We start from the raw sequence: 57,671 nt of genomic DNA, 5'->3' as shown, positions 1-57,671 counted from the left end.
CCTCGGGGAGCTCGGGCATCTACAGGGTGGAGCCCGTGTTCTGCTCGGCCGACAGGGCGCGCCAAGCGAGCTCGGCCGCCTTCTGCTCGGCCTCCTTCTTGGTGCGCCCCGCGCCGCTGCCGAGGTCACGGCCCCCGACGACGGCGGTCGCGGTGAACACCTTGAGGTGGTCCGGGCCCTCCTCGTCGATCCGGTACTCGGGCACGCCGTGCCCGCCGGCGGCGGTGAGCTCCTGCAGGCTGGTCTTCCAGTCCAGGCCGGCGCCGAGCAGCGGTGCGGACCGCAGCAGCTCCGCGAACAGCCGGTGGATCAGCTCACGGGAGGGTTCCAGGCCGTACTGCAGGTAGACCGCGCCCAGCAGCGCCTCGGTGGCGTCGGCCAGGATGCTGGCCTTGCCGCGGCCACCGGTCATCTCCTCGCCGCGCCCCAGGTACAGGTAGGACCCGAGCCCGTGGGACGCGCCCTCCGGTGTCGGGAGCGCCGCGGCGACGCCGGCCAGGGCGTGCATGTTCACGACGCTGGCCCGCAGCTTCGCCAGCTGGCCCTCCGGCAGGTCCGGGTGGTCCCGGTACAGCCGCTCGGTGACGACGATCGACAGCACCGAGTCCCCGAGGAACTCCAGGCGCTCGTTGGTCGGCAGCCCCCCGTGCTCGTACGCGTACGACCGGTGGGTGAGCGCGAGGGTCAGCAGCTCGTCGCCCAGCTCCACACCGAGCGCGGACAGCAGAGGAGACCGGTCCGTCACCGGACCGGTCACACTCTTGTCTCCCACTACCCGATCAGGCCGGGCGGGTGACCTGCCGGCCGTCGTACTGACCGCAGGTCGGGCAGGCGATGTGCTGCAGCTTCGGCTCGCGGCAGGCGCGGTTCGAGCAGGCGACCAGGGTCGGCGCAGTGGCCTTCCACTGCGACCGGCGCGAACGCGTGTTGGACCGCGACATCCGGCGCTTGGGAACGGCCATGATGACTCTCCTCGGTATTTCGTCGATCAGGTCTGGCGCACCACCGGCGGGAACCGCGGGGATCACCGGCGCGGGCGGTGCTGTTCCGTGCTCAGCGGTGATCGCTCGGTGCTGCTCAGCGCTGCTCACTGGAGGGGAGGCGCTCCTCGAGTGCCTCCCAACGAGGATCCAGTGTCTCATGCCCGTGATCCGACGGGAGATCGGCCCACCTCTCGCCGCAGTCACTGCACAGACCGGGGCAGTCCGGTGTGCACAGCGGTGCCATCGGGAGGTCGGTGACGACCGCGTCGCGCACCGTCTGGGTGAGGTCGATCCGCTCGTCGACCAGGCGCGGGATCTCGTCGGCGTCGGTGGTCTCCTCGGTCACCGAGTCCGGGTAGGCGAACAGTTCGCCGATCCGGATCTCGACGTCGTCGGTGACCGGGTCGAGGCACCGCGAGCACTCGCCCTCGAGCGAGGCGGTCGCGGTCCCGGACACGTAGACGCCCTCGGTCACCGACTCCAGGGAGATGTCGAGGTCGACGCCGGACCCGCCGGGGACGGCGATCACACCGACCAGACCGATCGCCTCCGCACCCGAGGGGGCGGGCACCGTCCGGCTCACGGTGCGCTGGGTGCCGGGCCGCCGGGCGAGCTCGCGGGTACTGAAGACCCACGGGTTGTCGTCGGGACGATCAGGGGTGCGCTGCGTGCTCATGACCCGGCCCAGGGTACGCGTGTGGTCTCAGCGGCGTCGCCGCACGTCGAACGCGTCCGCCACCAGGGCGGCGAGTTCGAGGAACGCCGCCGCGGTGGCCGGCCGCAGCCGGTCCGGGTCGATCCGGCCACCGGTGGCCAGGTGCGGGTCGTGCGGGACCTCCACCACGCCGCGCACGCGCGCGCGGAAGTGCTCGAGGACGCGACCGGCGTCGACCTCGGGGCTCTGCCGGTCACCGGACAGGACGACGACGGCGTCGCGCGCCAGGTCGTCGTGCCCGTGCGCGACCAGCCAGTCCAGGGTCTTGCTCGCCCGCCCGGCACCGTCGACGGTCGGGGCGCCGACCACGACGACCGAGTCGGCCCGCGCCAGGGTCCCCTCCATGGCCGAGTGCACCAGGCCGGTCCCGGAGTCCGTGACGATGATGTTGAAGTACCGGCCGAGCAGGTCGCAGACGCGCTCGTACTCGTCACGGCGGAACGCGTCCCCCGAGGCCGGGTCCTGCTCCGAGGCGAGCACCTGCAGCCGGCCGGCGAGGCTGGTGTAACGGGAGACGTCGGTCCAGGTGGCGACCCGGTCGATGTCGTCGAGCAGCTCCCGCACGGTGACCCGCGAGTCGCCGGTGAGCCGGTCGGCGAGCGTTCCCGCGTCCGGATTCGCGTCGAGGACGACGGCGCGGTCGCCACGGTGCTCGGCCAGCGTCAGACCCAGGCAGGCCGCCACCGTCGTCTTCCCGACCCCGCCCTTGACCGACATGACCGCGACCCGGTGCGCCCCGGGCAGCCGGCCGCGGACCCGCTCCAGCAGCTCGGCGCGGCGCTCCTCGACATCGCTGCGCCCGGGGTTGACCCGGCCCCCGGTGACGTCGTGCAGCAGCCGCCGCCACCCGGACCCGGGGCGCTCGGCCCGCGGGCGCAGCACCTCGTCCTCGCGCAGGTCCGGCGCAGCGGGCGCCGGTGGCCGGTCGGGCTGGTCGGCCGGTCGGGTCGTCACGGGTGGTCCCTCCAGACGGTGCCCGTAGCGCTCCCACCAGGTCGCGGGATCGGGCTCGGGCCGGCGCGCCATGGGACGAACAGTAGTACGACGGTCCCGTTCACCGGAGCGTTCGCGGGCCCGCTCGACGTGCCGTCACAGGCCGGGCGGGGCCAGCGCGCCGCGGATCATGCCGACCAGTGCCCGGACCAGCCCGGGCAGCTCCCGCTCGGGGTCCTCCGGCTCGTGGGCCAGCAACCAGGTGTCCATCGCCTGCCCCATCCCGAACACCACCGCGACCAGCAGCCCGGGCGGCAGGTCGGTCCGCACCGCGCCGGCCGCCCGCCCGGCCGCGAGCGCCCGCCCGGTCCAGGGCTCGATCAGCTGCGCCAGTTCCTCCTGCGCCTGCTGCAGGGCCGGGTTCCCGGAGGCCGCGATCCAGCCCCGCAGCAGCGCGGCGAGCTTCGGGGTTCCGGCGAGGACCGTCACGATCCGCAGGTAGTGGTCCTCGACAGCGGCCCAGAAGGCGTCCGGGCCCCCGGTCTCCGGCAGCGGGAACGACCCGAGCCCGTCGAACAGGCGCTCCAGCTCCACCCGCGCGACGTGGACGTAGAGGTCCTCCTTGCCGTCGAAGTGGTAGTACAGCGACCCCTTGGACATGCCCGACGCCTCGAGCACCCGGTTCAGCGAGGCGTCGTGGAAGCCGTGGGCGGCGAACTCGTCCAGCGCGGCGCGCTCGATCGTCCGCTGCTGGTCCTGCGGGAGCCGCGCGTAGCGGGACCGGACCATCCTCACGCCTCCCGCGCGGCCGGGAAGCCGGGCAGCTCGACGGCGTCGGACAGGCTCCGGCCCGCGATCAGGACCCCGACCCGCGGCAGCCCGGTCAGCGCGAGCGCCGCGTTCCGCACGAGCAGACCGAACCGGTTCGCCGGCGCGAAGACCGTGCCGAGTCCCGTGGCGGCGTCCTGCTTGGCCCGCAGGAACCCGGCGAGCCGCTGTTCGTAGCGGGCGAACGCCGCCGGGTGACCGTCCGAGCGGGCCAGCTCCGAGCCCAGCACGTACGCCTCGACCATCGCCAGCGCCGAACCCTGCCCGGCCAGCAGCGACACGCAGGCCGCGGCGTCACCGACCAGGGCCACCCGCCCCCGGGTCCAGGACGGCATCCGGATCTGGCTGACCCGGTCGCAGTAGAACGTGGCGGCGCCCGGCATCGCGTCCAGGATCCGGGGCACCTCCCACCCGGCGCCGGCCAGGCGCTCGCGCAGCAGGGCCTGCTGCGCGCCGGCGTCGTCCGGGAGTGCGCCCTCGTGCCGGACCGTCAGCAGGAACAGGGTGCGTCCGCCCGGCAGCCCGACCCGCACCACCTGATAGCCGACGCCGGCGTGCATCACGGCCATCCCCTCGTCGTACGGGGTGTGGTCGTCGACCTCGAACGCCGCGACCACGATCCCGAGGGAGCGCTCGAAGCGGTCCTCGGGCCCGAAGACCAGCCGGCGCACCCGCGAGTGCAGCCCGTCGGCACCCACCACCAGGTCGGCGTCGGTGCGCGCGCCGCTCTCGAACTCCACCCGGACCCGGTCGCCGGTGTCGTCCAGGGCCGCCACGGTGTCGCCGCGGATCAGCTCGACGCGGTCGGCGACCGCGTCGAGCAGCACGTTCGCCAGCTCGGAGCGGGCGATGCTGATGTAGCGTCCGCCGGTCGCGGCGACGAGCGCCGACGGGTCCAGGGCGGCGATGCGCCGGCCCGCCGCCGTGACCGAGCGTCCCTCGCTCATCCGGAAGCCGCGCCGCTCCAGGTCGTCGACGACGCCCATCCGCTCGGCGACGTCGTACCCCGCGCCCCAGAAGTCGACCACGTACCCGCCCGCGCGCGGTTCGGGAGCCCGTTCGACCAGGACGACCTCGTGCCCCGCCCGCACCAGCCAGTACGCCAGCGTCGGTCCCGCCACGCCTGCGCCGACGATCACCGTCTTCATGTCATCCCCCCGAACCGATGGTTGGACCACCAGTCTAGACCGGTGGTCCACAGATCGGTACCGAGTTGCCGCCCCGGCAGGGTGCGGTCAGTCGGTGGACGCGCGGGCGGCCCGCCGGGTCGCCCCCGGCGTCTCCCCCACGACCGCCCGGTAGCGACGGGTGAAGTGCGCCTGGTCGGCGTACCCGAGGTCGGCGGCGAGCACCGCGAGATCGGTGTCCGGTTCGAGCCGCAGCGTGGTGGCGGCGTGCTGCAGGCGTCGGCACTCGATCAGCCACAGCGGCGTGAGCCCGACGTGCGCGCGGACCAGCCGCTCCAGCGTCCGGGGCGCGACCCCGACCTCCGCCGCGAGCTGGTCGGCCCGGACGACGTCGGCGCGGTCCTCGGCCAGCGCGCACGCCCGGTTGACCAGGCGCCCGGCCGCACCCACCCGCGCGGCACAGGGAGCGAGCCACTCCCGCAGCACGCCCGCCACCGCCCGGTCCGGGTCGGCGGAGTCGCGCATCGCCGCCGTCACCGCCCCCACCGGGGCGTCCGGGACGGGCTCCGAGGCGCCCTGCAGCGCGGCGGGTGGTGTCGCACTGAGCAGCGGCAGCGCGGCGGGCCGCAACAGCACGGCCGCCACCCAGGATCGTCCGGCCAGCTCACGGGTGTCGACGACGGTCTTCGGCCCGTACAGGCGCGCGCCGATCGGGTCGACGACCAGGTTGAACGCCGGGTACTGCAGCACGCGCTGCACACTCGTCCGCCCGGGGGCGACGTCCCAGCGGACCACCCAGGCCCACCGCACGAGGTCGTCGAGCCCGATCGGGAACCGCGACAGCGCCACCTCCGGGGCACCCGGGGTGAGATGCCCGCGCGAGTCGACCATCTGTTCCCCTCCTGTCGGGAATCTTCTAGAGACCGCCCGGAGCCCGCGCGACGCTCGTACCCATGACGAACACCACCAGCACTGCCGCACTCACCGGCGAGCACACCACCGACGGCCGCCCGACGGTCAGCACCTCGCTGACGCCGCACGTGGTCGCCTCCCCTGCCCGCGAGGCGATCGAACTCTACTCCGCGGCGCTCGGCGCCCGGGCCGTGTCGATCACCGAGATGGGCGGGCTGATCGGGCACGCAGAGCTGGAGCTGGCGGCGGGCCGGTTCACCGTCAGCGACGCGATGCCGGACTACGGGCTGGTCTCCGCCGAGCCCGGTGACCACCCGGTCAGCATGTCGCTGGCCGTCTACGTCACCGACGTCGACGCCGCCGTCGCCACGCTGGCCGCCGCCGGGTCGACGATCCGGGAGCAGCCGGCGACGTTCGTCTCCGGGGACCGCTTCGCCTCGGTCGTCGACCCGTACGGCGTCCGCTGGGCGATCATGACGCGGGTCGAGGACCTGTCCCCGGAGGAGAGCGAGCGCCGGGTCACCGAGTGGGCGGCGCAGCAGGGCTAGTCGGAGCTAATCGATCAGGTCCATCCCGGTGCCGGTGCGCCCGTCCTGCGGATACTCACGCCCACCGGTGTCGTAGCCGGGGCCGTACTGCCCGCGCCAGAGCTGGCTGCGGCCCCGGCCGACGACGCCGAGGGCGTTGTTCAGGGTGGCCTCCAGCTCCCCGAGGGTGGTGTCGACGTAGTCGTCGCACTCCCGGCGGAGCCGGTCGGCCTCGGCGTGCGCGGCGTCGACGACCTGCCCGGCCTCGGCGTGCGAGGCCCGGACGACCTCGGTCTGGGAGACCAGCCGGGTCTGCTCGTTCTGGCCGTCGGCGACGAGGCGGTCGTGCGCCGCCCGGCCGGCGTGCGTCATCCGCTCCGCCTCGTCCCGGGCCCGGTCGGTCAGCTCGGCGTACTGCCGGCGGCCGTCGGCGACGGCGCGCTCGGCCTCGTGCCGGGCCTCGGCCAGCGTCCGGGAGGCCTCCTCCTGCGCCTCGGCGACGAGCCGTTCGGCCTCGGTGCGGGCGTTCTGCAGCGTCTCCTCGGCCTCGGAGTTCGCGGCCGTGCGGGTCTCCTCGGCCTCCCGCTCCGCCTCCGACACGACCTCGTCGCGGCGGTCCAGCACGTCCTGGGCGTCGTCCATCTCGCCCGGGATCGCCTCGCGGACGTCGTCGAGGAGTTCCAGCACGTCGCCGCGCGGGACGACGCAGTTGGACGTCATCGGGACGCTGCGCGCCTCCTCGACGATCGTCACCAGCGCGTCCAGTGACTCGAAGACCCGGTACACGCCGCGAATCATCGCACCGGCGCCCGGCCCGGGCCGTTATTCCGCGCCGCTCCCGCGTGTCAAGTTCCGGTCGGGTGACCCTCACAGGAGGGACGGGCACCCGCCCGGGCTCACTCCCCCAGCCGCTCGAGCAGCCGGCGGTGCACGCTCGGCGGCAGGAACGGGGCCACGTCGCCGCCGCCGCGGGCGACCTCCTTGACCAGGGAGCTCGACACGTACACCTGGCCCGGTGCACCGGGCAGGAACAGCGTCTCGACGCCGGTCAGGTGGCGGTTCATGTGCGCCATCGGGAGCTCGTAGTCGTAGTCGGTGGCCCCGCGCAGGCCCTTGACCAGCGCCTCCACCCCGCGGTCGCGGCAGTAGTCCACGACCAGCCCGGAGAACGACTCGACCCGGACGCCGGGCAGGCCGTCGGTGATCTCGCGCAGCATCTCGACCCGCTCGTCGACCTCGAACAGCCCTTGCTTGCGCGGGTTCACCAGGATCGCGACGTAGACCTCGTCGAACAGCGCGGCGGTGCGCTCGATGACGTCGAGGTGGCCGATCGTCGGCGGATCGTAGGACCCGGGGCACACCGCCCGGCGCACTTCGGACATGCGGCGCAACCTATCAGCCGCTGATCTTCGTGCCCCGCTCGTCACCCCGGACGGTCAGTCGCCCGCCGGGTACCGGGCCAGGTGCAGGACGGTGTCGCCGTAGCGCCGGGGCCGCCCCGGTTCGAAGCCGGCCGGCCAGGGGAACTCCCCGGCCGAGCGGCCGCGCTCCACCACGATCTCCGCGCCGGCGGCCAGCCAGCCGTTGCCGGCCGCAGCACTCAGCCACACCGCGATCTCGCTGTCCGGGACGGCGTAGGGCGGGTCGACCAGCACCACGTCGAACGCCCGCGGCGCCGGGCCGGCGAGCACGGTCCCGGCCTTCCCGGCCACCACCCGCCCGCCGAGCCCGACGGTCCCGACGTTGCGCCGCAACACGCCTGCCGCACGGCGGTCGGCCTCGACGAACACCGCGTCGGCCGCGCCCCGCGACAACGCCTCCAGGCCGAGCGCGCCGGACCCGGCGCACAGGTCCAGCACGGCGGCCCCGGCCAGCCCGGGATCGTGGTCGAGCGCGGAGAACAGCGCCTCCCGCACCCGGTCCGGGGTCGGCCGGGTGCCGGACGGCGGCACGTCCAGCCGCCGTCCGCCCGCATCACCCGCGATCAGCCTCATGGCACCTCCGGCGCCCGTGCGTGGTTACCGCGGCTCTGACCGCGATAACCACTCACGGGCTCAGTTCCACCAGGAGGTCGCCGCCCTCGACCTGCTGGACCTCACCGATCGCCAGCCGTGCGACCGTCCCGCCGCGGTGGGCGGTGATCGAGGCCTCCATCTTCATGGCCTCGATGGTGGCGACGGTCTGCCCGGACTCGACCTTCTCGCCCTCGGCCACCGCCACGGTGACGACCCCGGCGAACGGCGCGGCGACGTGGGCGTCGTTGTTCTTCTCGGCCTTCTCCGCGGCCTTGACCTCGGTCGCGATCGACTCGTCGCGCACCGCGACCGGGCGCAGCTGACCGTTGAGCGTGGTCAGCAGGGTGCGGTAGCCGCGCTCGTCGGGCTCGGAGACCGCCTCGAGCTCGATCAGCAGCGTCACGCCGGGCTCGAGCTCGACGGTGTGCTCGAGGTCCTCCTCCAGGCCGTAGAAGAAGTCCTTCGACGACAGCACCGCGGTGTTGCCGTACTGCTCGCGGTGGGCGTCGAAGTCCGTGGTCGGGCCGGGGAACAGCAGCCGGTTCAGCGTGCGCCGGGTGTCGTCCCGCAGCCCGCGACGGTCCTGGATGGACAGCTCGGCCTTCTCCGCCTCCGGGTTGCGGCCCTCGAGTGCCCGGGTGCGGAACGGCTCCGGCCAGCCGGCCGGCGGCGAGCCGAGCTCTCCGCGCAGGAACCCGACCACGGAGTCGGGGATGTCGAACGAGGCCGGGTCGGACTCGAAGTCGGCCGCGTCCACCCCGGCACCGACCAGGTGCAGCGCCAGGTCCCCGACGACCTTCGACGACGGGGTCACCTTCACCAGCCTGCCCAGCATCCGGTCCGCGGCGGCGTAGCAGTCCTCGATCAGCTCGAACCGGTCACCGAGCCCGAGCGCGATCGCCTGCTGGCGCAGGTTCGACAGCTGCCCGCCCGGGATCTCGTGGTGGTACACCCGCCCGGTCGGCGACGCCAGCCCGGACTCGAACGGCGCGTAGACCTTGCGCACCGCCTCCCAGTACGGCTCCATGTCCCCCACCGCCTGCAGCGACAGCCCGGTGGAGCGCTCGGTGTGGTCGGTGGCCGCGACCAGCGCCGACAACGACGGCTGGCTGGTGGTCCCCGCCATCGACGCGACCGCGCCGTCGACGGCGTCGACCCCGGCCTCGATCGCCGCGGTCAACGTCGCCAGCTGCCCGCCCGCGGTGTCATGGGTGTGCAGGTGCACCGGCAGATCGAACCGCTCCCGCAGCGCCGTGACCAGCGCCCGCGCCGCCGGCGGCCGCAGCAGACCGGCCATGTCCTTGATCGCCAGCACGTGCGCACCCGCGTCGACCATCTGCTCGGCCAGGCGCAGGTAGTAGTCCAGGGTGTAGACCTGCTCGCCGGGATCCGACAGGTCCGCGGTGTAGCACAGCGCCACCTCGGCCACGGCCGTGCCGGTGGCCCGGACCGCGTCGATCGCCGGACGCATCTGCGACACGTCGTTGAGCGCGTCGAAGATCCGGAAGATGTCCATCCCCGTCGCCGCGGCCTCGGCGACGAACGCGTCGGTCACCTCGGTCGGGTACGGCGTGTAGCCGACGGTGTTACGCCCGCGCAGCAGCATCTGGGTGCACAGGTTCGGCGCCGCGGCCTTGATCGCGGCCAGCCGCTCCCACGGGTCCTCGGCCAGGAACCGCAGCGCCACGTCGTAGGTCGCCCCGCCCCAGCACTCCAGCGACAGCAGCTCCGGCATCGTGCGCGCCACGTACGGCGCCACCGCGACCAGGTCCCGGGTCCGGATCCGGGTCGCCAGCAGCGACTGGTGCGCGTCCCGGAACGTGGTGTCGGTGACCGCCACCCGGGTCTGCTCCCGCAGCCGCCGGGCGAACCCCTCGGGCCCCAGCTCCCGCAGCAGCTGCGCCGACCCGTCCGGCACCGGCTGCTCCAGGTCGACCACCGGCAGCTTGTCCACCGGCTCGACCACGACCGGGCGCTCACCGTTGGGCCGGTTCACCGTGACCTCGCCCAGGTACTGCAGCACCCGCGAACCCCGGTCGGCCGACGGCCGCGCCCGCAACAGGTGCGGACGCTGTTCGATGAAGCTGGTCGTGACCCGCCCGGCCTGGAAGTCGGCGTCGTCGAGCACCGCGGCCAGGAACGGCAGGTTCGTCGCCACCCCGCGGATCCGGAACTCCGCGATCGCCCGCCGCGCCCGCCGTGCCGCGTTGGCGAAGTCGTGACCGTGACAGGTCAGCTTCACCAGCATCGAGTCGAAGTGCGCCGACACCTCGGCGCCGACGTGCACCGTCCCGCCGTCCAGGCGCACCCCCGGCCCGCCCGGCGAGCGGTACACCGAGATCGTGCCCACGTCCGGGCGGAACTCGTTCGCCGGGTCCTCGGTCGTGATCCGGGTCTGCATCGCCGCCCCGGACAGCGTGATGTGGTCCTGGGTCAGACGCAGCTCCGGCAGCGACTTCCCGGACGCGATCCGCAGCTGGGCGATCACCAGGTCCCGGTCGGTGACCTGCTCGGTCACCGTGTGCTCGACCTGGATCCGCGGGTTCATCTCGATGAAGTGGTGCTTGCCGCGCTCGTCGAGCAGGAACTCCACCGTGCCCGCGTTGACGTAGCCGATCTGGCGGGCGAAGTTCACCGCGTCGGCGCAGATCCGGTCCCGCACCTCCGGGTCCAGGTTCGGCGCCGGCGCGATCTCGACGACCTTCTGGTGCCGGCGCTGCACCGAGCAGTCCCGCTCGTAGAGGTGCACCACGTTGCCGGACCCGTCGGCCAGGATCTGCACCTCGATGTGACGCGGGTTGACCACGGCCTGCTCCAGGAACACCGTCGGGTCCCCGAACGCCGACTCGGCCTCACGCATCGCGGCCTCGATCGCCTCGCGCAACGCGTCCGGCTCGGCCACCCGGCGCATCCCGCGCCCACCACCACCGGCCACCGCCTTGACGAACACCGGGAAGTCGATGTTCTGCGCCGCCGCCAGCAGCTCCTCGACGTCCGACGACGGGTCCGACGACTCCAGCACCGGCACCCCCGCCTCGCGGGCGGCCGCCACGGCACGGAACTTGTTGCCCGTCAGGTGCAGCACCTCGGTCGGCGGCCCGACGAAGGTGATGCCCTCCTCGGCACACGCCCGCGCCAGGTCCGGGTTCTCCGACATGAACCCGTAGCCCGGGTAGATCGCGTCCGCGCCGGCCTTCTTCGCGGCCTTGATCACCTCGTCGACCGACAGGTAGGCCCGCACCGGGTGCCCCGGCTCACCGATCTGGTAGGACTCGTCCGCCTTCGCACGGTGCAGCGAGTTGCGATCCTCGTACGGGAACACGGCGACCGTCGAGATCCCCAGCTCGAAGGCCGCCCGGAACGCGCGTATCGCGATCTCACCCCGGTTGGCCACCAGCACCTTGCGGAACATCGCCTCTCCTCCAGTTCGGTGACGGCGTCGCCGGTCCACGGGGTTTCCGCAGACCGGACGCGTGATCCTGACACGTGGGAGGCCCGGGTTCCACCGATCGACCATCTGACGAGATCACGGGCCCGGCGGCGCGCGGGCGCCACCCGGTCGGACCGCACCGCCGACGCGCCGATTCCGGTAGCAAGGAGTCATGACACGGAGCGCCTACGGCCGCCACGGGCGCGGCCATCCCGGCCCGTGGCACGGGCACGGGCGGCTCGAACACCGCGCCGACCGGCTCCGGCGCCGGGCGGAGTGGCAGGTCGCGCGGCACGACCACCGGCGGGAACGACGGCTGCGGCGCCGGGGCGGACCCTCGCACCCGGTCGCGAAGGTCGCCGTGGTGTCCGGAGCGGTGCTCCTCGCGGGAACGGCGGTGGCGGTGGTGGTCACGGTGGTCGCGCAGATCCTGGCCGTGCTGCTGTTCGCCATGCTGGCGGTGGGCGCGTACTCGCTGGTGACGGGGTCGCTCGGGACGGGCTCGCGCGGGAAGGACACCGCGCACCGCCCCGAGGTCGACGCACCGACGTCCGCCCGTGCCGCCGCGGAGTCTACCGAGGAGGCCTGGCGGCGCGCCCGCGCCGACTTCCAGCGGGTCCGGGCGGAGTTCGTCGCCCACGAGACGGACCCGATGGCCGTGCTGCACCGGCCCGCGTTGTCCGACGTGTCCGTCGGGAGCACGGCCCGGTTCGTCGACGCCTTCTCCGCCGCCCAGGCCCTCGACACCGACGGCTACCCGGACGAGCCGTACGGGGCGTCCTACGTCCGTGCGGTCGACCAGGCCCGCCGGGCGTGGCGGGCCGCGGTCGAGGCCGCCGACCGGATCCGGCTCTCCGGGCTCGCCCCGGAGGAACGACGCACCGTCGAGCGGGTGGTCAAGCTGCTGACCACCGCGCGGGACTCCGACTCCGAACCGGAGCGGCTGGCCGCTTACGCCCGCGCCCGCAGCGAGCTGGACCGGCTGGACCGGGCCGGTGTCGTGCACCTGCCGAAGGCGGCCCGGGCGCGGTTGGACGCGCGGGCCCGCGGGGAGCTGCCGGGTTCCTGAGGGCCTCAGCCGGCGCCTCGGCCTCGCACCGACCGACACGTCGGACGGCTGGGCGTCCTGCTCCTGCCGCCCCTCCGCCAGGGACACCACTGTGAGCCCGTCGACGCGTCGTCGGCGCGGTCGGACCCCATCGAACCCGCGTCCGCCTTGCGATCCCGCAGTGGGCTGACGATGCGCCGAGGTCTCGACGTTCTGTACCGAGCACGGATCTCGCGTCAGTCGCTCCATGGGCTGCCGCCACCGTGCTCGAGCCGAAAGCCTGCGGCGCTGCGTGAGGCCAGGTCCGGACGGCCGAGGCCGAGTCCGTCGAACCCGACTGGCGAGGTCACGGTCCAGACCGTTCCGACAGTCCTTCATCGGCAGCGACGTGCGCCGCCGCCGGGCCGCCACGGTCGGCGCCCGAGCCGGCGACACGACCGCCATCACTGATCTCGACCGTCTTCACCGATCTCGACGGCGCGATCCTCGCCGAGCGCCACCGGACCCCGCACCCGGCGTCCGCTATGTCGGCACCGGTCGACCCCGCGGACGACAGCCGAAGCACCCGCGGGAGCGTCACCGCAGTCCTGACACACCAACTGTCACCGATGCCCTGATGCGCAACTGTCGCCGATGTCCTGAGACATCACGCGCGACTTCGACCGTTCGACCGTTCGACGCGCCTCGCCAACCGCTCGAACACATCTTCGACGAAACATCCTTGTACTGCGGAAACCGTCGGCCCCCGCCGCTAGAATCGAGGACATGCAGCAGCCGGTGGCACTCCCCGCAGGCCTGGCGGAACACCCGCCGGGCCCGCAACTGTGCGCCCTGCTGGCCGACCTCGACACCACCCAGGTCAGCAACCACGCCACCGTGGTCCTGCTGCGCGCGTGGCGGCGGCTGCGATCCCACGTCGAAGCCGAGGAACTGCGGGTGCTGGCCGAACTGGGGCGCCGCGACACCGCCGCCGACCCCCACACCCTCGCCCGGGCCGACCAGCCCGACCCGGGGTGTGTGCTCGAGATCGCGACCGCGTTGACGGTGACCGAGAACGCCGCCGCCCGCGACCACAACCTGGCCGAGACACTGGTGTGGCGGCTTCCGGCGGTGCACGCCGCGCTCGCGGCCGGACAGATCGACCGCGCGAAGGCGTGGGTGTTCGCCGACTACCTCGGCGACGAGGAACTCACCGACGCCTGTGTCGCCCGGGTGCTGGGGGCGTTGCTGCCGCGGGCGCCGGGGTTGACCACCGGGCAGCTACGGGCGCGGATCCAGCGGATGCTGATCGCGGCCGACCCGGACGCGGCGCGGCGCCGGTATCGGGCGGCGGTGCGCGAGCGGCGGGTGGTGTGTTACCTCGATCGGGACGGGGCGGCGACGATCTCGGTGATCGGGTTGGACCCGGCCGCGGCGCAGGCCTCGTGTGAACGGGTCGATGCGCTGGCCCGGGCGGTGCGTGAGGCCGGGCATCCGGACTCGTTGACCCGGATCCGGGTGGAACTGTTCACGGCGTTGACCGACGGCACCGTGCACACGATGAGCAACGACCAGATCATCGCCACCCTGCTGGCCCGCGCCGCCACCCGCGACACCGACACCGACACCGACTCCGATGAGGGGCCGGTCGGGCCGGTGCACAACGAGAAGGTGGCCCGGGCGCGGCGGTGGGCCGAGGCCGACCGCGCCCGCCGCTCCGCAGGCCCGGGCGGCGCCCACGGCCGGACCGGCACCGACGACGGGGGCGGCGCCGACGACGTGGGCGGCGCCCACGGCGGGACCGGTACAGACGGCCTGACCGGGACCGGTAGTGCCGGCACCGATGACCAGACCGGCCCCGAGGGCTCTGGATCCGCCGACGCCACGAACGCCACGAACAGCACGGGCGACGGGGCGGAAAGTATGGCTCGCTCGGCCGGCACCGAGAACCAGAACGGCGCCGACGACCAGAGCGGCAACGGGGGCGACGGTCGCGCCGACTGCCCAGCTCACGACAACGGCGACGATCAGGACGACACCGTCGACAGCGACGTCCGCGCGAGCGCGGACGTCGGGGACACCGGTCACGGACAGGCCGGCGTGGTCGTCCACGGCTCCGCCGACGACAGTGACCACCCCACCGGCGACCCCGGCCCCGACGATCACGGGCCGACACCACCCCCGGGGCCCGGGACAGGCCCCGACCAGCCCGACACTCCCAGTGGCGACAGTGGTGGCGGCGGGGTCGTGCCGGGTCCGCCGGTCGAGGCCCCACCCGAGCGGGCCCGGACCGGGATCGAGATCCGCATCCGGCTCTCCACCCTGCTCGGCCACGACCAACACCCCGCCGAGATCCCCGGCCTGGGTCCGCTGCTGGCCGGGCCCGCCCGCGACACCGTCGCCCGCCACCACTACGCCGAATGGCGCTTCGCCATCACCGACCCCGACGGCCACCTGCTCCTGGCCGGCCACACCCGCCACCGGCCCACCACCGAGACCGGGTCGGGGCCGGGGCCGAAGCGCAGGCCCAGGCGCAGGCCCAGGCCCAGGCCGAGGTCGAGGCCCGGGGCGGGGCAGAGCCACGGCGGCGTCGTCGAACTCCAGATCCCGGCCACCCTGCTGACCGCACTCGTCCTCGACCCACCACCCGGCTGGGAACGCCTGATCGCCGACCTCGCCGCCCAGTACGCCCGCCGCCACCGCCTGCGCGCCGCACTGAACCGGCACCCGCACGCCCGCTTCCCACACCGGGCCCTACGCCGCCACGTCGAGGTCCGCGACCGCACCTGCAGCTTCCCCGGCTGCCGACGCCCCGCCCGCAAAGCCCAGCAGGACCACACCCACGAACACCGCCACGGTGGTGTCACCGTCGAGGCCAACCTCGGGCCGCTGTGCGTGTTCCACCACGCGATCAAGACGGCCGGCCACTGGCACCTGGTCCAGCCCCGCCCCGGCACGTTCCGGTGGACCAGCCCGCTGCGCCACCACTACCTCACCCGCGGCGAACCCGTCTGTCCACCACTGCCCGACCCGGTCCCGCCCGACGACACCGCCCCGGCACCCGATACCGGGCGCGGGCCCCGCTCGGCGGCCCAGGACGCCCTCGACGAGAAACCGCTCTTCCCCGAACCCGAGGCCGAACGTGAGTCCGCGTCGGACGCGACCGGCGACGACACGGCGGAGACCGCGAACGACATGACCGAGACCGACGACGCACCCGACCGGAACCCGGCGGATGAGCCGGACGATGACGAACCACCGTTCTAGGTTCGCCGCGGTCGGCACGGGCGCGAGGCTGTTGGGCTCGTCCCGGAGGACGCACTCGCTCCCGGGGGAATCGCCCCCGGTGGGCGCATGGAGGGTTGTGCAACTCGGCGAGATCCACCTCGAGCACAGCTGTTGCCCTCAAGGAGCTGTCGTCCCGATGCACTCGGGTCGAGCGCACTGTCGTCGACCTGGGCGGCAGCCGTGGCGACACCGGCGACGCCGCGGGTAATCGAATCTTCACTCGGCGCACTCAGTCGGTCCTCCCGGGCGCCGGGTGTCCCTGAGCATCGGGTTTCCGAACCGCCTGTATCTCGGAAGGCGGATCGGCACCGCACGTGACGGCTCCTCTGGTCCTCGAAGACGTGAGCGAGCCCGCCACCCGCCTCCGCGCTCGAGGAGGAACCCGGACCGGCGGCAGCGGAACTCCTGTGGTCGAGCCGACGTCCGGGCGCGGGAGCGCAGTGGCGCGCGGGCAACAGACACGGCACCGCATGGTCATGCGGACAGGCGGTGCGACCTCGCCACACGACGGCCCGGGGGAGCGGCGGCCGTGTGGCCGAGCGGGCAGGAAAGCAGGTCACCGACCACCCACCGGAAGTGACCGGCGTCGCACGCTCAGCTGGCAGTCAACGCTGACTGTTTTCTGTTACCGTCCCTCCCATCGGCGGCGCGTCTCCCGAGCGCCGCGCAATCATCCGTCGCGAAGGAGCGTGGGACGTGCGAGACGCAGTCATCGTCGAGGCCGTGCGTACACCGGTCGGCAAGCGCAAGGGCGGCCTGGCCGGGGTCCACCCGACCGACCTGTCGGCTCACGTGCTCAAGCAGATCGTCGAGCGGACCGGGGTCGACCCCGCGCAGATCGAAGATGTCATCTGGGGCTGCGTGTCCCAGGCCGGTGAGCAGACCTTCGACATCGGTCGCAACGCGGCCCTGGCCGCCGGGTACCCGGAGACCGTCACCGGCGTGACCGTCGACCGCCAGTGCGGGTCGAGCCAGCAGTCGGTGCACTTCGCCGCGGCCGGGCTGATCGCCGGCCAGTACGACGTCGCCGTCGCCGGTGGGGTCGAGTCGATGACCCGGGTGCCGATGGGCTCCGCGCTAATGGAGCAGAACCCCTTCGGTGAGGCGTTCATGGAGCGCTACGGCGCGTTCCCGAACCAGGGCGTCGGCGCCGAGATGATCTCCGAGAAGTGGGGCTTCTCGCGGACCCAGCTCGACGAGTTCGCCCTGCTCTCCCACGAGCGCGCCGCGGCCGCTCAGGACGACGGCCGGTTCGATGCCCAGATCGCCCCGATCGCGGACGTGACCGCCGACGAGGGCGTCCGCCGTGGCGGCACGCTGGAGGGCCTGGCCCAGCTCAAGACGGTGTTCAAGGACGCCGACCAGGGCGGCACGATCCACGCCGGCAACTCCTCGCAGATCTCCGACGGCTCCGCCGCGCTGCTCATGATGACCAGCGAGAAGGCCAAGGAGCTGGGGCTCACCCCGATCGCGCGGGTGCACACCGCGGTCCTCGCCGGTGCCGACCCGGTGATCATGCTGACGGCGCCGATCCCGGCCACCGAGAAGGCACTCGCGAAGTCCGGCCTGTCGCTGTCCGAGATCGGTGCGTTCGAGGTCAACGAGGCGTTCGCCCCGGTTCCGCTGGCCTGGCTGGCCGACATCGCGAACAACGACGCCTCGGTCGCCGAGCGGGTCAACCCGAACGGCGGCGCGATCGCGCTCGGCCACCCGCTCGGCGGGTCCGGTGCCCGGATCATGACCACGCTGGTGCACCACATGCGCGACAACGGCATCCGCTACGGCCTGCAGACCATGTGCGAGGGCGGTGGGCAGGCCAACGCCACCATCCTCGAGCTGCTCTGACCGGCACGCTCCGAACCGCTCCCCCCGACCCGAAAGGAACAGCATCATGGACATCAACGGCTCCGTCGCCGTCGTCACCGGTGGCGCGTCCGGCCTCGGCCTCGCCACCACCGAGCGTCTCGTCGAGAACGGCGCGAAGGTCGTCATCATCGACCTGCCCTCCTCGCAGGGCGAGGCCGTCGCCGACAAGCTGGGTGACGCCGTCCGGTTCGTCGCGGCCGACGTGACGAACGAGGAGCAGGTGAGCGCCGCGCTGGACGCCGCCGAGGAGCTCGGCACCGTCCGCGTCGCGGTCAACTGCGCCGGCATCGGCAACGCCGCGAAGACCTACGGCAAGAAGGGTGCCTTCCCGCTCGACGGGTTCACCAAGGTCATCAACGTCAACCTGATCGGCACGTTCAACGTGCTCCGCCTGGCGGCCGAGCGGATCGCCAAGTCCGAGCCGGTCGACGGCGAGCGCGGCGTGATGATCAACACCGCGTCGGTGGCGGCGTTCGAGGGCCAGGTCGGGCAGGCGGCCTACTCGGCGTCGAAGGGCGGCATCGTCGGCATGACCCTGCCGATCGCCCGCGACCTGGCCGACCTGGGCATCCGGGTCGTCACGATCGCGCCGGGCCTGTTCGAGACCCCGCTGCTCGGCAGCCTGCCGGAGGACGTCAAGGCCTCGCTCGGCCAGCAGGTCCCGCACCCGTCGCGGCTGGGGCAGCCGTCGGAGTACGGCCAGCTCGCCGCGCACATCGTCGCCAACCCGATGCTCAACGGCGAGACCATCCGGCTCGACGGCGCCATCCGGATGCAGCCGCGCTAGTCACGAGCAGCACCTGAGGGGAGGCGTCGCAGATGAAGCGGACGCTCTACGAGTCCGACCACGAGGACTTCCGGGCCGCGTTCCGGGCGTTCGTCGAGAAGGAGATCGTCCCGCACGAGCCGGGGTGGGAGAGCGACGGCATCGTGCCGCGCGAGCTGTACACCACGGCGGGGGCGAACGGGTTCCTGGGCATCGACGTGCCCGAGCAGTACGGCGGGGGCGGGGTCCCGGACTTCCGGTTCAACGCGGTGATCGCCGAGGAGCTCATGCGCTCCGGAGCGGCGGCGGCCGGGCTGGGTCTGACCCTGCACAACGACATCGTGCTGCCCTACCTGCTGGCCTACTGCACCGAGGAGCAGAAGCAGCGGTGGCTGCCGGGCGTCGTGAGCGGAGAGAAGATCCTCGCCATCGCGATGACCGAGCCGGGCATCGGTTCGGACCTGGCGTCGATGTCGACCACGGCGATCCGCGACGGCGACCACTACGTGGTCAACGGCGCGAAGACGTTCATCACGAACGGGGTGAACGCCGATCTCGTCGTCACCGCGGTGAAGACCGACCCGTCGCAGAAGCACAAGGGCATGAGCCTGCTGATGCTCGAGCGCGGGATGGACGGCTTCGAGCGCGGACGCAACCTCGACAAGCTGGGTCAGCACGCGCAGGACACCGCCGAGCTGTCGTTCACCGACGTGCCGGTGCCGGTCGCGAACCTGCTCGGGGAGGAGGGCCAGGGGTTCGCCCAGCTGGTCACCAACCTGCCGCAGGAGCGGCTGTCGATCGCGGTCGCGGCCGTCGCGGCGGCCCGGACGGCGCTGACCCAGACGCTGGAGTACGTGAAGGAGCGCAAGGCGTTCGGCTCGCCGATCGGCTCGTTCCAGAACTCCAAGTTCGTGCTGGCCGAGCTGGACACCGAGATCGACATCGCCGAGCACTACGTCGACGACTGCGTGCGTGCCCTGAACGCGGGTGAGCTCACCGCCGTCGACGCCTCCAAGGCGAAGTACTGGTGCACCGAGCTGCAGGGCAAGGTCGTCGACCGCTGCCTGCAGCTGCACGGCGGGTACGGCTACATGTCCGAGTATCCGATCTCGAAGGCCTACGCCGACGCGCGGATCACCCGGATCTACGGTGGCACCACCGAGATCATGAAGGAGGTGATCGGCCGCAACCTCGGGTTGTAGGCCGATCATGACCACCGAACGCACCCCCGTGTCCAGGACCCGGGCGCAGCGGTCCCAGGACAGCCGCGCCCGGATCCTGGACGCCGCCGTCGCCTGCCTGATCGACGGCGGCTACTCCGGCGCGACGACGCTCACGATCCAGTCCGAGGCCGCGGTCTCCCGCGGCCGGCTGCTGCACCACTTCCCGTCCCGGGACCGGTTGCTGGTCGCAGCCGCCCAGCACCTGGCCGTCAAGCGGGTCGCGGACACCGAGGAACGTGTCCGGCGGGTGGTGGAGCAGAACCCGCCGGCCGACGTCTTCGAGCGGGCCGACCGGGTCATCGAGCTGCTGTGGGAGAGCTTCTCCGAGCCGCACTTCTGGGCCTCGATCGAGCTGTGGACGGCGGCCCGGGTGAACGGCGAGATCGCCGATGCGCTGCGGCCGGAGGAGAAGCGCCTCGGTGCGGCGATCCGGGCCTCGATGGCCCGGATGTTCGGCGAGGAGCTGGCGTCGCGCCCGCGGTTCAAGCAGCTGCGTGACCTGCTGCTGACCTCGATGCGCGGGACCTCGCTGACCTACACGTTCGAACCCCGCGACCCGCGGGCCGACGCGATGCTCGCCCAGTGGAAGGACCTGGCGCGGCTGCTGCTCGGGCGGTAGCCGCCGCGCGCTCAGGTACCGAAGCGCAGCCCGCACGGCGGGGTGGCCGGCTCGGCGCAGCGCGTGTCCGGCCCGGTGGCCGGGGGCCGGACCCGGACGCGGTTGCGGCCCCCGCGCTTGGCCTCGTAGAGCGCCGTGTCCGCGGCCGCGAGCAGCTCGTCCACCCCGACCCCGGCACCGATACCGCCGCCGGCACCGGTCTCGGCGCCGGCGCCACCGTGGTCGGGCGAGGCGGCGACGCCCACCGAGACCGAGAGCGCGCCGACCCGGCCGGCGGTTCCGGTGTCGACCGCGAGTGACTCGACCCGGCGCCGGACCCGCTCGGCGACCTCGCGGGCGCGGCCGGACACGACGTCGTCGGGCCGCAGGCCGCCCAGGGCCACGACGAACTCCTCGCCGCCGAAGCGGCCCACCAGGTCCCGGTCGCGGACCTCCTCGGTGAGCACCCGGGAGACCGCCTGCAGCACGTCGTCCCCGGCGAGGTGGCCGTGCCGGTCGTTGATCGCCTTGAAGTGGTCCAGGTCGAGGATGAGCACGGCTGCCGCACGGCCGGAGCGGTGGGAGCGTTCGAGCAGCTGACCGGTACGCCGGCGCCAGGCCGCCGGGTTGAGCAGGCCGGTCTTGGCATCGGTGTCGACCTGCGCCTCGAGCTGGCGGACCAGGGTGGTCTGCTCCAGGACGAGCAGCGGCAGGACGGCCAGCAGCACCAGCCACGGCGTCGTGTTGCCGATGATCACGGCGACGAGCCCGCCGAGTGACAGCGTGGCCAGCTCGAGCAGGATCTCGCCGCCGAGCAGGATGCGCAGGAAGCGCGACCCCGGCCGGGTCAGCCGCAGCACCGAGACGACCAGCAGCGTGTTGACCAGGGTGAAGGCGACCAGGGCGCCGAGCACGACGCCGGCGACGTGCGGGCTGATCGCGGTCGAGGCCGGGTCGGCGGTGAACAGCCGGACCGCGGCGGCCGCGTGCACCGCCAGCACCATCGTGGCGGTGCTGAACACGTGCCGGTGCGGGGGGACCCCGGCGTCGCGCGAGACCCGCAGGTAGAGGTGGAGGTACACCCCGACGACGACGGCCGTGGCCGCGAGCGGAGGTAACAGCAGAGCGCCCGCGAAAGTCCAGACCGAGGTCATGTTGACGAAGCGGGTCTCGGCGATCCGGCGGCGGAGCCGCTCGGCGCTGAGCGAGAGCTCGGTGTGCACGGCCGCGACCAGGATCAGCAGCCCGGTGAGGACGAGCTCCTCGCGGACGGGGACGAGCGCGTGCCGAACGGTGTGCGACACGTCGGTGGCGATCTGGGCCAGCGCGACGGCCTCCACGGCCAGCACGAGGACCAGGGCCGGGGTGGGGAGCGCGCGGAGCGACCACGACCGGGGCAGCCACCGGCGGTGCCGGGCGTGCCGGGGCAGCGCCTGATGAGAGGTCACGTCGCCGCCCTCCCGTCTCTCACCCTGATCGAAGGGCCAGGTTACCGCTGGGTACAGCAGATCCGGCCAGTGATCGTTCTGGTGGGCGGGACAGGCGGTGAACGGTCCCTCCGGAACGTCGAGCGCCTCAGCGGGATCCCAGGTGATGACGATCCGTCGCCGCGACGCCGCGGGGCGTGCGCGCTTCCACTCGACAGGGTGACTCCACCTGGTCACCCTGATCGCCCGGTATCCGTCGGCCAGGCGCGGCGGCCACCGACTCGGTGAAGGGGGTGTGCCTCGTGCGCGGTTGGGAGTGGTGAACCTCAGGCGCTGCGCGACGCCCGGTCGGTGGGGATCGCGCAGCGTTGCAGCAACGTCTCCAGCGGGAGGTCGAGCGCGGCCGCGAGCGCGGTGACCGTGAAGAACGCCGGGGTCGGCACCCGGCCGCTCTCGATCTTCCGCAGCGTCTCGACCGGGACGCCCGAGGCCGCTGCGACCTCGGTCATGGTCCGGTCGCCGCGGGCGTCGCGCAGCGTCGTGCCGAGCAGTCGTCCGCGTTCGCGGTCCTCGGGGGTCAGCGGCAGGCGCACCATGACCGTGATACTAATACCGGGATAACAATCCCGGAACACGGTGGTGGGCAACCATGATCGAACTGAAGACGGCCGCGGGGATCGCGGCGATGCGCGCGTCCGGGCGGGTCACCGCGCAGGCACTGGCCGCCGTGCGCGAGGCGGCGGTGCCCGGGGCGCGGCCCGTCGACCTCGACGAGATCGCCGCGAAGGTCGTCGCCGACGCGGGCGGCCGCGCGCTCTTCCTCGGCTACCGGCCGACCCCCGGTACCGGTCCCTTCCCGGGGGTGACCTGCATCAGCGTCAACGACGCCGTCGTACACGGGATCCCGGGCACCCGGCCGCTCGCCGACGGGGACCTGGTCAGCGTCGACTGCGGGACGGACCTGGACGGCTGGTGCAGCGACGCCGCGATCAGCTTCGTCGTGGGCACCGCCGACCCGGCGGACCGGGCACTGATCGGGACCACCACCGCGGCGCTCGAGGCCGGGATCGCCGCCGCCCGGCCCGGGGCGCGGATCGGGGACGTCGCGGCCGCGATCGGCCGGGTCGGACGGACGGCCGGTCACGGGATCCTCGCCGACCACGGCGGGCACGGCATCGGCCGCGCGATGCACGAGCCACCGTCGGTGCCGAACGAGGGCCGGCCGGGCCGGGGGATGGTGCTGCGCCCGGGCCTGGTGCTGGCGATCGAGCCGATGTTCCTGGCCGGCGGGTGCGACGGGTACCGGCCCGACCCCGACGGCTGGACGTTGCGGACCGCCGACGGGTCCCGCGCGGCGCACGTGGAGCACACCGTCGCCGTCACCGAGGACGGGCCGGTGGTGCTGACCCTCCCGTGAGCTGCGGCGAACCGCGAATGCGATTCAGCACACGCCCGTACGGCGGTGTCGCAAGCCACCCGAGCTGTAGGCCGTAAGGGTGACACCAACTACATGCGGTGGCCCTGACCAGGAGTGACGAGGTGTGTGCGGAGGCGCATGGAGATCACCCCCTAGGCGGGACGTGCGCTCCCGTGTTGCAGTTAGCCTCGCCTTAGCTGAGGCGTGCCGATGCAACGAAAGGACTGTGATGGCCATTCCCGCGAACGTGCACCCCCGCTCCGGTGAGGAGATCCTCGACGTGGTGGGAGTCGGGTTCGGGCCGTCCAACCTCGGCGTCGCGATCGCGCTCCTCGAGCACAACGCGTCCGTGCCCGCGTCGCACAGGATGACGGCGCGGTTCGTCGAACGCCAGGAGCGGTTCGGCTGGCACCGCGGGATGCTGCTCGAGGACGCCACGATGCAGGTCTCCTACCTCAAGGACCTGGTCACGCTGCGCAACCCGACCAGCGGGTTCTCCTTCCTGTCCTACCTGCACGACCGGGACCGGCTCGCCGACTTCATCAACTACGGCTCCAGTTTCCCGACCCGTCGCGAGTTCCACGACTACCTCGAGTGGGCCGCCGGGCGGGTCGTGGAGACCGGGGCCGCGGCCGGCGGCAACATCGGTGTGGACTACGGCCGCGAGGTCGTCGAGATCACCGCGGTGCCCGGGGACGACGGCACGGTCGAGGCGGTCGACGTCGTCGTCCGCGCCGGGGACCGGATCGAGCGGCTGCGTGCCCGCAACGTCGTCCTGGCCTGCGGGCTCACGCCGGCCCTGCCCGACGGCGTCGCGCTCGGCGGCCGCATCTGGCACAACCGTGACCTGCTGTTCCGCACCCGCGAGCTGGAGGGCACCGCACCCGCCCGGTTCGCCGTCGTGGGCGCCGGGCAGAGCGCCGCGGAGACCGTCGCGCACCTGCACCGCACGTTCCCCACGGCCGAGGTGCACGCGGTGTTCGCCCGGTACGGCTACAGCCCGGCCGACGACACCTCGTTCGCCAACCGGATCTTCGACCCGGCCGCGGTGGACGACTTCTTCACCGCCCCGGACGAGGTCAAGGAGCGGATCCTCGGCTACCACGCCAACACCAACTACTCGGTCGTCGACCCGGAGCTGATCGAGGAGCTGTACCGGACGCACTACCACGAGCGGGTCGCCGGCACCGAGCGCCTGCGGTTCCGCAACGTGTCCCGGGTGGCCGACGTCGTCGACGCCGGCAACCGGGTGGAGCTGGCCGTCGAGTCGCTGATCGACGGCTCCCGCGAGGTCATCACCGCCGACGCCGTCGTCTACGCCACGGGCTACCGCACGACCGACCCGCTGCCGCTGCTCGGCGACGGGCTCGACGTCGCCTGCGGACGCGACGGCCAGGGCCGACTCGACGTCCGACGCGACTACCGGGTCGGCACCGGCCCGCTCGCCGACGGCAGCCGGGTACGCGCCGGCATCTACCTGCAGGGGCCGACCGAGCACACGCACGGCATCACCTCGACCCTGCTGTCGAACATCGCCGTGCGCTCCGGGGAGATCGTCGCGTCGCTGACCGGGGCGCCGTCCCCGGCCACCGTCCCGGCCACGGCCACCGTCTGACCCCGCCCGTCCCGAACGCACCGAGCACGCCCCGAGGGAGAGCCATGTCCACCAATCCGTTCGACGACCCCGACGGCACCTTCTACGCACTGGTGAACGACGAGGGCCAGTACTCGCTGTGGCCGGCGTTCGCCGAGGTCCCGGCCGGCTGGACGGTCGAGCACGGCCCGGCCGACAAGGCGGCGTGCCTGGAGCACGTGGAGACGCACTGGACCGACCTGCGCCCGCGCAGCCTGCGGGAACGCACCGGCTCCTGAGCCCACGCCCGCGACCCGGCGGCCCCGTCGCCCGTACCGACCTCGTCCCCACAGGAGACCCCCGTCGTGACCCGCACGCTGTCGTCCCCGTCCGGCCCCCGCCCCGAGGAGGCGCCGGCGACCTGGCCGGAACTGTTCGCCGGGTGGGTCGCCGCGACCCCGGACGCGGTCGCGGTCGAGTGCCGTGCCCAGCGGCTCACCTACGCCGAGCTGGACGACCGGTCTGCCCGGCTGGCCACGGTGCTCGTCGAGCGGGGCGCGGGCCCGGAGACGCTGGTCGCGCTGGCCGTCCCGCGCGGAGTCGACCTGGTCGTCGCCCAGGTCGCGATCCTGCGGGCCGGGGCGGCGTACCTGCCGCTCGACCCGGACCAGCCGCCGTCCCGCACGGAGCTGGTGGTCGACGACGCCCGCCCGGCCGTGCTGCTCGGCACCCGGGAGACCGCCGCGCAGCTGCCGCTCCCGGCCGGGACGCCTGCGGTGCTGCTCGACGACGACGCCGGCGCGATCGCCGCGGCCGCGCCCGCGTCCGCGGTGGAGCTCGACGTCCGCTCCGCCGCCTACGTCATCCACACCTCGGGTTCCACCGGGCGGCCCAAGGGCGTCGTGGTGACGCACTCGGGCGTCGCGCAGCTGGTGGCGACGCAGTCCCACCGGCTCGGGGTCGGGCCCGACGACCGTGTCCTCGGGTTCGCCTCGACCGGCTTCGACGTCGCGTTCTGGGAACTGTGCATGGCGCTGCTGTCCGGCGGGCGGCTGGTCGTCGTGCCCGCGGAGCTGCGGCTGCCCGGCCCGGAGCTGGCCGGCTACGCCCGCGAGCACGCGGTGACGGTGATGGCGCTGCCGCCCGCCCTGCTCGCCGCGCTGCCCCCGGACGTCGACCTGCCGCGCGCGACCCTGCTCGCCGGCACCGAGCGCGTGTCGCCGGAGCTGGTCGCGCGCTGGGGCCGGGACCGGCGGATGGTCAACGCCTACGGCCCGACCGAGGCGACGGTCAACTCCACGCTGGGCGAGTGCGACCCGGCGCGGACCGGGCCGACCGTGCCGATCGGCGTCCCGGACCCGCAGACGACCGTGCACGTGCTGGGCCCGGACCTGGCGCCCGCGGACGAGGGCGAGCTCTACCTCGGCGGCCCCGGGCTCGCCCGCGGCTACCTGAACCGGCCCGGCCTGACCGCCGAGCGGTTCGTCGCCGACCCGTTCGGCGGGCCGGGGGAGCGGCTCTACCGCACCGGTGACCTGGTCCGCCGGGACCCGGACGGCGAGCTCGAGTTCCTCGGCCGGGCCGACGACCAGCTGAAGGTGCGCGGCTACCGGATCGAGCCGGGCGAGATCGAGTCGGTGCTGCGGGCGCACCCGCACGTCGCCGACGCCGTCGCCGGGCTGCACGAGCCGGCGCCGGGTGACCGGCGGCTGGCCGCCTGGGTCGTGCCGGCCACCGGTGGCACCGACGCCGCGGAGCGGGTGTCGAACTGGAAGGACGTCCACGAGCTGCTCTACGCGGCCACCTCCGCCGAGGACGGCGACCCGACCGGCTACGAGGGCGGCTTCGCGGGCTGGAACTCGACCTACGACGGCACCGCCATCCCGCGGGCGGACATGCGGGCCTGGCGCGACGCGACCGTCGAGCGGATCCGCGAGCTCGGCCCCGGCCGGGTGCTGGAGCTGGGCGTCGGCAACGGGCTGTTGCTGGCCGAGCTCGCCGCGGGCTGCCCGCGCTACGTCGGTACCGACGTCTCCGCCGAGGCCGTCGCCGCACTCGGCCGCTGGGTCGACGGGCGCCCCGAGCTGCAGGAGCGGGTCGAGCTGCACGCCCGCGCCGCCCACGAGCTCGACGACCTGGCCGGGCCGTTCGACACGATCGTGATCAACTCGGTGGCGCAGTACTTCCCCGGGCCGGAGTACCTGCTCGATGTGCTGCAGCGGTCCGCCGGGCTGCTCGCACCCGGCGGGGCGATCTTCGTCGGGGACGTCCGGCACGCCGGGCTGCTGCGGACCTTCCGGGCCGGGGTCGTCGCCACCCGCTCGCCGGCGGCGGACCCGGCCGAGCTGCGCCGGGCGCTCGACGGTGCGGTGGCCTGGGAGGGCGAGCTGCTCTGCCACCCGGACTTCTTCACCGGGCTCGACGGGTACGCGGGGCTCGACGGGTTCGACGGCGCCCTGATCCGGATCAAGCGCGCCACCGCCCACGACGAGCTGTCGCGCTACCGCTACGACGTCGTGCTGCGCCGTTCCGGTGCATCCGGGGCCGGCGGGGCTCCCGGGCCCGAACCGGTACGGCTCAGCTGGGCGGGGGCGGGCTCGAGCGCACACGGTCTGGCCGGCGCGATCCGTGGTGCGCTGGCCGACGGGCGTCCGGACGCACTGCGCGTGACCGGGGTGCCCGACCTGCGGTCCGCGGGCGACCGCGCGGCGCGCGCCCGGATCGACGGCGAACCCGAACCGGAGGCCGGCGCCGACCCCGAGGAGCTGCTGCGGCTCGGCGAGTCGCTCGGCTACACCGCGGCGGGGACCTGGGGCTCGGAGCCCACGGTCGAGCTGCTGTTCACCCGCCCCGGGGCGGGGTCCGAGCCGGCGGCGGCGCAGGAGGCCGTGTACCGGCCCACCGGGGCCGCGGAGCTAGTGCACCGCCCGGCCCCGTTCCGCGACGTCGACGTGCTCGTCGGCACGCTGCGCGAGCACCTGCGCGACCGGCTGCCCGACTGGATGGTGCCGGCCGCGGTCGTGCCGGTGCCGTCGATCCCGGTGCTGGCCAGCGGCAAGACCGACCGGGCGGCGCTGCCGGCGCCGGACCTGTCGGCGCAGGTCCGGGGTACGCGTCCGGGGACGCCGCGCGAGGAGTTGCTCTGCACGCTGGTCTCGGAGGTGCTCGGGGTGCCCGGCATCGGCACCGACGACGACTTCTTCGCCCTCGGCGGGGACTCGGTGCTGTCGATCCGGCTGGTCGTGCGGGCCCGGGAGGCCGGGCTGACGATCACGCCGCGGCAGGTCTTCACGCACCGGACCGTGCAGGAGCTGGCCGAGGTCGTCGGCACCCGGACCGTCCACACCGGAACGGACTGCTCGTCGTCCGTGACCGAACCGGACGATGAGGCCCACGCCGCGCTCGAGGTGCCCGGCGGTATCGCGTTCACCGGGCCGGTCTCGCCGCTGCAGGAGGGGTTCTTCTTCCACGCGGCGCTGGACCCCTCCGACACGTCCTACGTGGTGCAGGAGGTGCTCGATCTCCCATCCGATGTGGACTCCGATGCGCTGCGGGCGGCGGTCCAGGACCTGCTCGACCGGCACCCGCAGCTGCGTGCCGGGTTCGCCCAGCGTGCGGACGGCCGGGTGGTCCAGGCCGTCGCGGCGCGGGTGGAGCTGCCGTGGAGCGAGCACCACGTGGACGCCGCCGGAACCGCCGGGGGCAGCGCTGACGGCAGCATCGACGGGGGCAGCACCGATAGTGGCAGCGCCGACGGGAGCAGCGCCGACGGGAGCAGCACCGCCGGGGGGAGCGCCGCCGGAGGCAGTGCTGCCGCCGGCACCGACGGGGGCGCCGCCGTTCTCGACGCGGAGCGGGCACGGCCGTTCGACCTCGCCCGCCCGCCACTGCTGCGCGCGGCGCTGCTGCACGACCACGGCCGGGCCCGGCTCGCCCTGACCTTCCAGCACGCCGTGCTCGACGGCTGGTCGGTCGCGGTGCTGGTCGGTGAGCTGCAGCAGGCCTACGCCGAGCGCAGCCGGGGCCGGACCCCCGCCGACGACGGGCGCACGCAGCAGGCCGAGGCACGCCTGCGTGCCTGGTTCGACCACCTCGCCGCGCTCGACACCGGCCCGGCGCGGGCGGAGGCGCGCGAAGTGTGGGACGCGGAGCTGGCCGGTGCCGAGCCGGTGCGCCTGCTCGATTCACTGCCCGGCCCTGCCTTGCCCGGCACTGCCCAGTCCGACGCTGCCCTGTCCGACACCGCCCTGTCCGGCACCGAGCTGCCTGCTCCGGTTCCCCGCCCGCACGCGCGGCGCACGCTGACCCTCGACGCGGAGGCGACCGGCGCCCTCGACCGCGCGGCCCGGGCCCAGGGGGTCACCCCGTCCACGCTGCTGCACGCGGCGTGGGCGCTCACCGTCGGTGCGCTCACGGGCAACTGCGACGTGCTGGTCGGCAGCACGGTCTCCGGCCGCGACGCCGCCGTCGACGGGATCGCCGAGGCCGTCGGGCTGTTCGTCAACACCGTCCCGGTGCGGCTGCGCTGGGCTCCCGGGGAACCGCTGTCCGTGCCGCTGCGGCGCATGCAGGAGGGCCGCACGGCCGTCCTCGACCACCCGCAGGTGCGGCTCGCGGACCTGCAGCGCGACCGCGGGGAGCTGTTCGACTCGATCGTGGTCGTGGAGAACTTCCCGGCCGCCGCCGAGGGCGTGGTCGGGGACGTGGAGGTCCGCGACGCCGTCCACTACCCGCTGGCGCTGGTCGTCGGGACCGGCGCGGAGACGACCGTCGTCCTCAAGCACGACCTCGACCGGGTCGATGTGGAGACCGCTGCCCTGGTACTGGAGCTGTTCGGTGCCACCGTGCACGCGCTGGTCCACGAGCCGGCGCGCGCCACCGGGTCGCTCCCGTTGCGCGCCGGCGCCGAACCGGCGGCCGGACCGGTGCGCCCGCTCGACACCCGGACCCTGCCCGAGCGGATCACCGCGGGCCTCGCGCGCGATCCCGGGCGGACCGTCGTCGTCGCACCGGACGGTGAGCTCGCGGCCGCGGAGCTCGACCGGCGCTCGGCCGCCCTGGCCGGGGCGCTGCGCGAGCGGGGCGCCGGGCCGGGGACCGTGGTCGGGGTCGCGGTCCCGCGTTCGTGCGCGCTGATGGTCGCGCTGACCGGCGTGCTGCGCTCCGGGGCGGCCTACCTGCCGCTCGACCCCGAGCACCCGCCGGAGCGGCTGTCGTTCGTGGCGGCGGACGCGGGGGTGGACCTGGTGGTCGTTGCGGCACAGGGCGGTCCGGCAGAGGGCGCGTCGCCGCAGGATGTCCCGCTGCCCGGGCTCCCCGGTGTCACCCGGATCCCGGTGGAGGAGGCGGCGGCCGGGCCGGTGCCTGCGGAGCTGCCGCACCCGGACCCCGACGACGCCGCCTACCTGATCTACACCTCCGGCTCCACCGGGCGGCCCAAGGGCGTCGTCGTGAGCCACCGGGCCGTCGGCAACCGGCTCGACTGGATGCAGGACGCGTACCCGCTCGGCGCCGACGACCGGGTCCTGCAGAAGACCCCGGCCGGGTTCGACGTGTCGGTGTGGGAGTTCTTCTGGGCCCTCGCCGAGGGTGCCACCGTGGTGCTCGCGCGACCCGGCGGGCACCGCGACCCCGAGTACCTGGCCGCGACCGTGCGGGACGAGCGGATCACCACGCTCCACTTCGTCCCCTCCATGTTGGAGGGTTTCCTGGCCGCGGAGCAGGTCACCGCGGACGCGGGCTGGGCGCGGTCGTTGCGCCGTGTGTTCTGCTCCGGCGAGGCGCTGCCCGCCGCGGCCGCCCGGGACTGGCACGCGCTGACCGGGGTGCCGCTGCACAACCTGTACGGCCCGACCGAGGCCGCGGTCGACGTCACCGCGCACGCTGTCGCAGCGTCGCCTGTTGCCGACGGCGCGGACGGTCCCGGGAGCGGTGCGGGCGGCACCGTCCCGATCGGGACGCCGGTCTGGAACACCCGCACCCACGTGCTCGACGCGTGCCTGCGGCCGGTGCCCGACGGTGTCCCGGGCGAGCTCTACCTGGCCGGCGTGCAGCTGGCCCGCGGCTACCACGCCCGTCCGGACCTGACCGCCGACCGGTTCGTCGCCGACCCGTTCGGCGGGCCGGGGGAGCGGCTCTACCGCACCGGCGACGTGGTGCGCCGGACCGGCGCCGCGATCGAGTACCTGGGTCGCGACGACGGCCAGGTGAAGATCCGCGGGCAGCGGATCGAGCTCGGTGAGATCGAGGCCGCGCTGGGCGCCCTGGACGGGGTGGCCCGTGCCGCGGTCGTGATCCGCCGCGACGGCCCGGCCCCGACGCTGGTCGGGTACGTCGTGCCCCGGGCCGGCGGTGTCGAGGGCTGCGGTGTCGAGGGCTGCGGTGTTGAGGGCTGCGGTGTCGAGGGATCGGCACTGCGCGAGGCGCTGGCGGCGCGGCTGCCGGAGGCGATGGTGCCGGCGGCCGTCGTCGTCCTCGACGATCTCCCGCTGACCCCGAACGGCAAGCTCGACCGGGCGGCGCTGCCCGCGCCCGGGGCGACCGGCTCCGGCGCGTCCCGCGCACCGGCCACGCATGCCGAGCGGGTGCTGTGTGCGGCGTTCGCCGAGGTCCTGCAGCGCGACACGGTGTCCGCCGACGACGACTTCCTCGCCCTCGGCGGCGACTCGATCACCTCGATCGCGGTGTCGTCGCGGGCCCGCCGCGCCGGGCTCGACGTCGGCCCGGCCGACGTGCTCGCCGGGCGGACCCCGGCCGCGGTCGCCGGCCGGGCCGGGGAGGCCGCCGCGCCGATCCCGCCGTTGCCGGAACCGGACGCCGCGACGTGGGACCGGGTCCGGGCGGTCGCCGGCTCCGGCGTCGCCGAGATCTGGCCGCTCTCCCCGCTGCAGGAGGGCCTGTACTTCCACGCCACCCTCGACGGCGCCGAGCACGACGTCTACACCGTGCAGGAGACCGTCGACCTCGACCACGAGCTGGACCTCGACCGGTTCCGCGACGCCGTCGCGACCCTCATGGCCCACCATCCCGCGCTGTGCGCCGGGTTCACCGCCGACGGACTCGACGGCCCCGTCCAGTTCGTCCTGTCCGATCCCGCGCCGCCGGTCGAGGTGGTCGAGCTGGGCGTGGCCGGGGCGGACGTCGACACCGAGCGTGAGCGCGCCACCGCGGCCGACCGGGCCACCCCGCTCGACCCGGCGGCGCCGCCGCTGTTCCGGGTCACGGTGCTGCGCGGCGGCGGCCGGGACCGGGTGCTGATCCACCGCCACCTGCTGATCTGGGACGGCTGGTCGGCCTGGCTGGTCCTGCGCGGCCTGTTCGACACCTACGCCGGCGACACCCCGCCCGAGCCCGGCGGCAGCTACCGCGACCTGCTCGCCTGGCTCGCTGCCCGGGACCCTGAACCCGGCCGGGAGGCCTGGCGGACGGCGCTGGCCGGGCTCCAGGAGCCGACTCTCGCCGGGCCACCACCCGGCACCGCGCGGCACGAGGTGACCGAGACCCACAGCGAGCTCGACGCCGCCACTTCGGCCCGGCTGCGCGAGCTGGCCCGCGAGCGCGGGGTCACGCCGAGCACGGTCCTGACCACGGCGTGGGCGCTCGCGCTCGCCGCCGGGACCGGGCGGACCGACGTCGTGTTCGGCACCTCGGTCGCCGGGCGCCCGAGCGCCGTGCCCGACGTGGAGAACGTGGTCGGGCTGTTCCTCAACACCGTGCCCGCCCGGGTGGTGCTGCAGCCCGCCGAGAGCGGGGCCGACCTGCTGACCCGGGTCCAGGACGAGCGCCTGGCACTGCTGCCGCACGAGACCGTCGGGCTGGGGGAGATCCAGCGGCTGTCCGGGCACCGGACGCTGTTCGACACCCTGTTCGTCTACCGTCCGGAGGGCGGGGCGGAGCGGATCGCCGACCTCGGGGCCCGGCACGGCGTCACCGCCCTGCACAACGTCGACGCCACCCACTACCCGCTCACGTTCATCGTCACCCCGGGCGAGCGGTTCCGGATCACGTTGTCGCACACCGTCGGTGACGACGAGGCAGCGGCCTGGATCGGGCGTGTCGAACGTGCTGTGACCGCGCTGCTCGACGGGCCCGGTGACCCGGTCGCGGGCCAGGACCTGCGCTCGGAGGCCGAGCGGGCGGCGGTCGAGCGGTACCGCGACGGTGACCCGGTGGACCTCGCCGGCGACACGATCGCCGACCTGCTCGCCGAGCGAGCCGCCGTCGCCGCGGACGACCTCGCGCTGGTCTCGCACTCCACCCGGCTCAGCTACGCCGAGCTCGACGCGGCGGTCAACCGGACCGCGCGGCTGCTGCTCGCCCGCGGGGCCGGCCCGGAGACCGTCGTCGCCCTGGGGCTGCCGCGCTCGGCCGAGACCGTGATCGCGCTGTTCGCGGTGCTGCGCACCGGCGCGGCCTACCTCCCGCTCGAGCTGGACCACCCGGCGGCGCGTCTGGTCGAGACGATGCGCGACGCCGGCCCGGTCGCGCTGCTCACCACGTCCGACGTCGCGCCCACACTGGACGGTGCCGGGGTGGCGACGGTGGTGCTCGACGCCCCGGCCGTCACCGCGGAACGGTCCGCACTGGACCCCGGCCCGCTCACCGACGACGAGCTGGGCGGGTTCGCCCGCAGCAACCCGCGCCGGCTCGACCTGCCCGCCTACGTCATCTACACCTCCGGCTCGACCGGCAGGCCCAAGGGCGTCGTCACCCCCTACCGGGGCCTGACGAACATGCAGATCAACCACCGCCGGGAGATCTTCGATCCGGTCGTCGCCGACGTCCGTGCCCGGCGTGGCCCGCACGCGCGGCTGCGGGTGGCGCACACCGTGTCGTTCGCGTTCGACATGAGCTGGGAGGAGCTGCTCTGGCTCGTCGAGGGGCACGAGGTGCACGTCGCCGACGAGGAGCTGCGCCGCGACGCCGAACGCCTGGTCGCCTACTGCGACGAGCACGCCGTCGACGTCGTCAACGTGACCCCGACCTATGCCGCCGCGCTGCTCGACGCCGGGCTGCTCGCGCAGCGACCGATGCCGCTGGTGCTACTCGGCGGCGAGGCGGTGTCCGACGCGGTCTGGACGGCGCTGCGCGAGGCCGACGGCGTGCTGGGCTACAACCTGTACGGCCCGACCGAGTACACGATCAACACGCTCGGGGCGGGGACCGAGGACTCGGCCACCCCGACGGTGGGACGGCCGATCACCAACACCACGGCGCACGTGCTCGACGCCTGGCTGCGGCCGGTGCCCGACGGTGTCCCCGGTGAGCTCTACATCGCCGGTGACGGGCTCGCCCGCGGCTACCTCGGCCGGTACGGGCTGACCGCGGAGCGGTTCGTCGCCGATCCGCACCGGCCGGGTGGCCGCATGTACCGCACGGGGGACCTCGTGCGCCGCCGCATCGGGGAGGGCGGCCGGGGCGTGCTCGACTTCCTCGGCCGTACCGACGACCAGGTGAAGATCCGCGGGCACCGGGTCGAGCCCGGCGAGGTCGCCGCGGTGCTCGATGCGCACCCCGCGGTGGCGCGGGCCGCCGTGGTCGCCGACCGGTCCGGCCCGGGCGGGATCGCCCGGCTGGTCGGCTACGTCGTCGCGGCTGCGGCGGCATCGGCGGCCGTGCACCCGGAGCCGGGTGCCGACCTGCCGCGGGTGCTGCGGGACGACCTGCGCGAGCGGCTGCCCGACCATCTCGTCCCGGCGGCGATCGTGGTGGTCGAGGACCTGCCGCTCACCGTCAACGGCAAGCTCGACACCGGCGGCCTGCCGGCCCCGGACCTGGCTCCGGCCGGGCAGGGCCGCCCACCGGCGACCCCGGCGGAGGAGACCCTCTGCGGGCTCTTCGCCCAGGTCCTCGAGCTGCCGCGGGTCGGCCCGGAGGACGACTTCTTCGACCTCGGCGGGCACTCGCTGCTCGCCACCCGGCTGCTGACGCGGGCACGCACTGCGCTGGGCACCGACCTCGTGCTGCGCGACCTGTTCGCCGCCCCCACCCCGGAGCTCCTCGCGGCCCGGGCCGGTGTGGCCGCGCCGAGCACCGACCGGCCTGAGCTGGTCGCCCGCCCGGACCGCGGCGACCTGCTGCCGCTGTCCGGGGCGCAGGCCCGGCTGTGGCTGGTCTCCCGCGAGGGCGCGTCGGCGGCGTACAACTACCCGCTGATCCTGCGGCTGAGCGGGGAGCTCGACACCGGGGCGCTCGGTGCGGCGCTCGACGACGTCGTCACCCGGCACGAGGCGCTGCGCACGGTGATCGTCGAACCGGGCCCGCGGCAGCGGATCCTGCCCGCCGCGCGGGTGCCGTTCACGGTCGCCGAGCCCGCCACCCCGGAGGAGCTCGCCGCGCTGGTCGCGGCCGAGCTGGAGCGGCCGTTCGACCTCGCCCGCGAGATCCCGATCCGGGCGACCGTGGTGCCCGTGAGTGGTTTTCGTGGCCAGGACCGCGACAACCACTCACTCCTCCTCATGCTGCACCACATCGCCACCGACGAGTGGTCCGACCGGCCGCTGCTCGACGACCTCGCCACCGCCTACACCGCCCGCCTCGAGGGCCGGGCCCCCGGCTGGGCCCCGCTGCCGGTGCAGTACGGCGACCACACCCTCTGGCAGGCCGAGCTGCTCGGCGACCCGGCCGATCCGGGATCGCTCGCGGCACGCCGGCTCGACTGGTGGGAGGCGACCCTGGCCGGCGCGCCGGACGAGCTCGAGCTGCCCGCCGACCGGCCGCGTCCGCCGCGACCGACCCACGCCGGCGGGCTCGTCGAGCACCCGCTGCCCGACGACGTCCGTACCGGGCTGCACGCGCTGGGCCGCACGCACGGGGCCAGCCCGTTCCTGGTGCTGCACGCCGCGGTCGTGGCACTGCTGACCCGGCTCGGCGCGGGGACCGACCTGCCGCTCGGGGCGCCGGTCACCGGCCGCGCCGACGAGCGGCTGGAGGACCTGGTCGGGTTCTTCGTCGACACCGTCGTGCTGCGCACCGACACCTCCGGCGACCCGACCCCGGCCGAGCTCGTGGCCCGGGTGCGCGACGCCGACCTGGCCGCGTTCGCGCACGCCGACGTGCCGCACCAGGCCGTCGTCGAGCGGGTCAACCCGCCCCGCGAACCCGGGCGCAACCCGCTGTTCCAGGTGATGGTCGCCCACCACGCCCGGACCGCGGACACGCTGCCCGCGCTGCCCGGCGTGACGGTGACCGAGGAGCCGGTCGAGGCCCGCACCGCCAAGTTCGACCTGGTGTTCTCCTTCGCCGAGACCACCGGCGACGACGCCGGCCTCGCCCTGCACCTGGAGTACTCCGCGGAGCGGTTCGACCGGGCCACGGCGGCGTCGATCGCCGAGCGCTTCGCGGCGGTCGCGGCGGCGTTCGCGACGGAACCGGAGGTTCCCCTCGGCCGGATCGACGTGCTCGGGCCGGCCGGGCGCGCGGCACTGGCGGAGTCGGCGGGCGACCGGGACGGGGGCGGCGCCTTCGCCGGTCCACTGTCCGATGTGGTGTCCCGGCACGCGACGGCCGACCCGGACGCGATCGCCGTGACCGATGCGGACGGTGATCTGTCCTATGCAGAGCTCGACGGCCGGGCCGCGGCGGTCGCCGCGCACCTGGCCGCGTCCGGGATCGGGCGCCGGGACGTCGTCGCCGTCGCCGTCGGGCGCGACGCCGGCCTGGCCGCGACCGTGCTGGGTCTGTGGCGGCTCGGCGCGGTCTGGCTGCCGGTCGACCCCGCGCACCCGGCGGAGCGGCTGACCCACCTGCTCACCGACTCCGGCGCGGTGGCGCTGGTGGCCACCGATGCGGTGGCGGGCCGGATCCCGGCGGTCCCGGGCCTGCCCCGGCTGGCGCCGGACGGAGCGCCCGGGGAAAGCGTGCCGGAGCCGGTCGCTCTCGGACCGGACGACCCGGCGTACCTGATCTACACCTCCGGCTCGACCGGGCGGCCCAAGGGCGTGCTGGTGCCGCACGACGGCATCGGCGTGCTGACCGCGACGGCCGCCGGCCGGTTCGGCCTCGACGCCGGGTCGCGGGTGCTGCAGTTCGCCTCACCCGGCTTCGACGTCGTCGTGTTCGAGCTGGCCATGGCGCTGGGCTCGGGCGGGCGGCTGGTCGTGGCGCCGGAGGAGGTCCGCACCGCCGGACCGGAGCTGCCGGCGTTCCTGGCCCGGCACGGCGTCACGCATGCCGCGATCCCGCCCGCCCTGCTCGGGGCGTTGCCCGCCGGCACCGAGCTGCCGTCCGGGATGCACGTGCTGGTCGGCACCGAGGCGGTGCCGGCGGACCTGGTGCAGCGCTGGGCCGGCCGGGTGGCGCTGGTGGTCTGCTACGGGCTCACCGAGGCGAGCGTGAACTCCACGCTGTGGCGTGCCGAGCCCCTGCCCGACGGCCGGGTGCCGATCGGCAGCCCGGATCCCGGCACCGTCGTGCAGATCCTCGACGAGCGGCTGGCCCCGGTGCCCGACGGCGTCGCCGGCGAGATGTACGTCGGGGGCCGCGGCCTCGCACTCGGCTATCCGGGACGGGCCGCGACGACCGCGGAGCGCTTCGTCGCCGACCCCGCGGGCCCGCCCGGGGCACGGCTCTACCGCACCGGTGACCGGGTGCGCCGCCGGGACGGGCTCCTCGAGTTCCTCGGCCGCACCGACGACCAGCTGAAGATCCGCGGGCACCGGGTGGAACCGGGTGAGGTCGCCGCCGTCGTGTCCGCGCACCCCGCGGTGCGCCAGGCCGTCGTGGCCGCCCGGGGCGACCTGCTCGTCGCCTACGTCGTCCCCGAACCGGGCGGCGCGCCCGAGCCGGCCGGGCTGCGCGCGCACGCCGCGGAGCGGCTGCCCGCCGCCCTGGTGCCGGGTGCGGTCGTCGTGCTGGACGGCCCGTTGCCGCTCACCCCGAACGGCAAGATCGACCACCGGGCGCTGGACCGGCTCCCGCTGCCGGGCACCGGCTCGGGAGGGCCGGTCACCGCGGCCCAGCGCGAGCTCGCCGGGCTCGTCGGCGAGGTGCTCGGCGCTGCCGACGTGGGACCGGACGACGACTTCTTCGCCCTCGGCTGCCACTCGATGGCCGCGATGCGGCTGATCGGCCGGGTGCGGGCGCGGTTCGGCGCCGACCTGTCGGTCCGGGACGTCTTCGACGCCCCCACCGTCGCCGCGCTCGCCGACCTGCTCGCGCGCCGGCCCACCGACCGGCCGGAGCTGGTCGCCGGGCCACCGGCGGACCCGCGGGGCGAGCCGCTCGCGCCCGCACAGGTGTGGCGGTGGGCCCGGCACCGGGTCGATCCGCGCCCGGACCATGCGCTGGTGCTGCGGCCCGCCGAGCCCTACGACACCGCTGCGCTCGCCGCGGCCGTCGACGACGTCGTCGCCCGGCACGAGCCGCTGCGGTCGGTGTTCACCGGGCCCGGTCCGAGCGCGGACACCAGCTCCGCCGAGGGCCTGCGCCTCGTGCGCGACCACGGGCCCGGGCTGGTGGAGAGCACCCGCCCGGCCGCCGAGCTGGCCCGCGAGCCGTTCGACCTGACCGTCGAGCCGCCGTTCCGGGCGCTTCTCGCCGCGGGCGGCGAGCTGGTGCTGGTGCTGCACTACCTCGGGGTCGACGAGTGGTCGGTGGTGCCGCTGCTGCGCGACCTCGCCGCCGCCTACGCGGCCCGCCGGCAGGGCCGCACCCCGGAGTTCACCCCGCTGCCGGTGACCGCGACCGACCACGCCCGGTGGGCCCGGGCCCTCGCCGGCGTCGCGGACGACCCCGGCAGCGCGGGGCCCGACACCGCGGAGAGCCCCGGCACCGCGGGCAGCCCCGGCAGCGCGGGCGGGTCCGGTACTGCGGACGACCCCGCTACCGCGGACGGGTCGGGCAGCGCGGGCGGGTCCGCCACCGCAGGCGAGTCCGGTACTGCGGGCGGGTCCGGTACCGCGGACGGGTCCGGCAGCGCGGGCGGGTCCGGCACGGCCGGCGGGTCCGGCCCCGAACCGGACGGCCGCCACGCCCGCGCCGTGGCGTACTGGCAGGCCGCGCTCACCGGCGTCCCCGCACCCGTGGACCCGCCGGCACCGGGGACGGTGCCGGTGGCCGCGGAGACCGTCGTCACCGAGCTGGACCCCGCGCTGCGGGCCGAGGTGGAGGCACTGGCCCGCCGGGAGCGGGCGGGGCTGTTCACCGTCGTGCAGTCCGCGCTGGCGGTCGTGCTCGCCCGCCGCGGCGCGGCGGTGCCGGTGCCGACGGCGTCGTTCGTCGCGGGCCGGACCGAACCGGCGCTCACCGACCTGGTCGGCTCCGTCGCCGACGTCGCGATCCTGCCCGTCCGGCCGGGGCCCCGCGGCGTCGACGCGGAGCTGTTGCGCACCACCCGCGCCGACGACCTCGCCGGCTACGACCACGTGTCGATCGGTCTCGCCGCCGTCGCCCGCGCGGTGTGGGACGCCGACCCGGCCCGGGTCCGCCCGACGGTGCTGCTGGTCCCGCACGAGGACACCGGCCTGGCCGACGAGCAACGGGTGTTGGGCACACTGGACGCTCTGGACACCGGCGGTGCGACCGCCGACCTGACCGTGAGCGTCGCCGAACCGGAGGGGGACGGATCGATCGTGCTGGAGCTGACCCATCGGCTCGACGCCTGGACCGGAGACGAGGCCCGTGCACTGGCCGGCGAGCTGGTCGAGGAGCTGCGCGCGGCGGTGCGCCGGTGACCCGGGTGGTGCGCGCGAACGGTGCCGGACCGGCCGCGCTGGCCCCGCCCGGACCGGGTCCGGCCCTGCAGCAGGTCCTGCGCACGGCGCTCGACGACACCGGCTCCCGGCCCGTACCCGGTCCGCTGCTGGTGCCGCTGCCCGCGGCCGGGATGAGCGTGGTCGCCGACGTCGGACACGCCTCCGTGGTGGGTGAGCACCGCTTCGACCGGATCGCGCTGGGCACCACCGACGGGGCCCTCGACCGCGAGCCGGACGCGGAGGTCCTCGAGGCAGCGCTGCGCGGCGAGCTCGCCGCCCGGTCGGACGCGTCGTGGCCGGGTGGGGGAGCGCCCGCGCCCGCCGGCGCCTCCGGACCCGTGCTCGGCCCGGAGGCGCCGCGCGACCCGGTCGCTGCCGTCGACGCCGCGCTCGAGGTGCTGCGGACCGCCGACGACACGCATCACGCAGTGCCCGCCGACTCAGTGCTCAGCGACGCAGCAGTGCTCACCGACGCAGTGCTGGTCCGCGGTCTGCTCCCGCGGGTCGCGGCGGGCGAGCCGGGCGCCGCGACCGAGCAGGCCCGCCTCGCCGCGCTGACGGGGCGGCTCACGACCGCCCGCGACGCCGAACCACCGGGTCCGGTCCGCGACCTGCTGGACGGCTGGCTCACCGCGGGCCACCTGTGGTTCCGCCCCCGGCTGCACCCGGCGCCGTGGCTTCGGCGGCCGAACCCGCTGGTCCCCGAGCTGCCGCCGGTGCTCGCCGACCCGCCGCTGCCGCCGCGCGCCGGCCCGTTCGTCCTGCGGGCGGCCCGCCCGCACGGCCCCGACCTGCACACGGTCGCCGGCTGGATGCGCCGCCCCGAGGTGATCCGGTTCTTCGGCCAGCCCTGGCCGGACGAGCGCTGGGCCCGCGAGCTCGCCACCCACGGGCCCGGGTCGGGGACGGTCGCCGTCCTGGCCGAACGGGCCGACGACCCGGACGCCGGCCCGGTCGGCTACCTGGAGCTGTACCGGCCCGCGGCGCACGCCCTCGCCCGGTCGTTCCCGGTGACCCCGGACGACCTGGGCGTGCACGTGTGCGTCGGTGCCGAGCACCGCCGGGGGACCGGTGCGGCGCTGCTCGACGCGGTCGCCACCGCACTGGCCGGGGCGGATCCGGCCTGCCGGCGGGTGCTCGCCGAGCCCGACGCCCGCAACGCGGCCGCGCGGGGCGCGTTCCGCCGGGCCGGGTTCACCGAGGCCGGGCGGATCGCGCTCCCGCACAAGGACGCCGCGATCATGGTCCGCGACGTGCGCTGAGCAGCCGGGGCGGTGCGCCGGTCAGGGCGCCGCCTCGCGCTCGAGGCGCAGCAGCTCCAGGTGCTGCTCGTACTGGTCGAGCAGGTCGTCGACGAGCTGGCCGTAGCCGTAGCCCATGACGTTGTAGCCCTGCCCGCCGCCCTGCAGGTGCACCTCGACGCGGTGGTGGTCGGTCCAGGCGGCGGTGCAGTCGCCGTCGGTGCCGTCCGTGTCATCGGTGCTGCCGGTGCCGGGGTTGCCGTCCGTGCCCGGTGCACCGCCGGCGGCCGGACCGTCCGCGGCGGGCGGCTCCCCACCGGGCGAGCCGTCACCGTCGAGCGGGTAGCGCGGCAGGCCGGTGATCCGCGGGACGAGCCGGTACACGAACGGCAGCGTCGCGTGCACCTCGGCGACCAGCTCGAGCGGCTCCATGCCCTCCGGGCGCTCCTCGCCGGGCTCGATCTCCGGCGCGTCCTCGCCGGTGCAGCGCTGCACCCGGGTCGGGACGCCCTGGGTGCGCAGCTCCGCGGCCACGTCCTGCAGCACCGTGGTGGCGGTGCCGGTGAGGAACTGGTCGGCGCCCTGCTCATCGGCGTGGCGCATCGTGCGCCGCAACCGGTCCCGCCAGTCCTGCCCGGCGGCGGCCGGGTCCTGCCCGTTGCCGCCCGGCCGGCTGCGGCCGGACAGCAGCGCCGGCAGGCTGGACAGCTTGCTCTCCGAGCGGTACCGCTCCAGGCGCAGCGCCTTGTAGAGCCCGAACATCACCAGCACCATGACGAACGCGAACGGCAGACCCATGATCACGGTCGCGTTCTGCAGGGTGGTGATCCCGCCGACGAACAGCATGCCCAGGGTGAGCAGGCCGGTCGCGGCCGCCCAGAAGATCCGGTTGGCGGGCGTGGCGTCGTCGCGCGGGGTCTTGCGGTACGAGGTCAGGTTGGCCATGACCAGCGCGCCGGAGTCGGCCGAGGTCACGTAGAACAGCAGGCCGGTGAGCGTGGCCAGCCCGGCCAGGAACGGGAACCACGGGTACTGCGCGAGCAGCTGGTAGAAGCCGGTCTCGGGCGCGTTCACCGCGGTGTCGGCGAGCTCGGTGTTGCCGGAGCGGACGCTGTCCAGGGCGGCGTTGCCGAAGATCGAGATCCAGAACAGGATGTAGAAGAACGGGATGACCAGCGTCCCGACGACGAACTGGCGGATCGTGCGCCCGCGCGAGATGCGCGCGAGGAACAGCCCGACGAACGACGCCCACGCGATCCACCAGGCCCAGAAGAACAGGGTCCAGAGGTTCATCCACTCGCCGACGTCGGGGTTCGTCTGCTCGAACGCGAACGTCTCCATGGTCAGCGTCGGGAAGCTCGCCAGGTAGTCGCCGAGGTTGGTGACCAGCGCGTTGAGCAGGAACGAGGTGTTGCCGGTGACCAGGATGAACAGCGCGAGCAGCAGCGCCGCGATCACGTTGAGCTCGGAGAGGCGCTTGATGCCCTTGTCGACGCCGGAGACCGCGGAGATCGTCGCGATCACCACCGAGACCGCGATCAGCGCGATCTGCGCCGCGGTGCCCACCGGGATCCCGAACATCACGTCGAGGCCCACGTTGAGCAGCACGACGGCGATGCCCAGCGAGGTCGCGATACCGAAGATCGTGCCGAGGACGGCGGCGAGGTCGACCGCGTGGCCGACCCGGCCGAACACCCGCTTGCCGATGATCGGGTAGAGCGCCGAGCGGACCGAGAGCGGCAGGTCGCGGCGGTAGGCGAAGTAGGCCAGCGCGATGCCCATCAGCGCGTACATGCCCCAGCCGGTCAGGCCGTAGTGGAACAGCGTCCAGACCGTCGCGTCGCGGGCCGCCTCGACCGTGCCCGGCTCCCCGACCGGGGGAGCGGTGTACTGGGTGATCGGTTCGGCGACCGAGAAGAACATCAGGTCGGTGCCGATCCCGGCGGCGAACAGCATCGCCGCCCAGGACAAGTTCGAGTAGTCGGGCTTCGAGTGGTCCGGCCCGAGCTTGGTGGATCCGTACCGGGACAGCGCGAGGAACAGCACGAACGCGAGCACCGCGGCGGCGACGAGGACGTAGAACCAGCCGAACCCACCGGCGATGAACTCGACCAGCAGCCCGATCACCAGCTCGGCGTTCTCCGGCAGCAGGATCGCCCAGGCGGCGATCAGCAGGACCCCGATGGCGGAGCCGTAGAAGACCGGCTTGTTCAGCCGGACCGACGGCTCTCCGACACCGCTGCCGCCGCCGTCACCGGCTCGGGTCCCCGCGTCGGAGGACGGACTGTCGCTCATCGGGTCGGAACCTCCTCATCGCCCTGGCAAACGGGAAAACCCTAGGGCGGATCGGCCCCACCCGGGGCACCCGGGGGGTAACGAATCGGTGCGCACCGGATTGCGATGACGGGACGCTTCACGGACCGGAACCGGTCGGTGGCCCGACGTGGCCGGAACGGGCCCCGGGGCCGCCCCGGAGACCCTCCGGGGTGTCCCGGATCCCGGTCGGCGGGGCGTTGACCACGATCATAGAGACACCGCCCACCGGACGAGGAGCCCGATGACCACCCCGCACCGCCCTTCCCCGCCCCCGCCGACGGCGGCGCGGCACCGGGCCCGATCCGCCGCGGTCGCCGTCCTGATCGGGGCGGCCGTGCTCGCCACCGTCGTCGGGCTCGGGCACCCGGCAGGCGCCGCCGACGAGACCGACGTCCGGGGCACGGCCCCCGGGGCGGAGGCGGCGGTCCGCGGGTACGCGGCGGAGTCGGCCGTGCCGGGGATGATCGCGGTCGTCCTCGCCCCCGACGGGTCGGTGACGACCGTGCCGCACGGGCGGACCTCGGACGGGGCCCTGGTCACCGCCGACACCCCGTTCCGGATCGCGTCGATGAGCAAGGCGTTCACCGCGGTCGCGGTGCAGCAGCTCGCCGAGCAGGGCCGGCTGCGGCTGGACCAGCCGGTCGTCCGAGCTGCTGCCCGGTTTCGCCGTCGACGACCCGCGGGGTGCCTCGATCACGGTGCGGCACCTGCTGGCGCACACCTCGGGGCTGGCAGCGGCCGACGTCGACGAGTTCGCGCTGCCGCCCGCCCCGTCGTCGGCTGCGCTCGTGGCGGGGCTGCGCGACGTCCCGCTCGCGCGCGACCCCGGCACCGCCCACGAGTACCTGAACGCGAACTACGTCGTCGCCGCGCGGATCGTCGAGACGGTGACCGGGCGGCCGTTCGGGGAGCACCTGCGTGCGGGCGTACTGCTGCCGCTGGGGATGACGGCGACGGTGGCCACCGACCGGTGCGACGCCGCGGTGCCCGGGCTGGCGCTCGGGCACGTGGGCGCGCTCGGCGTGCAGGTACCGGTGCCCGAGATCCCGGCGTTCTGCGCGGGCGACGGCGGCGTGGTCACCACCGCGGCGGACCTGACGCGCTGGCTGCGCTTCCAGACCGGCGACGGCGCGCCGCTGCTCACCGCGGCGTCGCTGCGCGAGGCGCACACCGCGGCGCCGGGGACCGACGGTCGCTACGGGCTCGGCTGGTCGGTTCGGGACGGCGGGGACGGCGGTATCCGGGTGCTGCACGACGGCGCGCTGACCACCTGGACCAGCGCGATCGAGCTGTCCCCGACCGGGGCGGGCGCGTTCGTGCTGACCGATGCCGCCGGCGCACCGTCGCAGCTCGCCGCCCAGCTCGTCGGCGCGGCGGACGGGGCGGCCCCGCAGGCGGCGCCCGCCGACCCGCTGCGCGCGGTGAACCTCGTGTTGGCGGGGCTGACGGTCCTGGCCGGGGTGCTGCTCACGGTCGCGGTGCTGCGGGCCGGGCGGCGTGCGCGGGCGCTCGGTGGACGGCGGCGGGTGCTGTCGCTGCCCGCGGTCGCGGTCGCGGCCGGGGTGCTGCTCCTGCCGCTCGGGTGGGCGCTCGTCGCCGGGCCGAGCTGGACGTCCTGGCTCATGCTGCTCTGGATGCTGCCGCTGGGCGGGATCCTCGCGTTCGTCCTGGTCACGGGCGGGGTGGTGGCGCTGGTCGCCCGGGCACGGGCCGGTCGCAGCGCCCTCCCGGAGGTCGGGGACCGGTCCGCTGCCGGGTCGGCACCGGCGACACGGCCCGGTCCTCGCACACCGGCGTCCTGACGACGACCGGCCCCGCGACGCGTGCGCGTCGCGGGGCCGGGAGAGGGGAGCGGGGCCCGGGTCAGTTGCCCTGCGGCTGCCCCTTCAGCGCGGCGTCGAGCTGCGGGGCGACGGTGTCGATCGCGTACGGCAGCGACAGCGGGCTGGAGTAGCCCAGGGCGCCGGCGAACTCGGTGGAGAAGCCACCGAGGTAGACCACCCGGCCCTCGCGCACGGCCGGGATCGCCGAGAACACCGGGTCGGCCTCGGCCTCGGCGCGGGTGCGGCCCATGACGGCGATGACGTCGCCGTCGAGCTGGCCCTGCTGTTCCAGCGACAGCTCCTGCGAGTCGGGGCGGACCTGGAAGCCGAGGCCCTCGAACAGCTGGGCGCGCAGGTCATCGGTACCGAAGTCCCACGGCGTGCCCTCGATGTAGAACGCCATCTTCAGGTTCTTGCCGGCGAAGTCCGGGTGGGCCTGCTTGGCCTCGTCGAACTTCTTCTGCGTCTCGGTGATGACCTGATCGGCCTGCTCGGTGCGGCCCAGCGCCTGCCCGGTGATGCGGGTCTGCTCGTCCCAGGTCGCGGCGTTCGAGCCGTCCTCGGTCGGCTGGGCCACCGTCGGCGCGATCTTGGACAGTGCGTCGTAGGTGGAGCGGTCGAGGAAGGAGTAGACGCCCAGGATCAGGTCCGGCTGCAGGGCGGCGATCTGCTCGACCGACAGCTCGGCGCCGGAGAGCACCTCGGGGGTGGGACCGAGCGGCGGCTGCGGCAGCCAGGCCCGTTTCTGCCAGTCGAAGTCGCCCTGGAACTCGCGCTCGGCGATCGGCTGCACGCCCAGTGCCATCACGAAGTCGGCCTCGTTGTAGCCGATCGCGACGACCCGCTGGGGCTGCTGCTCGATCGTGGTCGAGCCGAACGCGTGGTTCAGGGTGACGGGGAACTGCCCGTCCGCGGCGGGCTCACCGGAGGCGGCAGGTGGCTCCTCGGCACCGGTCGAACAGCCGGCCAGCGCCAGGAGCAGGACCGCGAACGCGGCGAGCGTCCGCAGCAGGGAACGGGGCATCGGGGTGATCCTTTCCACCAGGACCCGCGGTGCGCGGATCACGATCGGGGGGACGGGGCGGGCTCGCCGCCACGGGCGCCGGTCCAGGCCTCCCACAGCCGCGCGTACCGGTCGCCCGCGGCGACCAGGTCGTCGTGCGGGCCCTCCTCGACGACCCGGCCGGCGTCGAGCACGACGACCCGGTCGGCCGCCGCGGCCTGGGTGAGCCGGTGCGCGACCACGAGCCCGCTGCGGCCGGCGAGCGCGGCCTCGGCGGACTCCTCGAGGGCGCGGGCACCGGCGCTGCCGGCCTCGGCGGTGGCCTCGTCGAGCACCAGCACGCGGGGGTCGGTCAGCACGACGCGGGCCAGCGCGAGCTGCTGGGCGGCGACCACCGGCAGCCGGTGCCCGCCGTCTCCGACCACGGTCTCCAGCCCGTCGGGCAGCGCGCGCGCCCACCCGCCGGCCCCGACCCGGTCGAGGGCGGCGAGCAGCTCGTCGTCGGAGGCGTCCGGGCGGGCCAGCCGCAGGTCGCCGGCGAGCGGGCCCGCGAACACGTGCGACTCCTGGGTGACGAGCGTGACGGCCCGCCTGCGACCGTCGGCGTCGAGGTCGTCGAGCCGGGCGTCGCCGATCTCGACCGTGCCCGATCCCGCCGCGTGCACGCCCGCGACGATCCCGGCGAGCGTCGACTTGCCCGCCCCGCTCGCCCCGACCAGTGCCACCCGCTCACCGGGCGCCACGTCGAGGTCCACGTCGGTCAGCACCGGGTGGCCCTCGACGTAGTGGTGGGTCAGGCCGCGCACCCGGACCCGGGCACCGCGCACCGTCGCGGGCTCGTCCGGTTCCGGCGGGCGCCGCAGGTCCGCGACGCCGACCAGGCGGCGCAGCCCGGCCAGCGCGGTCTGCGCGGCGTCGAGCTGGAACAGCACGACGTTGATCGGGGTGAACAGGTTGACGAAGTACAGCGCGGCCGCGCTCGCCGTCCCGATCGTCGTCGCCCCGGAGCCGACCAGCCAGAAGCCGGTGACCAGCACGGCGGCGAGCCCGATGAACTCGGCGAGGTTGAGCCGGGCGAACAGCTGGGTGTGCAGCCGGACGACGGCGACGGCCAGCCGGGCCACCTCCGCGGCCCGCTCGGCGATGCCGGTGGCGTGCCGGTCGTGCAGGCGCAGCGCCCGCACCGTGGACAGCCCGGCCGCGGTGTCGAGCAGGTGCTGCTGCTGGGCCCCGCCGGCGATCCGCTGTGCGGTGTAGAGCGGCTCGGAGCGCCCGAGGAACGCCCGCGCCGTCCAGACCTGGATCGGCGAGGCCAGCAGCGCGGCCAGCAGGAACCGCCAGTCCAGCACGGCCAGGGCGACCAGCGTCAGCGCCACCATCAGCGCCGCGCGGGCCAGCTCCGGCACGGCCTCGCGCACGGAGTCGCTCACCGCGGACACGTCGTCGGTGACCCGGGACGTGAGGTCCCCGGCCCCGGCCGACTCGATGCGTGCCTGCGGCAGGTGCAGCGCCCGGTCGACGAAGCGTTCGCGCAGCCCGGCGAGCAGGGTCTCGCAGAACCGCGCGGTGAGGGCCACGCCGAGCGCGGCCAGCAGGCCCTGGACGACGGCGATCCCGGCCAGCCCGAGTACCGGCAGCAGGACCGCGTCGGCCCCCTGACGCCGGGCGACCCGGTCGACGATCTCCCCGAGCAGCGGGGCCACCAGCAGGCTCACCGCCGCACCGGCGACCAGCACGACCACGGCGACGGCCGCGCTCCCGCGGTGCGGGCGGCTCAACTCGCCCAGCACCGCGCGGATCCGGGGTCCGGAGGCGACGGGCAGCAGGACTGTGTGGGTGCTCATGCCGTCACCACCGCGCGGTAGGTGTCGTCGGCCATCAGCTCGGCGTGCGTACCGCGGGCGTGCACGCGCCCGTCGACGACGAACGTGACGGTCCCGGCCTGCCCGAGCAGCGCCGGGCTGGTGGTGACCAGCAGCGTGCTGCGCCCCGCGCGGTGCGCGGCCAGGCCCTCGGCGATCCGGGTCTCGGTGACGGCGTCGACCGCGGTGGTCGGGTCGTGCAGCACCAGGACGGGGGCGTCGGCGGCCAGGGCGCGGGCGAGGGCGATCCGCTGCCGCTGTCCGCCGGACAGCGAGCGGCCGCGGGCGGAGACGTCGGTGTCGTGGCCGTCCGGCAGGGTCTGCGCGACCTGGTCGGCGGCCGCCGCGGCCATCGCGGGCTCCGGGTCGGCGGTCTCCGGTGCACCCGCCATGACGTTGTCGCGCAGGGACCCGGGGAACAGGTGCGCGTCGTGCGCCGCGACGAGCACCGCGCCGCGGGCGACCTCGGGTGGCCACGCGTCGAGCGGGACGCCGTCGAGCGTGACCCGGCCGTCACCCGGGCCGGACTCGCGGGCGAGCACGGCCAGGAGCGCGGCGGCGTCCTCCGGGTCGGCGGCCACGAGTGCCGTGGGCGCGCCGGGGCGGACGTCGAGGTCGACACCATCGCTGCCGAGCCGGCCAGTGCTGTGCCGGCCGTCGTTGCTGCTCCGGTCGTCGCCGTCGTGCCGGCCGTCGCCGGGGTCACCGGCCTCGAGGGTCGCCGGGTCGACGCGGCTGCGGCGCTCGCTGCGGTCACCGCTCCCGCCTGCCGGGCGCCGCAGTCGCAGTCCGCGCACGGACAGCTCGCCGGGGCCGGCGGCCGGGTCGCCGTCCGGCAGGGCCCCGTCACGACCGGCCCCGTCACGACCGGCCCCGCCGGGGGCGACACCGTCGGGACCCACACCGTCGGGACCCACACCGCCGGGGGCGACACCGTCCTCGGGCGCGCCGACGGCGGGCGGTGCGGACAGCACGGCCGCGATCCGGGCGGCGGACGCGCGGGCCTGGGCGAGGCGGGCACTGACGAAGCCGAACATCTGCAGCGGCCCGATCAGGAACTGCGCCAGCCCCACCGCCGACACCAGTTGTCCGACGGTGATGTCACCGTTGGCGGCCGCCCGGCCGCCGACCAGGGCGATCACCGCCAGGAACAGCCCGTTCGCCAGCTGCACCGTGCCGAGGAAGCCGCCCTCGGCACGGGTGGCGCGCAGGGTGGCGCCGAGTGCCTGGCGGCTCGAGTCGCGGTAGCGGCGCACCGCGGCGGGCCGGGCGCCGATGCCGTTGAGCACCCGCAGGCCCGAGACCAGGTCGGCGGCCGTGCCCGCGGCCTGGGCCGCCCGCTCCTGCTCGGCGCCGGAACGCTTCTCCAGCGGCTTCACGACCAGCTGCACCACCCACAGCAGCGGCGGGGTGCCGAGCAGGATCAGCAGGCCCAGCGACAGGTCGATGGCCAGCAGGGTGACCGCGGTGACGGCCACCGCGGCGACCCCGGCGATCAGGATCGGCAGCGCGACCTGGAGCTCGGCGACCCGCTTGGCGTCGGAGACCGCGATACCGGTCAGCTCCCCGGGCAGCCGGCCGGTCTCGCCGCCACCGCGCGGGTCGAGCAGCCGGCCCGCGACCTGGCGGCGCAACCGGGCGTCCGCCCAGGCCTCGGCGTACCAGGACTGCCGGGCACCGAACCGGTAGGCGTAGGACAGCACGAGGAAGTCCAGGGCCAGCACGGCGAGCCAGCCGGCGAGCGCGACCGGGTCCCCGGCGGCCACCGCCCGGTCGATCACCACGCCGACCAGCAGCGGGACGAGCGCCTCGCCCGCCTGGTGGGTCGAGAACAGCACGCCGCCCGCGGCGATCCGGCCGCGGTAGGCCAGCAACGACCCCCGCAGGACGTCTCGACCCGCGACGGCACCGAGGGGAGGCCGAACAGCCGAGCCTGTCACGCGGGCAGGGTAACCTTACCTGGACCCCGAGATCACGACCGGGCGATCAGGATCTCCCAGAGGGTCTCGAGATCGTCGCGGGTGGTCGCGACCGATCCGAACGCGACCCGGACCACCGGACTGCCGTCGATCTCCGTCCCGGACAGCAGCACCCGCCCGTCGGCGTTGACCCGTTCCAGCAGATTCCGGGTCGCGGCGTCACCGGCGGTGGCGCGCAGGCACACCAGCGACAGCACCGGCTCACCGGCCAGCTCCAGGCCGTCGTGGTCGCGGATCCGCCGGGCGAGCTCGGCGGCCAGAGCGATGTGGCCGCGCAGGTGCGCCCGCAGCCCGGACAGCCCCTGGCCGTGCAGGACGGCCCACAGCTTCAGTGCCCGGAACCGGCGGCCGAGCGGGATCTGCCAGTCCCGGAAGTCGACGACCGCACCGGAGTCCGAGGCCGCGTCCCGCAGGTACGGCGGGGTGATCGACAGTGCGGCCGGCAGCACCGCCGCGTCGCGGACCCACAGCAGCGAGGCGTCGAACGCGGTGAGCAGCCACTTGTGCGCGTCGGTGCAGAACGAGTCGGCCCCGGCCACGCCGTCGAGCACCCAGCGGTGCTCCGGGCACAGCGCCGCGACGCCGGCCCACGCCGCGTCGACGTGCACCCAGGCACCGTGCTCCGCGGCGACCTCGACGATCGCGCCGACCGGGTCGCTCGCCCCGGTGGAGGTCGTCCCGACGGTCGCGCAGACCAGCACCGGCACGCACCCGTCGGCGACGTCGGCGCGCATCGCCGCGCGCAGCGCCGCCGGGTCCATCGCGCGGGTGCCCGGGACGCAGGCGACCGTGCGCAGACCCGCCGCCCCGAGCCCGGCCACCCGCACCGCCTTCGCCAGCGACGAGTGGGTGTCGGGGGAGACGTACACGCGTTCGCGGCCGGTCACGCCCCGTGCCCGCCAGCCGGTGCCCGGGTCGGGGGCGGCCCGGTGCAGCGCCGCGGTCAGCGCGACCAGCGCCGCCGACGACGCCGAGTCCTGGATCGAGCCGCCGCCCCCACCGTCGTGGGTGAAGGCCTCGGGCAGCCCCAGCCCGCGGGCGAGCTGGTCGGTGACCGCCTGCTCGACCTCGGTACAGGCCGGAGAGGTGGACCAGAGCATCCCCTGCGCGCCCGCGGCGCCGGAGAGCAGATCCCCGAGCAGCGAGGTCAGCGAGGCGTTCGCCGGGAAGAACGCGTGGAAGCCGGGGTGCTGCCAGCGCGTGTCGGCGTCGCCGGTGACCGCCTCGACCAGGGCCGGGAACCCGGCCAGCGGTGACGGCTCCTCGGCCGCCTCCCGGTCGAAGCGGGCCCGCACGGTGCCGGGTTCCACGGTGTCGCGGACCGGGCGCCGCCCGATCCCGGCGCGGGCGTCGGCGACGGCGTCGACGAACAGGTGGCCGAGGGTGCGGAACTCGTCCGGCGTGAGGTCGGGCACGGAGTGTGACGCTACCCGCGCGCGTGGCCGGTGGCGGCGCTCAGGAGGCGCGGCGGAGGACCTTCTCCCGGATCTCGGGGAGCAGGTCGTCCCCGGCGGCCAGCAGCCCGGCCAGCCGGGCGGGCTCGGTGAGCAGCGCCCGGAACGCGTCGCCGACCGTGACGCCGTGGCCCGGCCGGCGCTCGACGGCCACCGGGTCCCCGGCGTGGACCGGGCCGGGTTCGAGAACCCGCAGGTAGGCCCCCGGTCGCCCTGCGGCGGTGAACGTCCGCACCCACCCGTCGCGTTCGAGCCAGGCCGCGAACGTCCGGCACGGGATCCGGGGCGCGGTGACCTGCAGCAGCACCCCACCGACCCGCCAGCGTTCGCCGAGCTCGGCGCCGGTGACCTCGAGTCCGCGGGTCGTGAGGTTCTCCCCGAACACGCCGGCGTGCAGCGGGCCGAGGTCGGGCTCGAACAGGTCGAGATCCTCGCGGGCGTAGGCGTAGACGGCCTTGTCGGTGCCGCCGTGGTGGCGGGCGTCGCAGACGGTGTCACCGGCCAGCCCGCTCGCCCCGTCGGCCGGGATGGCGATGTGGACCGGACCGGGCACCGGACGCTTGTCGATGCCGGACGTACCGGTCGCGGCGAGCATCGGGCGCGCGGCACCGACGTTGACGGAAGCGACGAGACCCACCCGTCGACCGTAGGGCGCGGCCCCACCGTGGGGCGACCGGGTTCCGCGGGCGGGGCCGGAGCAGACTGCACCGGTGAGCCCGCCCCCCGAGGAGCCCGTCCCGGACGGCACCCGGCGGCTGCGCCTGCTGCAGCTCGCCGCGCTGACCAGCACCTGCGACCGGTTCGCGATCGCGCCGCTGCTGGTGCCGATCGCGGCGTCGTTCGGTGCCCCGCTGGCCTCCGCCGCCGGCGCGGCGGGCGGCTACTTCCTGGCCTACGGCCTCATGCAGGTCGTGTGGGGCCTGCTCTCGGACCGGATCGGCCGGGTCCGGGTGATGCGGGTGGCGCTGGTCGGGGCGGTGCTCGGCGGGGTGGCGTCGGTGCTCGCGCCGACCCTGCCCGTGCTGATCGCGGCCCGGGTGGTGACCGGGGCGTGCACCGCGGCACTGATCCCGGCCGCGCTGGTCTATGTCGGTGACACCTGGCCCGCGGCCGTGCGCCAGCGGCCGATGTCGGACCTGCTCGCGGCCACCGCGCTCGGGACCGCGGTCGCGACGGCCGGGGCCGGCGTGCTGGCCGACCTCGTCGGCTGGCGGGCGGTGTTCGCGACGACGGCCGCCGCCGCGGCCCTGCTGTCGGTGGCGTTGCGGGCACTGCCCGAGCCGGAGCCGGCCGGGGCGCCGGACCCCGTCCGCCCGGACGGCGGCGGGTGGGCCTCGGTCCTCGGCCCGCTCGGCGCGGTGTTCGGCGACGGCTGGGCGCGGGTGGTGCTGTTGCTCGCCTTCGTCGAGGGCGCGGTCGTGCTCGGCGTCCTCACCTATCTCGCGCCCGCCCTGCAGGCCGGGGGCAGCTCGGCCGCGCTCGCCGGTCTCGCCGCGGGTGGCTACGGCGTCGGCGCCATGGGGTTCTCCCGGGTCGTGCGCCGCCTGGTCGGGCGCCGCAGCCCGGCCGCTCTGGCCGGCACCGGCGGGGTGTTCCTGACCCTCGCGTGGGTGTTCCCGCTGGTCACGGTTCATCCCGTGACCATCGCGCTGGCCGGGCTGTGCCTCGGCGGGTGCTGGGCGTTCCTGCACTCGACGCTGCAGACCTGGGCGACCGACGTCGTCCCGCGGGCCCGGGCGACGGCCGTGGCCCTGTTCGCCACGCTGCTGTTCCTGGGCAGCTCGGCCGGCACCGCCCTGGGCGCCCCGCTCGCCGACACGGGCGCGTTCGGCACGCTGTTCCTGGTGGCACTGGTCGTGTCGGTGCCCCTGGGCGCCGGTGCCACGTGGGCGCGGTCGCGCTACGCCCGCCGGGCGTAGCGCGACCGGATCACACGTACCGGTCGCGCAGCTCCCGCTTGACCAGCTTGCCGGTGGGGGTGCGCGGCAGGAAGTCGGTGAAGTCCACCGACGCCGGCGCCTTGTAGTGCGCGATCCGCTCCCGCACGAACTCGATCAGCTCCCGTTCCAGGTCCGGGCCGGCCTCGACGCCCTCCGGGGTCTGGACGACGGCCTTGACCTTCTCACCCATCTCCTCGTCCGGGACGCCGATCACGGCGACGTCGTCCACCTTCGGGTGCAGGGCCAGGGCGTCCTCGACCTCCTGCGGGTAGATGTTCACCCCGCCGGAGATGATCATGAAGGCCTTGCGGTCGGTGAGGTAGAGGAAGCCGTCGGCGTCGACGTAGCCGAGGTCGCCGGTGGTGGCCCAGTTCTCGTGCTCGGGGTGCCGCGCGGCCGTGGTCTTGCCCGGGTCGTTGTGGTACTCGAACGAGGGCTCCTCGCGCTCGAAGTACACCGTGCCGATCTCGCCGGGCTCGACGTCCGCGCCCTCGTCGTCGCAGATGTGGATGATGCCGAGGCCCGCCCGGCCGACCGAGCCCGGGCGCTCGAGCCACTGCGTCGAGTCGATGAAGGTGATGCCGATGGCCTCGGTCGCCGCGTAGTACTCGTGCAGCACCGGCCCCCACCAGTCGATCATGGCCTGCTTGACCTCGACCGGGCACGGCGCGGCGGCGTGGATCGCGACCTTCATCGAGGACACGTCGTACTGCGCGCGGACGTCGTCGGGCAGCTTGAGCATCCGCACGAACATCGTCGGCACCCACTGCGAGTGGGTCACCGAGTACCGGTCGATCAGGGCGAGGGCGCGCTCGGGGTCGAACCGCTCCATCACCACGACCGTGCCGCCCAGCGCCTGCACCGTGGCCGTGAACCGCAGCGGCGCGGCGTGGTAGAGCGGCGCGGGGGAGAGGTAGACGGTGTCGGTGTCGAAGCCGTACATCGGCCCGAAGATCGCCTGGTAGGTGTCGCCGGGCTCGTCGACCTGGCGGTCCGGCAGCGCCGGCTTGATCCCCTTCGGCCGCCCGGTCGTCCCGGAGGAGTAGAGCATGTCGGCGCCGCGCGGCTGGTCGGCAGGCGGCTCCGCGGACACGCCCGCGAGTTCGCCGTCGTAGTCCTTGTAGGACGACGCGCCGGGGATCTCGCCCCCGAAGGCGAGGCGGACCGGGACGTCCACGTGGTCCTCGACGGCCGCGGCGAGCCCGGCGACCCCGGCGGAGACGACGAGCGCCTTCGCGCCGCAGTCCCGGACGATGTAGGCGGTCTCGGGCGCGGACAGGTGGTGGTTCACCGCGGTGACGTAGAGCCCGGAGCGCTGCGCGGCCCAGTACACCTCGTAGACCCGGGCGGTGTTGTCCGAGACGAGCGCGACGACGTCACCCCGCTGCAGCCCGGCCGCACGCAGGTAGTTCGCGAGCCGCGCCGACCCCGCCTCGAGCTCGGCGAAGGTGAGGGTCTCGCCCGACCCACCCATGATCACGGCCGGCTTGTCGGGGGTGGTGGCGGCGTGCGTGCCTGGGAACATCGGGGACCTCTCGTCGTCGCTGGCGCAGCGCGATCCACCGGGGCGGTACCGCGCGGAATCTCCGGCCCCGATCCTGCCATCCGCCGGCGCCGCGGCGTCACGTGTCGATTCGTGACGTTCCGGACTCCCGTGGGCCGCCGACCGTTCCGGCCGGGCCGGGTGCGCCTACGCGTGCGCGTTCTGATAGGCCTGCAGAACCGAGGACGGGATACGGCCGCGCTCGGAGATCCGCATGCCCTGGCCGGCCGCCCATTCCCGCACGGCCCGGTTCGCCGCTCGCCCGGACGCGCTGGGCCCGTTCGACCGGGGGGCGTTCGTGACGGCCGTGTTCGAGGTGACCGGCTGCCCGCCGGTGCGCCGTCCACCCACTCGCCGGGCGGCGGAGACGAAGGGCGCCAACGATTCCCGCAGGCGCTCGGCATTCGCGGCGGAGAGGTCGATCTCGTAGCTGCGGCCGTCGACGGCGAACTCGATCTGCTCGTCGGCCTCGGAACCGTCCAGGTCGTCGACCAGGGTGATCGTCGTCTGCTGCGCCACGTCGTCATTCCTTCCGGGGGAATCCGGGTATTTCGAGCGGAGAATGGGCGCCGCCGGCGTGCGCCGGTTTCCAGCTGGAACGATCCGGGACCATACGGCGAGGCGCGCTTTCTGTGACAGAACGATAATCGACGCGGATGTGCCGTGTCGATCCGGTGTCCGGCCGGCCCCGCAGGAATGAGCATCGGAGGACGGCACGGCCGGATGTGCGCGACCGGGTCAGAACTGCGCCTCCGCCGTCCGGCCCATCGCCGAATGGGCGAAAAGGAGCCGACCCGGTGATTCGGTGCCCGTCCTGAGCCTGTTCGGTGCCTGTTCAGGGCCGGTTCGGGGCCGACTCAGGACCGGCAGGGTGGGGTGGGCCACCACGGCTCGGCCGGGACGGTGGCGCGGGCCGCCTCCGCGGTCCGGACGCCGGTCAGGTCGATGCGCTGCCCGGGGCGGGGCAGTGCCAGCACCACGTCGTGCGCCGTCGCGGCCTTGCGGGCCCGCTCCACGGGCTCGTCCCACGGGTGGAACCCGAGGTTGAACGTCGCCCAGTGCACCGGCAGCATCACGCGACCGCGGAGCTCGCGGTGCGCGGCCACCGCCTGCTCGGGATCGGTGTGGATGTCCGGCCACAGCTCGGCGTAGGCGCCCACGGGCAGCAGCGTCAGGTCGAACGGGCCGTGCGCGTCGCCCGTGCGCGTGTGCACCCGGCGGCTGGGGCCCGTGTCGCCGCCGACGTAGACCGCGTGCCGGGGGCCGGCGACCTTCCACGCCGCCCACTGGGTGGTGTTGCGCCGCAACGCACGGCCGGAGAAGTGCCGGGTCTCCAGGCAGGTCAGGGTGAGCCCGCCGAGCTCGACGACGCCGTCCCAGTCCCGCTCCACGACCCGGTGCCCCGGCACGCCCCACGCCCGCAGGTGCGCACCCACCCCGAGCGGGCAGACGAACACCGCCGAGGACTCACGGCCCAGCCGGCGCACCGTCGGGCGGTCGAGGTGGTCGTAGTGGTCGTGGGTGAGCAGGACGACGTCCGCGTCGGCGACGGCGGGCAGCGGCACCACCGGCGGGTGCAGGCGGCGGGGCCCGACGAACGGGACCGGAGAGGCGTAGTCGGACCAGACGGGATCGACGAGCACCCGCCGCCCGTCCACCTCCAGCAGGGTGCTCGCGTGCCCGAGCCAGGTGACGGCCAGGCCGGCCGGCACCGCGGGGATCTCGGGGCGGGCCAGCGGCACCGGACCGGGCGGTGCGCCCTCGGTGGAGCGGCTGCGCAGCATGTTGAGCAGCATCCGGAGCGAGGCCTTCGCCCGGGGCAGCCCGGGTTCGGTGTTGGCGAAGATCCCGTCGACGGTGTTCGGCGAGCTGCCGGCCAGCCGTCGCAGCTCGGAGCGGCGGGCCCCGATGTTGCGGTGGACGTGCAGGCCGAGCCCGGCCAGCGCCAGTACGGGGGAGACGGTGGCCGCGGCGACGGCGGCCCGGGTCGTGCGGGACAGGGTCGTGCGGGACACGGTCTCCACAGTACGAACACTCCACAGTACGAACACCGGTGCGGGCTCCCCACCTACGCTCTGTGGCGTGACCGACCCTGTTGTGACCGGAGCGGACGTGACCGGCGAAGGACAGCCACGGATCGAGACCGAACGGCACGGGCACGTGCTGCTGGTGCGGATGACCCGGCCGGACAAGCGCAACGCCGTGGACGCCGGGATGACCGCGGCGCTGGACGAGGCGTTGAACCTGCTCGACGACGACCCGGACCTGTGGTGCGGGGTGCTCGCCGGGGACGCGACCGCGTTCTGCGCGGGCACCGACCTGGCTGCCGGCTCGGGCGGCCCGACCCCGCGGGGCGGGAACTACGGCGTCGTGCGCCGGGATCGGCGGCGGCCGCTGATCGCCGCCGTGGAGGGTGTCGCCTACGGCGGCGGGTTCGAGATCGTGCTGGCCTGCGACCTGGTCGTGGCCTCGTCGACGGCCCGTTTCGGCCTGCCGGAGGTCGCGCGCGGGCTCGTCGCGAACTGCGGGGCACTGTTCCGGGCGCCGCGGCCGCTGCCGCTGAACGTCGCCAAGCAGCTGCTGGTGACGGGGCGTCCGCTCGACGCGTCCCGGGCGTACGCGCTGGGGCTGGTCAACGAGCTCGTCGAGCCGGGCCGGGCCGAACAGGCCGCGCTCGAGCTCGCCCGACAGGTGTGTGAGAACTCGCCGCTGGCGGTCTCGGTGTCGCTGCGCGCGCTCGAGCGAGTGGTGTCCGAGGCGGACGAGCGCGGCTGGGCCGCCACCGACATCGCGTCCGCGGCGATCGAGCAGTCCGCGGACCGGGCCGAGGGGGTCGCGGCGTTCCTGGAGAAGCGCGAACCGCGCTGGACGGGACGCTGATCGGGGGCGTCTAGGCTGACCGGTATGGCGGCCCGGACACGACGCGAGGAACTGGTCGCGCTCCTGCAGGACTACGCGGGTGAGGCGGAGCTGCTCGGTCAGGCCTTCGCCGGGCGGCACCGGCTGCACCCGACCGACCTGCACGCGCTGCTGGCCGTCATGCGGGCCGACACGGCCGGGACACCGCTGACCCCGGGCCGGCTCGGCACCCGGCTCGGGCTCTCGACCGGGGCGACGACCGCCCTGGTCGACCGGCTCGAACGCGCCGGGCACGTGCGGCGC

The 57,671-nt window shown here is 74.8% G+C and carries 39 protein-coding genes and 1 pseudogene (2 of these 40 running past the window's edge); 17 read left to right on the top strand and 23 right to left on the bottom strand.

Features of this window, described 5'->3' with window-relative positions; translation table 11 throughout:
• From mutM to BM093_RS03270, 8 genes are all read right to left on the bottom strand, one after another.
• Positions 1 to 19, bottom strand: partial view of a bifunctional DNA-formamidopyrimidine glycosylase/DNA-(apurinic or apyrimidinic site) lyase gene (mutM, locus tag BM093_RS03305; RefSeq protein ID WP_093336960.1) — the 5' portion only. Its footprint begins 863 nt before the window's first position; 19 of the gene's 882 nt are visible here — the first part of the coding sequence; its start codon is at positions 17 to 19; the stop codon falls past the left edge of the window.
• Positions 20 to 772 carry a ribonuclease III gene (rnc, locus tag BM093_RS03300; protein ID WP_093336957.1) on the bottom strand — a complete coding sequence of 251 codons (753 nt, stop codon included), beginning with the start codon at positions 770 to 772 and terminating at the stop codon, positions 20 to 22. It abuts the gene before it with no gap.
• A gap of 7 nt (positions 773 to 779) precedes the next feature.
• Positions 780 to 962, bottom strand: a complete 183-nt coding sequence (gene rpmF, locus BM093_RS03295; protein ID WP_093336954.1) for a 50S ribosomal protein L32 — start codon at positions 960 to 962, stop codon at positions 780 to 782.
• Positions 963 to 1,077: 115 nt separating this feature from the next.
• Positions 1,078 to 1,659: a YceD family protein gene (locus BM093_RS03290; protein ID WP_093336951.1), complete on the bottom strand. Its 582-nt coding sequence runs from the start codon at positions 1,657 to 1,659 to the stop codon at positions 1,078 to 1,080.
• Between the two features lie 27 nt (positions 1,660 to 1,686).
• A complete protein-coding gene (locus tag BM093_RS03285) occupies positions 1,687 to 2,724 on the bottom strand; it encodes a nucleotide-binding protein (RefSeq protein WP_245773272.1) in 1,038 nt (345 codons plus the stop codon).
• Between the two features lie 63 nt (positions 2,725 to 2,787).
• Positions 2,788 to 3,420: a TetR/AcrR family transcriptional regulator gene (locus tag BM093_RS03280; RefSeq protein ID WP_093336948.1), complete on the bottom strand. Its 633-nt coding sequence runs from the start codon at positions 3,418 to 3,420 to the stop codon at positions 2,788 to 2,790.
• Between the two features lie 2 nt (positions 3,421 to 3,422).
• The gene (locus tag BM093_RS03275) at positions 3,423 to 4,607 is read right to left on the bottom strand and encodes an FAD-binding domain (protein WP_093336945.1); all 1,185 of its coding nucleotides are present in this window, start codon (positions 4,605 to 4,607) and stop codon (positions 3,423 to 3,425) included.
• 87 nt (positions 4,608 to 4,694) lie between these two features.
• Complete coding sequence (locus BM093_RS03270; RefSeq protein ID WP_093336942.1) at positions 4,695 to 5,477, bottom strand: helix-turn-helix domain-containing protein; 783 nt, start codon at positions 5,475 to 5,477, stop codon at positions 4,695 to 4,697.
• Between the two features lie 62 nt (positions 5,478 to 5,539).
• Between BM093_RS03270 and BM093_RS03265 the strand changes: the two genes are divergently transcribed.
• The gene (locus BM093_RS03265) at positions 5,540 to 6,046 is read left to right on the top strand and encodes a VOC family protein (protein WP_093336939.1); all 507 of its coding nucleotides are present in this window, start codon (positions 5,540 to 5,542) and stop codon (positions 6,044 to 6,046) included.
• Between the two features lie 6 nt (positions 6,047 to 6,052).
• Here the strand turns inward: BM093_RS03265 and BM093_RS03260 are convergent, their stop codons facing one another.
• The 4 genes from BM093_RS03260 to BM093_RS03245 all read right to left on the bottom strand — a co-directional run bounded on the left by BM093_RS03260 (position 6,053) and on the right by BM093_RS03245 (position 11,452).
• The gene (locus BM093_RS03260; protein ID WP_093336936.1) at positions 6,053 to 6,811 is read right to left on the bottom strand and encodes a DivIVA domain-containing protein; all 759 of its coding nucleotides are present in this window, start codon (positions 6,809 to 6,811) and stop codon (positions 6,053 to 6,055) included.
• 110 nt (positions 6,812 to 6,921) lie between these two features.
• Complete coding sequence (gene coaD / locus BM093_RS03255) at positions 6,922 to 7,398, bottom strand: pantetheine-phosphate adenylyltransferase (protein ID WP_177238250.1); 477 nt, start codon at positions 7,396 to 7,398, stop codon at positions 6,922 to 6,924.
• Positions 7,399 to 7,461: 63 nt separating this feature from the next.
• Complete coding sequence (rsmD, locus tag BM093_RS03250) at positions 7,462 to 8,019, bottom strand: 16S rRNA (guanine(966)-N(2))-methyltransferase RsmD (protein ID WP_093336930.1); 558 nt, start codon at positions 8,017 to 8,019, stop codon at positions 7,462 to 7,464.
• A gap of 52 nt (positions 8,020 to 8,071) precedes the next feature.
• Positions 8,072 to 11,452, bottom strand: a complete 3,381-nt coding sequence (locus BM093_RS03245) for a pyruvate carboxylase (protein WP_093336928.1) — start codon at positions 11,450 to 11,452, stop codon at positions 8,072 to 8,074.
• A gap of 190 nt (positions 11,453 to 11,642) precedes the next feature.
• Here BM093_RS03245 and BM093_RS03240 point away from each other — a divergent pair, with 190 nt between their 5' ends.
• The 6 genes from BM093_RS03240 (at position 11,643) to BM093_RS03215 (ending at position 20,259) form a co-directional block, all read left to right on the top strand.
• On the top strand, positions 11,643 to 12,539 hold the full coding sequence (locus BM093_RS03240) for a hypothetical protein (RefSeq protein WP_093336925.1): 897 nt from the start codon (positions 11,643 to 11,645) through the stop codon (positions 12,537 to 12,539).
• 744 nt (positions 12,540 to 13,283) lie between these two features.
• Entirely contained in the window at positions 13,284 to 15,764 is a 2,481-nt protein-coding gene (locus tag BM093_RS03235) for an HNH endonuclease signature motif containing protein (RefSeq protein ID WP_093336923.1), read from the top strand.
• Positions 15,765 to 16,481: 717 nt separating this feature from the next.
• The gene (locus BM093_RS03230) at positions 16,482 to 17,630 is read left to right on the top strand and encodes a thiolase family protein (RefSeq protein ID WP_093336921.1); all 1,149 of its coding nucleotides are present in this window, start codon (positions 16,482 to 16,484) and stop codon (positions 17,628 to 17,630) included.
• Between the two features lie 46 nt (positions 17,631 to 17,676).
• The gene (locus BM093_RS03225) at positions 17,677 to 18,438 is read left to right on the top strand and encodes a 3-hydroxyacyl-CoA dehydrogenase (RefSeq protein WP_093336918.1); all 762 of its coding nucleotides are present in this window, start codon (positions 17,677 to 17,679) and stop codon (positions 18,436 to 18,438) included.
• A 32-nt stretch (positions 18,439 to 18,470) separates the two neighbouring features.
• Positions 18,471 to 19,619, top strand: coding sequence for an acyl-CoA dehydrogenase family protein (locus BM093_RS03220; protein ID WP_093336915.1), 1,149 nt, complete (start codon positions 18,471 to 18,473; stop codon positions 19,617 to 19,619).
• Between the two features lie 7 nt (positions 19,620 to 19,626).
• Positions 19,627 to 20,259, top strand: coding sequence for a TetR/AcrR family transcriptional regulator (locus BM093_RS03215; RefSeq protein ID WP_093336913.1), 633 nt, complete (start codon positions 19,627 to 19,629; stop codon positions 20,257 to 20,259).
• Between the two features lie 11 nt (positions 20,260 to 20,270).
• Here BM093_RS03215 and BM093_RS03210 read toward each other — a convergent pair whose 3' ends face one another.
• Both BM093_RS03210 and BM093_RS03205 read right to left on the bottom strand, forming a co-directional pair.
• Positions 20,271 to 21,686: a GGDEF domain-containing protein gene (locus BM093_RS03210; protein WP_093336910.1), complete on the bottom strand. Its 1,416-nt coding sequence runs from the start codon at positions 21,684 to 21,686 to the stop codon at positions 20,271 to 20,273.
• Between the two features lie 305 nt (positions 21,687 to 21,991).
• Positions 21,992 to 22,261 carry a helix-turn-helix domain-containing protein gene (locus tag BM093_RS03205; protein ID WP_093336906.1) on the bottom strand — a complete coding sequence of 90 codons (270 nt, stop codon included), beginning with the start codon at positions 22,259 to 22,261 and terminating at the stop codon, positions 21,992 to 21,994.
• Between the two features lie 53 nt (positions 22,262 to 22,314).
• On the opposite strand from BM093_RS03205, the gene map reads away from it, so the two are divergent.
• The 5 genes from map to BM093_RS03180 all read left to right on the top strand — a co-directional run bounded on the left by map (position 22,315) and on the right by BM093_RS03180 (position 40,610).
• Positions 22,315 to 23,082 (top strand): type I methionyl aminopeptidase, encoded by a 768-nt coding sequence (gene map / locus BM093_RS03200; RefSeq protein WP_093336900.1) that lies wholly within the window; start codon positions 22,315 to 22,317, stop codon positions 23,080 to 23,082.
• A 229-nt stretch (positions 23,083 to 23,311) separates the two neighbouring features.
• On the top strand, positions 23,312 to 24,697 hold the full coding sequence (locus BM093_RS03195) for a lysine N(6)-hydroxylase/L-ornithine N(5)-oxygenase family protein (RefSeq protein WP_093336896.1): 1,386 nt from the start codon (positions 23,312 to 23,314) through the stop codon (positions 24,695 to 24,697).
• Positions 24,698 to 24,741: 44 nt separating this feature from the next.
• Positions 24,742 to 24,954 carry an MbtH family protein gene (locus BM093_RS03190; protein ID WP_093336893.1) on the top strand — a complete coding sequence of 71 codons (213 nt, stop codon included), beginning with the start codon at positions 24,742 to 24,744 and terminating at the stop codon, positions 24,952 to 24,954.
• 66 nt (positions 24,955 to 25,020) lie between these two features.
• Positions 25,021 to 39,327, top strand: a complete 14,307-nt coding sequence (locus BM093_RS03185) for a non-ribosomal peptide synthetase (protein WP_093336890.1) — start codon at positions 25,021 to 25,023, stop codon at positions 39,325 to 39,327.
• Positions 39,324 to 40,610: a GNAT family N-acetyltransferase gene (locus BM093_RS03180; protein ID WP_093336887.1), complete on the top strand. Its 1,287-nt coding sequence runs from the start codon at positions 39,324 to 39,326 to the stop codon at positions 40,608 to 40,610. The genes BM093_RS03185 and BM093_RS03180 overlap by 4 nt, the downstream gene beginning before the upstream one ends.
• A gap of 21 nt (positions 40,611 to 40,631) precedes the next feature.
• Here BM093_RS03180 and betT read toward each other — a convergent pair whose 3' ends face one another.
• On the bottom strand, positions 40,632 to 42,884 hold the full coding sequence (gene betT, locus BM093_RS03175) for a choline BCCT transporter BetT (RefSeq protein WP_093336884.1): 2,253 nt from the start codon (positions 42,882 to 42,884) through the stop codon (positions 40,632 to 40,634).
• A gap of 262 nt (positions 42,885 to 43,146) precedes the next feature.
• On the opposite strand from betT, the pseudogene BM093_RS38290 reads away from it, so the two are divergent.
• Together BM093_RS38290 and BM093_RS03165 are read left to right on the top strand one after the other, a co-directional pair.
• Positions 43,147 to 43,548: pseudogene (locus tag BM093_RS38290) on the top strand (serine hydrolase); the annotation flags it as partial.
• Positions 43,549 to 43,555: 7 nt separating this feature from the next.
• Positions 43,556 to 44,707: a serine hydrolase gene (locus tag BM093_RS03165; protein WP_093336880.1), complete on the top strand. Its 1,152-nt coding sequence runs from the start codon at positions 43,556 to 43,558 to the stop codon at positions 44,705 to 44,707.
• Positions 44,708 to 44,768: 61 nt separating this feature from the next.
• Here BM093_RS03165 and BM093_RS03160 read toward each other — a convergent pair whose 3' ends face one another.
• The 5 genes from BM093_RS03160 to BM093_RS03140 are packed head-to-tail and all read right to left on the bottom strand — an operon-like array spanning position 44,769 to position 51,663.
• Complete coding sequence (locus BM093_RS03160; protein WP_093337468.1) at positions 44,769 to 45,752, bottom strand: iron-siderophore ABC transporter substrate-binding protein; 984 nt, start codon at positions 45,750 to 45,752, stop codon at positions 44,769 to 44,771.
• Positions 45,753 to 45,790: 38 nt separating this feature from the next.
• Positions 45,791 to 47,575, bottom strand: coding sequence for an ABC transporter ATP-binding protein (locus tag BM093_RS03155; RefSeq protein ID WP_093336877.1), 1,785 nt, complete (start codon positions 47,573 to 47,575; stop codon positions 45,791 to 45,793).
• Positions 47,572 to 49,533 carry an ABC transporter transmembrane domain-containing protein gene (locus BM093_RS03150; RefSeq protein WP_093336874.1) on the bottom strand — a complete coding sequence of 654 codons (1,962 nt, stop codon included), beginning with the start codon at positions 49,531 to 49,533 and terminating at the stop codon, positions 47,572 to 47,574. Before BM093_RS03150 ends, BM093_RS03155 begins: the two co-directional genes overlap by 4 nt.
• Before the next feature lie 32 nt (positions 49,534 to 49,565).
• Positions 49,566 to 50,987 carry a pyridoxal phosphate-dependent decarboxylase family protein gene (locus BM093_RS03145; RefSeq protein WP_093336871.1) on the bottom strand — a complete coding sequence of 474 codons (1,422 nt, stop codon included), beginning with the start codon at positions 50,985 to 50,987 and terminating at the stop codon, positions 49,566 to 49,568.
• A 40-nt stretch (positions 50,988 to 51,027) separates the two neighbouring features.
• Positions 51,028 to 51,663: an MOSC domain-containing protein gene (locus BM093_RS03140; RefSeq protein ID WP_245773270.1), complete on the bottom strand. Its 636-nt coding sequence runs from the start codon at positions 51,661 to 51,663 to the stop codon at positions 51,028 to 51,030.
• Positions 51,664 to 51,736: 73 nt separating this feature from the next.
• On the opposite strand from BM093_RS03140, the gene BM093_RS03135 reads away from it, so the two are divergent.
• Positions 51,737 to 52,945, top strand: a complete 1,209-nt coding sequence (locus tag BM093_RS03135; RefSeq protein WP_093336869.1) for an MFS transporter — start codon at positions 51,737 to 51,739, stop codon at positions 52,943 to 52,945.
• Positions 52,946 to 52,955: 10 nt separating this feature from the next.
• On the opposite strand, the gene BM093_RS03130 is transcribed toward BM093_RS03135, so the two are convergent.
• The 3 genes from BM093_RS03130 to BM093_RS03120 all read right to left on the bottom strand — a co-directional run bounded on the left by BM093_RS03130 (position 52,956) and on the right by BM093_RS03120 (position 56,524).
• Positions 52,956 to 54,491, bottom strand: coding sequence for an acyl-CoA synthetase (locus BM093_RS03130; RefSeq protein ID WP_093336867.1), 1,536 nt, complete (start codon positions 54,489 to 54,491; stop codon positions 52,956 to 52,958).
• A 165-nt stretch (positions 54,492 to 54,656) separates the two neighbouring features.
• The gene (locus BM093_RS03125) at positions 54,657 to 55,028 is read right to left on the bottom strand and encodes a histone-like nucleoid-structuring protein Lsr2 (protein WP_093336864.1); all 372 of its coding nucleotides are present in this window, start codon (positions 55,026 to 55,028) and stop codon (positions 54,657 to 54,659) included.
• A 338-nt stretch (positions 55,029 to 55,366) separates the two neighbouring features.
• On the bottom strand, positions 55,367 to 56,524 hold the full coding sequence (locus BM093_RS03120) for an MBL fold metallo-hydrolase (protein ID WP_245773269.1): 1,158 nt from the start codon (positions 56,522 to 56,524) through the stop codon (positions 55,367 to 55,369).
• Positions 56,525 to 56,591: 67 nt separating this feature from the next.
• On the opposite strand from BM093_RS03120, the gene BM093_RS03115 reads away from it, so the two are divergent.
• Both BM093_RS03115 and BM093_RS03110 read left to right on the top strand, forming a co-directional pair.
• A complete protein-coding gene (locus BM093_RS03115; protein ID WP_245773268.1) occupies positions 56,592 to 57,389 on the top strand; it encodes an enoyl-CoA hydratase-related protein in 798 nt (265 codons plus the stop codon).
• Positions 57,390 to 57,413: 24 nt separating this feature from the next.
• A protein-coding gene (locus tag BM093_RS03110; RefSeq protein ID WP_093336861.1) for a MarR family winged helix-turn-helix transcriptional regulator crosses the window boundary here: on the top strand, positions 57,414 to 57,671 show its 5' portion. Its footprint extends 231 nt past the window's final position; the window shows 258 of its 489 coding nt (coding positions 1–258); its start codon is at positions 57,414 to 57,416; its stop codon lies off the right edge, out of view.

The organism is Pseudonocardia ammonioxydans (assembly GCF_900115005.1).
Lineage (GTDB): Bacteria > Actinomycetota > Actinomycetes > Mycobacteriales > Pseudonocardiaceae > Pseudonocardia > Pseudonocardia ammonioxydans.
Note: the sequence above shows the minus strand (reverse complement) of the source record. Positions and strands in the feature narration are given on the sequence as shown.

What these genes read in the sequence shown, in the direction of transcription:
- rpmF (WP_093336954.1), bottom strand. Translation starts at nt 962, where the DNA reads ATGGCCGTTCCCAAGCGCCGGATGTCGCGGTCCAACACGCGTTCGCGC.
- BM093_RS03290 (WP_093336951.1), bottom strand. Translation starts at nt 1,659, where the DNA reads ATGAGCACGCAGCGCACCCCTGATCGTCCCGACGACAACCCGTGGGTC.
- BM093_RS03285 (WP_245773272.1), bottom strand. Translation starts at nt 2,724, where the DNA reads ATGGCGCGCCGGCCCGAGCCCGATCCCGCGACCTGGTGGGAGCGCTAC.
- BM093_RS03280 (WP_093336948.1), bottom strand. Translation starts at nt 3,420, where the DNA reads ATGGTCCGGTCCCGCTACGCGCGGCTCCCGCAGGACCAGCAGCGGACG.
- BM093_RS03275 (WP_093336945.1), bottom strand. Translation starts at nt 4,607, where the DNA reads ATGAAGACGGTGATCGTCGGCGCAGGCGTGGCGGGACCGACGCTGGCG.
- BM093_RS03270 (WP_093336942.1), bottom strand. Translation starts at nt 5,477, where the DNA reads ATGGTCGACTCGCGCGGGCATCTCACCCCGGGTGCCCCGGAGGTGGCG.
- BM093_RS03265 (WP_093336939.1), top strand. Translation starts at nt 5,540, where the DNA reads ATGACGAACACCACCAGCACTGCCGCACTCACCGGCGAGCACACCACC.
- rsmD (WP_093336930.1), bottom strand. Translation starts at nt 8,019, where the DNA reads ATGAGGCTGATCGCGGGTGATGCGGGCGGACGGCGGCTGGACGTGCCG.
- BM093_RS03245 (WP_093336928.1), bottom strand. Translation starts at nt 11,452, where the DNA reads ATGTTCCGCAAGGTGCTGGTGGCCAACCGGGGTGAGATCGCGATACGC.
- BM093_RS03240 (WP_093336925.1), top strand. Translation starts at nt 11,643, where the DNA reads ATGACACGGAGCGCCTACGGCCGCCACGGGCGCGGCCATCCCGGCCCG.
- BM093_RS03235 (WP_093336923.1), top strand. Translation starts at nt 13,284, where the DNA reads ATGCAGCAGCCGGTGGCACTCCCCGCAGGCCTGGCGGAACACCCGCCG.
- BM093_RS03225 (WP_093336918.1), top strand. Translation starts at nt 17,677, where the DNA reads ATGGACATCAACGGCTCCGTCGCCGTCGTCACCGGTGGCGCGTCCGGC.
- BM093_RS03220 (WP_093336915.1), top strand. Translation starts at nt 18,471, where the DNA reads ATGAAGCGGACGCTCTACGAGTCCGACCACGAGGACTTCCGGGCCGCG.
- BM093_RS03215 (WP_093336913.1), top strand. Translation starts at nt 19,627, where the DNA reads ATGACCACCGAACGCACCCCCGTGTCCAGGACCCGGGCGCAGCGGTCC.
- BM093_RS03205 (WP_093336906.1), bottom strand. Translation starts at nt 22,261, where the DNA reads ATGGTGCGCCTGCCGCTGACCCCCGAGGACCGCGAACGCGGACGACTG.
- map (WP_093336900.1), top strand. Translation starts at nt 22,315, where the DNA reads ATGATCGAACTGAAGACGGCCGCGGGGATCGCGGCGATGCGCGCGTCC.
- BM093_RS03195 (WP_093336896.1), top strand. Translation starts at nt 23,312, where the DNA reads ATGGCCATTCCCGCGAACGTGCACCCCCGCTCCGGTGAGGAGATCCTC.
- BM093_RS03190 (WP_093336893.1), top strand. Translation starts at nt 24,742, where the DNA reads ATGTCCACCAATCCGTTCGACGACCCCGACGGCACCTTCTACGCACTG.
- betT (WP_093336884.1), bottom strand. Translation starts at nt 42,884, where the DNA reads ATGAGCGACAGTCCGTCCTCCGACGCGGGGACCCGAGCCGGTGACGGC.
- BM093_RS03160 (WP_093337468.1), bottom strand. Translation starts at nt 45,752, where the DNA reads ATGCCCCGTTCCCTGCTGCGGACGCTCGCCGCGTTCGCGGTCCTGCTC.
- BM093_RS03155 (WP_093336877.1), bottom strand. Translation starts at nt 47,575, where the DNA reads ATGAGCACCCACACAGTCCTGCTGCCCGTCGCCTCCGGACCCCGGATC.
- BM093_RS03130 (WP_093336867.1), bottom strand. Translation starts at nt 54,491, where the DNA reads ATGTTCCCAGGCACGCACGCCGCCACCACCCCCGACAAGCCGGCCGTG.